Origin of the sequence: Salinivibrio sp. ML198 (assembly GCF_001996015.1) — a bacterium.
GTDB lineage: Bacteria > Pseudomonadota > Gammaproteobacteria > Enterobacterales > Vibrionaceae > Salinivibrio > Salinivibrio siamensis.
On sequence record NZ_MUEZ01000009.1, the window covers coordinates 115343 to 163752 of the forward strand.

Consider the following 48410-nt stretch of genomic DNA (forward strand, 5'->3'; position numbering starts at 1 on the left):
CCAGCGGAATATGATGTGATTGCCACCATGAACTTGAACGGCGATTATGTTTCTGATGCGCTTGCCGCGCAGGTTGGTGGTATCGGTATCGCCCCAGGTGCCAACATTGGTGATGGCGTGGCGCTGTTTGAAGCCACTCACGGCACGGCGCCGAAATACGCTGGCCAAGACAAGGTGAACCCTGGCTCACTTATCCTTTCCGCGGAAATGATGCTACGTCATATGGGCTGGTTTGAAGCGGCTGACTTGGTAATCAAGTCAATGGAAAAAACCATCGCCAACAAGACAGTCACTTATGACTTTGAACGTTTAATGGAAGGCGCGAGCCTGCGTAAATGCTCTGAGTTTGCTGACGAGATGGTCAAGCAGATGTAATCACTGATTCTCAGTGAGAAACGAAACCCGGCTCAGTCGCCGGGTTTTTTTATGGATATGCTCCAGCTAGTCTTCGATATCTTCCCACGACAATGCGGTGCCTTTGGTTAACGCGCGTGTTGCGCGCTTTCCGATCACGGTATCATAGTGTTTCGGTGCTAACCCAAAGCCAGGACGAATACTGCGCACATTATCGGCCGTCAGTGGCTCACCGGGCGCGATATCCTCACAGACATACAAAGAGCGCCTAAATTGCCGGTTGCTCGATTCGGCCGCTCGTGTGGTTAGGGCACTTTCTCCTAACGCTTGCCACGCCGCGTGGGTTTGCTCACAAAGCGCACTGAGTGCAGGTGGCGTAAGCGAGAAAGCAGCATCCGGGCCTCCCGAGTCTTCAGAGAGCATCACATGTTTTTCAATCACGCACGCGCCGAGTGCGACGGCTGCGATCGCGGCGGTGTTGGTCAGCGAATGATCGGATAAGCCCGCCAAGGTTTGATAGCGGGTGGCTAAGGTTGGAATGGTTCGTAGATGGCTTTGTTCAATTGGCGCAGGGTAGGCGCTGATACAATGAAGCAACACCAGCTCACGACAGCCGTTATCTCGGGCGGTCGCCACCGCCTCGGCGATCTCTGTCTCGTCAGCCATGCCGGTTGAGATGATCATCGGTTTACCGGTTTGCGCGGCATAGCGAATCAAAGGCAAATCAATCGCCTCGAACGAGGCTATTTTATAGGCGGGTGCGTTAAGATCCTCGAGCAAGTCAATCGCTGAGCAATCAAAAGGAGAGGAGAATAAGGTGACGCCTTCTTTTCTGGCGTGATCAAATAATGGCTTGTGCCACTCAAACGGGGTTTGTGCCCAGCGATATAGCTGGTGGAGACTATAACCTTCCCACAGTCCGCCTTTGATCTGAAACTCATCGTGGTCGCAATCAAGGGTAATGGTATCGGCGGTATAGCTTTGCATTTTGACGGCATCGGCACCGCAGGCTTTGGCCATGGAAATGGTTTGTTTGGCAAGCTCAAGGCTACCATTATGGTTCGCCGACATTTCGGCAATGATATAGGGAGGATGCTGGGGGCCGATCAAACGGCCTGCAATCTTAATGTCGTTGTTCATAAACCGCGTCGATATTCAGTTTGGTTTGAAGGGCGCTGGCGCCTTGCTGCCACTCATCAGCGGACAAAGACAGGCACACAATCTCGACTGTTTTTCCCTCAGGCAGGGAAAAGGTGCATTGCCGACTTTGCGGTGTTTCACGAAAGCCAAAGCGTTGATGCAGCCGCACCACCCCCTGATTATGACTGAGCACTTCACAGTTCAATTTGGTCACGCCCAAGGTTTCAAACGCTAAGCTTAATGCGCCAAACTCCATGAGCGCGCCGCTCCCACGTGGTGTATCGGGGGCCGCATAAAAAGCCCAGATCGCACTTGTCCTATTCTCGCTATCGAGGTCAAGATTGACCACGCCAAGTGGCTTGTCCGGTTGGCCGTCTACGCGCTTGTAGACGATATAGAAATAACGGTGTGTGTTGGCGACCATATGGCTGAACCATGCTTGGTGCTCATCATGGCTTATTTCATGTTGGGTGTACATGAACTGGCGGACAGCGGGACGATTGCGCCAATGCCATAAAGTGTCACTGTCCGCGTGAGTCACCGCTCTAAAAATCAGTTGCATAAGTGATGCTCCAAGGCTGCGACGACACGCTCTGCGCCTTTTCCATCGGTGATCGCTGGCAGGATAGGAAGCTGATGCCAGTTTGCCGCAAGGTGCTGCAATGCAGACGCATAATCTTGCCAGCAGGTGTACTCACCGCGTCCTAAGTATTGATAGCCCGGCTGTCCAGCAAGATACTCGGCCATGGCGTGTTGGTTTTCCGCCACACATACCAAGGTGCTCGGAACCCTCAAGCAGCTGCGCTCGATGGCAGTGACGCCAGCGGCTCCAAATGCGTAGCGTGCCCGTGCCATGTGGGTATCAAAGTCCGACAGTGCTTCCACCACACTAACCCCATCGGGGACAGGCGCTTTACACAATGCGTCGCGGTCTGGGTTACGCCGGCCGGTGACAATTAATAGCGAGAAAGGCAGCCTCTCGAGCTTCTGCTTTTCTCCTAGGTGTTGAACGGCTTCTAGGTGTTTCACCGCGTCCACAAGCTTGCGGCTTTCACCGGTCGGATCCGTGCCGGAGAAAAAGGCGATCACCTTGTTTTCTCGCGGCGGCGGAGACTGATGTAAGGCGGCAAATGCTGGACGCAATAGTGCATAGTCAGGCCCCAACAAGCATCGGGTTTGTGGATTTAAAAGCTGTGATGCGTAGCGCGTGGTAATCTCAGGCCAAGGGTTTTGATCGAGTAAAAACGCGCAATCGTGGGGCCGATTGGCTAAATCATCGACCACCATCATCGGACAGCCCAATTGGGTGTGAATCGATTGCTCCCAGCGGGCATCTAAGGCGTAATGATCCACTACCATTAAATCCACCGGCTGGTTAGCCACGCATGCGGTTGTCTCTTCGGCATCTTGCCGCTGGCTCACACCCAGCCAATCGGTGTCGCTAAGCAAGTTTTTGGGGGCAGGCAACACCGCCACCGTTAAGCCTTGTTCATGGCTGACCGCTATCAAATTGCCGGGCAAGTCGCGACATACCAAGGTTACCTGATGACCCGACGTTTGTAGCATGCTAGCCAACACGTGCATGCGGCTGACGTGCCCGGTGCCTATCGCTTGGGAGGCATCGACTCGAATGGCAATATGGCTCATAGCAAGGCTTGTTGCTCCAACAGTTGATACATTAGCTCGGCGCGTAGCCAGTCATCCGGCTCATCAATGTCTTGCACGCGGTAATGAGGGATCAACACGGCTTTCGAGTGAGGAGCAAAAACCGGCTCGCGCGCTAAAAACGCACTTGGCGTGCCCCAGTAAAACATCCCCGCATCGTGGTACGCCGGTTGTAAGTCTTGTGAACGGGTGGTGAAGTGCTCGGGCCACAACATGCTGACACTGCCATCGGCATCGACATGAATACTGCGCTGAATCGGAAAGGCGTAGCGGGTGGCGGCAAAACTGTATTTGACGGTGTTACCGTCCAGTAACGCTAAGCCTTGGCGCAAGTCATCCGTGGTGACAAAGGGGGTGGTAGCATACAGGCAACACACCGCGTGCAAAGGCGTTTGCTGTGGCGACGGGTTGAGCCACTGGATCGCATGTTCAAGCACATCCAAGGTCGTAGCGTGATCGCCGGCAATCTCGGCGGGACGCACAAAAGGCACCTCAGCCCCTGCATCGCGCGCCACACTGGCAATGTCCTCGCAATCGGTGGAAACCAAGACGCGATCGAATAGCCCACTTTGACGTGCTGTCGCAATGGCATAAGTAATAATGGGCGCACCGTTAAACCGTTTGAGGTTCTTGCCCGGAATGCGTTTGCTGCCACCGCGGGCGGGAATAATACATACATTCATCGGTCACGCATCCTCAATGGCTTTTTGTAGCGCAGCAATCACTGTATCTTGCTGTTGCTCGGTTAAATCGGGGTAAAGCGGCAAAGTGAGTGCACCCGCGTAATACTGCTCGGCAAGCGGGAAGTCTCCGGGCTGGAAGCCCTGTGCCTGATAGTAAGGTTGCGTATGCACAGGAATATAGTGCACGTTCACGCCAATGCCTTGCACACGCATTGCCTCAAAAACGGTGCGGCGTGTGTCGGCGTGCTCAAGCTCAATCAAATACAAATGCCATGCCGACTCAGGATCTAAAATGGGTCGCTTAACGGGCAAATCCGCCAGCGCTTGGTGGTAGCGTTCAGCAAGTGCAAACCGTTTGGCGATAAAGGAGCGAAGCTGGGTTAATTGTGAACGGCCAAGCGCGGCATGAATATCCGAGAGGCGATAGTTCATCCCCAGTGTATGCTGCTCATACCCCCAAGGTGGCAGGGCAGCGTGGCTGTCTTCTGCATCACGGGTGATCCCGTGGCTACGCAACTGACGCAGCGCTTTCGCCAATGTAGCACGTTGGGTGGTGGCAACCCCGGCTTCTCCCGCGGTAACCACTTTGACCGGATGAAAACTAAATACGCTAATATCGCTGTACTGGCATCCTCCCACCGCGGCGCCTTGATAGTGTGCGCCCATCGCATGTGACGCATCCTCAATAATGGCTATCTGATAACGCTTAGCGAGCGCAGAAATTTCGGCCATTGGCGCACTGGCACCGGCCATATGCACCACCACTAGCACTTTGGGTAAGGTGTGAGTAGCGGCCGCTTGCGCCAGTTTTTTCGCGAGCTGCTGGGCGCATAGGTTACGTGTGCCTGGGTCGATATCGATAAAATCCACTTCGGCACCACAGTATTGCCCACAATTGGCTGACGCGACAAAGGTAATGGGCGAGGTCCATAAACGATCGCCTGGGCCTAACCCTAACGCCAGACAAGCGAGATGCAGGGCAGATGTGGCGCTATTAACAGCGACCGCATGCGCAGCCCCGGTGAGTTCGGCGACGGCGGCTTCAAAAGCCGGAACTTGCGGGCCTTGCGTCAGATAATCACTTTTTAGCACCTCAAGCACAGCGGCATAGTCTTGCTCACTAAGATGCTGCTTTCCGTATGGGATCAACGCCATACTCCTTTACTGCTCGGTGTCGAGTTGCAAAATGGCCTCGACAGTTAACACATCTGGGTTAGTGCCTGATTGATACTCAAAGCCCTCTGGCACGGGCTGTCCTTTTTCGCCCAACGCATTTTCTCGATAGTCATCATCGGCGTCGTAGAACTTGATGGTGGGACAAATCACGTAATGGTCGGCAAATTCGAGCGTCAGATGCGCATCGTCAGCCGGACACATCACTTCATGCATTTTTTCGCCGGGGCGAATGCCTATCACCTTGACGGGTGTGTTCGGGGCATAGGCGCTGGCGAGATCCGTCAGACGAACCGATGGGATCTTAGGAACAAATATTTCCCCGCCATACATGCGCGAAAAGTTTTTCAGCACAAAATCCACCCCTTGCTGCAAGGTAATCCAAAAGCGGGTCATTTCAGGATGGGTAATGGGTAAATGATCCGCACCTTCCGCTGCCTTTTTCTTAAACAAAGGCACCACAGAGCCGCGCGAGCCGACTACATTGCCATAGCGCACCACCGAAAAACGTGTCTTTTGGCCCCCGGTCATATTGTTAGCGGCGACAAACAATTTATCTGAACACAGTTTGGTGGCGCCATAGAGGTTATTGGGGCTGGCGGCTTTATCGGTCGAGAGCGCAATCACCTTTTCCACCCCGTTGGCAATCGCGGCACGAATCACATTCTCTGCGCCGTGAATGTTGGTCTTGATACACTCCATCGGGTTGTATTCGGCGGCAGGTACCTGCTTGAGCGCAGCAGCATGAATCACATAATCAATGCCTTGCATCGCTTGCATTAAACGATCGCCATCACGCACATCGCCAATAAAATAGCGCATGCAAGGGGCGTTAAAGGTTTGCTGCATTTCATATTGCTTGAGCTCATCGCGAGAGAGCACCACGAGGCGGCGTGGTTGATAGCGTTCAAGCAGGGTGCGGACGTACTTTTTACCAAAAGAACCAGTACCGCCGGTGATCAGAATGGATTTGCCGTTAAACATAGGACGCCTTGTCACTAACTGTCGGGAATACAGGCAGTTTAACTGATCTGAGCAGGATTTGGCGATCTGCTACGGCCATGACGCGCGATTAAGCGACACCAAGCGGTTTTATTTTTGCTACCTCGTGTTTAATTGATTGCGACGCCTCCCAAAGATCAACGGCCCTTTGCGCATTGAGCCAAAACTCAGGCGAGTTACCAAACAGACGAGCGAGACGGAGCGCCAGCTCCGGGCTCATGGCTTTGCGTTCATCCAATACGGCAGTCATCGATTGACGAGAAACGCCCAAAGCGTCAGCCAATTGTTCTACGCTTAAGCCGTAATCGGGCAGAAAGTCTTCGCGCAACATGGCTCCAGGATGCGTCGGTTGGCGTTGCATTCCAGCTGTGTTGAAAATCGTCATCACTGTTACCTCATTAGTGGTAGTCGCAAACCTCGACGTCATACGCGTCACCGTCTTCAAAACGAAAGCAAATGCGCCACTGTTTGTTTATCGCTATTGCATGTTGCCCTTGTCTGTTTCCTGACAAAGCGTGAAGGCGATTACCGGGCGGTACCTTGAGATCATCGAGTTGTGTGGCGAGATCGATATACTCCAACTTTCTTGCCGCACGTACCGCCAGCTCGGCAGGGAACCTCTTTGACGTTCCATTTGAGTATAGTGCCTGCGTTCGTTTATCTGCGAATGATTTGATCATGCATCAAACGTATTTTGGCATGGGATGGGCGTCAATCAAAGGCGTGTATTATCTCTTAAATTGCGAGTGAGATAACTTGCGTCACACAAAGCGCCGCATGTGGGCGGCGCTTTGAAGGGACTATGTTTAGGTTAAAGTGCGTGGTCGTTAGCCTTGATGGCGAGAGGCGAGGACTTCGGTCACTTGATGGAGGCTAAGCTCTTGGTCTTGTAGCAATACCAACAGGTGATAAAGCAAGTCGGCGCTTTCGTTTAATAGCTCGGCTTTATCGCCTGCCGTGGCAGCGAGGGCGACTTCAACCCCTTCTTCTCCCACTTTTTGCGCGATACGCTTGGTGCCTTTGGCAAATAAGCTCGCGGTGTAAGAGTCATCAGGCTCGGCGTCTTTGCGGCTGGCAAGCACTTGCTCTAGGCTCGACAAAAAGCCGGGGCCCGTGTGTGGTGGTTTATTATCACTGTCAAAGCAGGTGGTCGTGCCGAGGTGACAGGTGGGCCCGTGTGGCGTCGCCGTGACCAACAAGGTGTCTTGATCGCAATCGAGTGCAATGTGCTCTAGGCTTAATACATGGCCGGAGCTTTCGCCTTTTACCCAAAGACGCGATTTACTGCGCGACCAAAAGGTGACGCGACCGGTTTCGAGCGTCGCGTTCAGTGCATCGGCATTCATGTAGCCCAGCATTAACACTTGGCCGCTATCGCTGTGTTGGATAATTGCAGGCACCAAGCCGGTGTTTTTCTCCCAATCGATACGTTCTACCCATGCTGCCGTCATACTCTTACCTCGATCCCTTGTTGTTTTAATGTTTGTTTTAATTCGCTTATCGCGATGATTTGCTTGTGAAACACCGAGGCAGCCAGCGCGCCATCGACATTTGCTTGTAAAAAGGCGTCGGCGAAATGCGAAATTTCACCGGCACCGCCGGAGGCAATCAGAGGCACCTGACAGCGCTCTCTCACCATGTTGAGTTGGGTTAAGTCATAGCCTTGGCGCACGCCGTCGCGGTTCATCATATTGAGTACGATTTCGCCTGCGCCTCTCTGTTGGACTTCCTCAACCCAGGCGGCGGTTTGCCAAGGCGTGGCCTGAGTACGGCTTTCATCGCCGGTAAATTGATAGACCTGATAGTGCCCGGTCGCTTCATCAAAGAAGGAATCAATCCCGACCACCACGCACTGCACGCCAAACTTATTGGCCAGCCGTGTGATCAAACTCGGGTCGGCCAAGGCCGGTGAATTAATGGATATCTTATCCGCGCCGAATTCCAAGATTTGCTGAGCATCGGCTTCGGATTTAATCCCACCGGCAACACAAAAGGGGATATCAATTACTTCCGCGACGCGACTGACCCAGCTTTTATCGACCACCCGGCTGTCACTGGAGGCGGTGATGTCATAAAACACCAGCTCGTCGGCGCCTTCTTCAGCGTAGCGTTTGGCGAGCGGGACGATATCGCCGATGATTTCGTGATTGCGAAATTGCACGCCTTTTACTACTTGTCCGTCGCGGACGTCCAAACAAGGAATTATCCGTTTTGCCAGCATGCGATCGCCTCCTCTGCGCTAAAGTTGCCTTCCAGTAGGGCGCGGCCGACGATCACGCCTGCGACGCCAGTATCGCGTAAGGCGCGAATGTCTTCGAGACTGCCAATGCCGCCTGACGATTGAAACGCAATGCTCGGATAGCGCTGACACAAGTCGCGGTAAAGCGCCACATTACTGCCTTGCAAGGTGCCATCGCGGGAGATATCGGTGCACAGCACATGCTTGAGCCCGACGGACAGATAATTGTCGAGTAGCGCTTCAATGGTGACGCCGGAGTCTTGTTGCCAGCCGGACACCGCCACGCGTCGCGTCCCGTCGTTGTCGATGTGAATGTCGAGTGCCAATACAATGCGGTCAGGGCCGTAGGTTTGCATCCAGCCTTTAACCAAATCGGGGGATTTAACCGCGGTGGAGCCGATCACTACGCGCTGCGCACCCGTGTTCAGTAGCTCAATCACGTCCATTTCGGTACGCACGCCACCGCCAATTTGGATATTGGCAGGCGTTGATTGCAAAATCTCGGTGATTAAATCGACCTGACGCGCAGTTGGGTCTTTGGCACCGGTTAAATCCACGAGGTGCAACCAATCTGCGCCCGCTTGATGGTAACGCGCAAACTGCTCACGCGGGTCAAAACTGTAGTCGGTTTTTTGCTGATAATCCCCTTGATAAAGGCGCACCACTTGGCCGTCTATCAAGTCGAGTGCTGGTATAATCATCCTTGCTTACATCTCCAAAAAATTCTGAATCAAACGCGCGCCCACTTTGCCCGAGCGCTCAGGGTGAAACTGAACCCCGTAGTAGTTGCCTTGATTGATAGCCGCACTGAACGCATGGCCATAATGACATTGTGCCAAGGTGTAATCGCCGACCGGCATCGCGTAACTGTGGACAAAGTAAAAGTGGCTCCCCGCGACAATGCCATCGAACAGAGGATGATCATTAACAGTGGCAACCCGGTTCCACCCCATATGAGGCAGAGGCTGCCCCGCGGTATCCATCAGTTTGGTGGGGGCGGGGATGTGGCCGAGACATTCGACGGGACTGTCGCCTTCATCCGAGTAAGTGCCTAGCATTTGCATGCCAAGACAAATCCCCAGTAGTGGCTGTTCAACCTGTTTGACTAAGTCTATCAAGCCGCGTTCGGTCAAGTTTTTCATCGCTTCACTGGCCGTGCCGACGCCGGGCAAAAAGAGCTTATCCGCCCCTAGCACCACGTCTGGATCGCGGCTTAGTATTGCTTGATACCCCAAACGCTCAACAGCAAAGCGTACCGAGGACACATTGGCGCAGCCGGTATCGATAATGACAGTCTGTTTGCGCATTACAGCACTCCTTTACTGCTTGGCAGGGCGTCGCCCTCGACCTTGATGGCTTGACGCAGGGTGCGGCCAAAGGCTTTAAATAAGCTTTCCACCAAGTGGTGGGTGTTTTCGCCCGACACCGTCAGATGCAGGGTACAGGCCAAGGTATCGGTCAATGAGCGGAAGAAGTGTCCCACCATCTCGGTAGACATATCGCCCACTTGTGGCTGTGGGAAGCTGGCTTCAAATTTCAAATAGGGGCGTCCGGACAAATCCAATGCACATTGCGCCAAGCATTCATCCATCGGCAGGCTAAAGCCAAAGCGGCCAATACCGCGTTTATCTCCCAGCGCCCGTTTGAGTGCGTCGCCCAAGGCGAGGGCGGTATCTTCAATGGTGTGGTGGTCGTCGATGTGCAAATCGCCTTTAACGCGAACGTTGAGCTGAAAGCCGCCGTGGGTGGCGATTTGATCCAACATGTGGTCAAAAAAGCCCAGTCCCGTTTCAATGCGACTGCCGCCACTCTTATCCAGGTTAACATCCACCTGAATATCGGTTTCTTTGGTGGTGCGAGTGACACTGGCCAGTCGCGGCTGCTGGGTGAGGCGCTCGACAATCTGTGGCCAGCCCATCACGTCACGTTGATATTTGATGCCTTGTAGCGCCATATTGTTCGCTAAGGTGATATCGGTGTCGCGATCGCCAATCACAGCCGATTGGGCGAAATCAATCCGTCCTTGCTGTAGATAGTCTTTCACCAAGCCTAATTTGGGCTTGCGACAGCTACAGTCATCGCTATCAAAGTGCGGGCAAATCAGTACGTCTTCAAAATGGATCCCTTGTGAGCGAAACAGGGCCATCATCATGTTGTGTGGCGCATCAAAGTCCGCTTGCGGGAAGCTCTCGGTTCCCAGACCATCTTGATTGCTCACCATCACCAAGGTGTAACCCGCCGCTTGCAGGCTCAGTAACGCGGGGATCACGCCCGGCTCAAAGGCCAATTTATCCAGACGATCCACTTGATAGTCTTCAGGCGGCTCCACAATCAAGGTGCCATCACGGTCAATAAATAAAATCTTGTCTTTCACAGTGGTTGTCCTTATTCACTGAGTGGCTGGCGGATAAAGGCCAACACTTTTTCACATTCGTCACGGTTACCAATACTGATGCGCAAGCTGTTGGCCACGGCGGTCTGGCGCACAATCATGCCTGCACGTCCTAAACGTGCGAACACCGCGTCGGCGTCATCCAGCGTGATGAGTAGATAATTACCAAAGCCCGGGTGCACCTCAACGCCGGGCAGCATACTGAGGCCGGCTTGCAGGTAGGCACGGTTGGCGGTCAAATCCAAAACCTGGTATTTCATCCGCGCCAAACCGGCCTCGGAGAGCGCTTGCTCGGCAATATCTGCCACGGGGACCGGCACGGGATACGGCGGGATCACCTTAAGCATCAAGTTAATAATAGCGGGGCTGGCAAGGGTAAAGCCGCAACGCAGTCCTGCTAGGGCAAACGCTTTGGATAGGGTGCGCAAAATGGCCAGATTCTCAAAGCGTGCGAGCAAGTCGGTGCAGGTCGCTTCTGGACTAAATTCAATATAGGCCTCATCCAGTACCACAATCGCGCGATCTTGAGTGCGGGTGAGTAGCGCCTCAATGTCGTCGCGGTTAATCAGATTGCCGGTCGGATTATTGGGGCTACACACGAAGATAAGCTTGATGTTGGCATCTGCCTCCAAGGCGCTATCAATCCCCGCCATGTCCAGCTGCCAGTCGGCGGTGAGCGGCACTTGGGTAGTGGCGATACCTTGGTTTTCCGCACTGACCGCATACATGCCATAGGTAGGCGGGCAGATCAGCACGCTATCTTGGTTTGGCTCGCAAAAGGCACGAAGCAACAAATCAATCCCTTCATCGGCGCCACGAGTGGTAATGACTTGGTTTGTTTCGACGCCTGCATAATCCGCATAGGCATTGATCAATGCATTGGGCTGACAGCTGGAGTAGCGATTGAGTCCCTGACCGCTTACGGTGTAAGCGTTGTCAAAGGGTGACTCGTTAGCATTGAGCCAGACATCCCCGCTGCCACCGATGCGGCGGGCTGACTGATAGGGAGTAAGCGCTTGTACTTGCTCACGGGCGAGTTTTTCGATGCTCATGCTAACGAGTCCTCTGAAGCTTGGGCTTGTTGTAGTTTAGTGAGACGAATTTCGACTGCTTGGCGGTGTGCATCCAAGCCTTCTGCTTCGGCAATACGCATCACTGTCGGGCCCAATGTTTGCAAACCGGTGTCGCTAAGCTCTTGCACCGTCATTCGCTTGGTAAAGTCGGCCAGCCCAAGGCTGCTGTAGGTGCGCGTATAGCCATAAGTAGGGAGCACGTGATTGGTGCCAGAGGCGTAATCACCCACGGACTCGGGCGAGTATGCGCCCAAGAAAATCGAGCCAGCGTTATCCAACAGGGGCAACAAATCCCTTGGTTGTTGGGTTTGCACAATCAAGTGCTCCGGCCCATAACGGTTAGAAATAGATACGCATTGGGTGAGGGTGTCGGCAATGATAATCACACTGCTGCCCAGCGCTTGCTTGGCAATCTCCGCACGACTGAGTGTGGTTAATTGCTGCTGCACCGCATCCGCCACTTTCTCTGCCATCTCTGGGGCAGGGGTCACCAGCACCACTTGCGAGTCGGGGCCGTGCTCTGCTTGGCTGAGTAAATCGGCGGCAACAAAGTCTGGATCCGCGCCGGCATCGGCAATCACTAACACTTCCGAGGGGCCGGCAGGCATGTCCATGGCCGCGCCATTGGCGGCAAGGCTCACTTGACGTTTGGCTTCGGTGACATAGGCATTACCCGGGCCAAAGATCTTATCCACCTTGGTCACGCTTTGAGTGCCAAAGGCCATCGCCGCCACCGCCTGTGCGCCGCCCAGGGTATAAATTTCATCAATCTCACACAGTTTGGCACAGTATAAGATTTCATCGGCCACCGGCGGTGGGGTACAGAGCACCACTTTTCGGCAGCCAGCAATTTGTGCGGGCACGCCTAACATCAATACGGTCGAGGGTAAGGGCGCGCTACCGCCGGGAATATACAGCCCCACGCGGTTAATCGGGCGGGTAATGGATTCGCACACCACCCCCGGCATGGTTTCGACTTTCAATGGCTGCGCTTTTTGCGCACGGTGAAAGGTGCTGATGTTATCGTAGGCTTGGCGCAGGGATAGCTTGATATCTTCTCCCAAGCGCGCTTCAGCCTCGGCCAAGGTCGCTTTGTCGAGTTTGATGCTATCGAGTTCGACCCCATCGAACTTTTGGGTCAATGCTTTTAAGCTTTCATCGCCTCGCTCACGGACATCGGCGATAATATCCGCGACGCTCGCTTGGGTTTGCGCGCCGGTTGTGATAGCCGGACGGCGCATTAAGCCTTCTTTTTGTGACTCTCCGAGTGATTTCCAGACCACAGTACGCATGGTGATTTACTCCATCATCTTTTCAATCGGCAGGACCAAAATTGAGCTTGCACCCAACTGCTTCAGTTTTTCCATGGTTTCCCAGAACAGATTTTCGGTACTGACCAAGTGCACCGCGACACGGCTCTTTTCGTGGGCTAATGGCAAGATGGTGGGATCTTCCGCGCCGGGGAGTAGCTCGACCACTTGCTCTAAGGTTTCGCTGGGTGCGTGGAGCATGATGTATTTGGACTCTTTGGCTTGGATGACACCTTGCATGCGGGTGAGCAAGCGTTCAATCAATGCGGTTTTCTCTTCACTGAAGCTGCCTTCACGCTGGATCAATACTGCTTTTGAGCGGAATATGACTTCGGCTTCTTTCAAGCCATTGGCTTCTAAAGTTGCGCCGGTTGAGACCAAATCACAAATCGCATCGGCTAGTCCCGCACGCGGCGCGACTTCGACGGAGCCATTGAGCATACAGGTGCTAAAGTTTACCCCCTGTTTATCCATATAGGCTTTGAGAATATTGGGGTAGGTGGTGGCAATCCGTTGGCTGGCTAGATCTTGTGGACCGTTATAGCTTTGGTCTTTATCGAGGGCGATAGAGAGACGGCAGCCGCCGAAATCGAGTCGGCGCAGTAGTTGATATTGGCTCGGCTCGCCCAGCTTGATGCGCTCAAGGCGTACTTCTTCTAATTCGTTTTCGCCAATCACCCCTAAATCAACCACGCCGTCCATGATAAGGCCCGGGATATCATCATCGCGCACCAGCAGCAGATCGATGGGCATGTTTTCGGCGTGAACCACTAAACGTTCACCGGTGTAATTGATTTTTACCCCGCAGCGTTTAAGCAGCTCTTGGCACTCCTTGGCGAGGCGGCCCTTTTTTTGGATGGCGATACGTAAGCGTTGTGTTTGCATGTGTGCTTCCTTGTCTAAAAATGAAAAGCTAAAAAAGAAAAAACCCTCGGAAGACGGTGCTCCCGAGGGTCTGAATCTGTTAGCTGGCTAATGACCGACGGAAGCGCTTTTTACTCGTCTTCCAGTCGAAACCATTCCTCCCGAAAGACTAGTCAGGATGATGGTGGTGATGCATTGTCATTAGCGATGAAGTCATTTTTTGATGTCCATTTACGTTGGTCAATCTTATTTCTTTTTTGACAATATCAAAGTCAGCTTAGATTGCAACTACAAACATGGAGATTTTTTCACCGCCTAGCATGACAAGCGGTGACGCCTAGACATAAACATCCAGCGAGCCATCATCTTTTTTGCGAGGCGCGCTCTCTTTTTCAGCCTGCGGCGACGCATGGTGATCCGATGGGTCATCTAAGCGACGCTGCTTGCGCTCCTCAATATGGGCTTGCTTTCGAATTGCCCATACTTTGGTTGGCGGTGCATGTGGTGTGCGATACACGGGACTGAGATTGCCGAGCCAATTCATGATTCATCCTCCTCTGGTCTTACTATCAGTATCGACCAAGGAAAAGAATTCTTGATTGATTTTTAACCAGGTCTTCTCAGAGGAGGGTAGAGGCTAACTGCAACACTTTTTAAACTTACGTCCGCTGCCACACGGGCAGGGATCGTTGCGCCCTGCTTTGACATGGCCGGGAAACACACCATCGATATATCGCCACTGAAGCTGTCCATCGATCGTCTCTTTAACAAAACGAGAACGCTCATGCAGAGATTGGGGCTGGCCGTGCGCGATAAAGTGGGCTTTAAAGGTGACAAAGCCAAGTTCACCTTGTTGCAACACCTCGCTATCTACGACCTCGAGCGACTGCCACTGGTGCTGGGTCATGGTGGTGATGTCATCACGAAACGATTCGGCGCCGCATTCACTGTGGTAGGTCTCAACAATAAAATCCACCAAGCCTTCGGGGTGTGCGCTGTAACGTGCACGCATCAATTGCTCCGGATGGATAGCATTGGCGGGGTTCTGATGAATCGGCGCGCAGCAATCTTGATAGGGTTTATTGCTGCAACAAGGGCATAAATCAGTTTGCATAACTATCTCTTAACCAGTCGCTGAACGGTTTAAAAAGGGGTAAAGTCGCGGGTTTGCAAGTCACAATCTTGTTCATTGCACACCAACACAGAGCCGTGTTGATACCAATCGCCTAGCACAATACGTCGGTACTCGGTGCCGTGTTGGTGCCACTGGTGGATATGAGGGCGATGGGTGTGGCCGTGAATCATATGGCGTACATTGGCGTTATCCAACTGGCGCTGCACCTCTTGCGGCGTGACATCCATGATGGACGTTGACTTTTGTTGGTTGGCATTGGCACTGCCCGCGCGCATTTTGGCCGCAATCTTGCGGCGCCACGTCAGTGGTAGGCTCAGAAATAGTCGCTGCAACCAGCGTTGGTGGACTTTGCGGCGAAATGCCTGATAATCAACATCCTCGAGGCACAAGGTATCTCCGTGCAGGATCAGGGTGGGGGTGCCATATAAATCGATGCATTCAAGCTCTCTTAACAGCGTTACGCCGGTTTCTCTAGAAAAGCGTTGGCCAATTAAAAAATCACGATTGCCATGAATAAAGTACACTGGCACGCCTTGCTCAGTCACCGCGGAAAACGCCGCTTTAATTTGTCGATGAAACGGGCTGTTGTCGTCATCACCAATCCAAACCTCGAATAAATCCCCCAGAACATACAGGGCGTCGGCATTTATCGCCTCTTGCTTCATAAATCGTTCGAAGCAGTCAGTGATATCTTGCCGCGTCGGGCTTAAGTGTAAATCAGCAATGAAGAGGGTATGAGACATGCGTTGGTTTTATCATTAATAGAAAGCGGGTCGCGACGAAAAAGAAAGGGTAGCCTTGGCTACCCTTGCTCGATAGTGTCACTTCAGTCTTCAATAGTCACGCTATTGATCAACACTTCTTCGACCGGGACGTCCTGATGAACATAACCCCAGTTACCGGTGGCAACGCCTTTGATCTTGTTGACCACATCCATGCCTTCAACCACTTCGGCAAACACACAGTAGCCCCAGCCATCTGGCGTTTTAGCTTTGTGATCGAGGAACAGGTTGTCATTGACGTTGATAAAGAATTGCGAGCTTGCTGAGTGCGGCTCCATGGTGCGAGCCATCGACAAGCGCCCCGTCAAGTTGCTGAGGCCGTTATCAGCTTCGTTTTTAATTGGCGCACGGGTTGCTTTTTCTTCCATGCCAGAGGCCATGCCACCGCCTTGGACCATAAAGCCGTCAATCACGCGGTGGAACAGGGTTCCGTCGTAAAAGCCGTCACGGCAGTATTGTAAAAAGTTCTCGACCGTAGCCGGTGCTTCGTCTGCAAACATGCGAAGTTTGATGTCACCGAACGTGGTATGAAGAGTCACCATGATGTAATCCTGTCATTGGCTTGGCTAAAAAGGATCACAGATTTTAGCCGAAAGTACTCGCTGATCAAGCAAAGATCCCCTGGATGTGGAATTAATCATCATTCCTGAGTCGTCCTTATCTCAGGCGAGCCGGGAAAAAGCGATTAAGACACGGGCTCAACATGTGCGAGTAATTTTTTAAGCAACACGGCGAGTTCGGCTTGCTCATCGGCGGTGAGACCCGCCAAGAGTTGGTGTAAATTGTTGGTATGATCCGTCACCGCTTTATCGATTAATCCCATACCCGCGTCTGTCAGTGAGACATAGACGCCACGGCGATCGTTGGGATCAGGGCTGCGAGACACCAAGCCTTTTTGCTCGAGGCGATCGATACGGTTGGTCATCGCGCCCGAAGTAAGCATCAAGGCATCGAGCAGCTGGTTGGGTGTTAATGTATAGGGTGAGCCTGCACGACGTAGGGAGGCCAATACATCAAACTCGCCAGGGTTAAGGTTATATTGGCCAAATACTTGTTGCAGTTTGGGATTAATATTGCCCAAAACCCGTGCGAGACGGCCCGTGATCGCCATCGGGCTGGGGTCGATATCTGGGCGCTCGTCGTGCCATTGGCGTAAGATGAGGTCAACTTTGTCCTCTTGGGGCGCGGAAGGGGTTACGTTATCAGTCATGATTCTGCCACATCGGTTAGTCTCAATAAGATCGGTGAGTGCCAATCAGTCAGTGGGCCAGTTTGCCCAATAAATACTTATCGATAAAGATTCTTTATTGAAAAATAAATGAATAGACTTAAAAAGCTCAAGCGATAATCTCGGTTTTAGTAGTAACTTGTGAGCCCAGTCTTAATGTTTCACAGGCCTTAGCCGGCGTGAGAGGCTTGCGTCATGCCAGTAGAAAAGGTGTAATAGCTGCTTCACCTTACTCAAAGTCACTATTGTAACGAGTCATCAAATTATTATGTCGACGCAAACCCCCCCGTTAAAGATCTACAACTCACTGACGCGAGATAAAGCTGTCTTTCAACCCATCACGCCGGGAAAAATCGGCATGTATGTGTGTGGGGTGACGATTTACGATCTCTGTCATATTGGTCACGGGCGTACTTTTGTTTCGTTTGACATGATTGCGCGCTACTTGCGCTACTTGGGCTTTGATTTGACCTTTGTCCGTAATATCACGGATATCGATGACAAAATCATTAAGCGTGCGGCGGAAAATGGCGAGAGCTGTGACGCATTGACCGAGCGCTTGATCGGTGAAATGTACCAAGACTTTGATGCTTTAAACATGGCGCGTCCTGATATCGAGCCACGTGCGACGGACTACATCGATGAAATCATCGCACTGGTAGAAAAGCTGATTGAGCGTGGCTTCGCCTATGTCGCAGATAATGGCGACGTGATGTTTGAAGTGGCCAAGTTTGATGCTTACGGCAAGCTGTCAAAGCAAGACCTCGATCAGCTACAAGCGGGCGCCCGTGTGGATGTTGAAACAGCCAAGCGCAGTCCTCTCGATTTTGTGGTGTGGAAAATGTCCAAACCTGGCGAGCCGACATGGGAATCCCCGTGGGGGCCAGGCCGTCCAGGTTGGCACATTGAGTGCTCGGCAATGAACTCTGCGATCTTGGGCGAACATTTTGATATTCATGGTGGCGGCTCTGATTTGCAGTTCCCGCACCATGAGAACGAAATTGCCCAATCTTGCTGCGCCCATGACACCCCATATGTCAACACCTGGATGCATAGCGGGATGGTGATGGTTGATCGTGAAAAGATGTCCAAATCCTTGGGGAATTTTTTCACCATCCGTGATGTATTGGCTCATTATGATGCTGAAACCGTGCGTTATTTCTTGCTGTCCGGTCACTATCGCAGCCAGTTGAACTACAGCGATGAAAACCTCAATCAAGCCCGTTCAGCACTTGAGCGTCTGTACACCTCGCTTCGCGGTTTAGACACACAGGCCGTACCTGCCGGTGGCGATGAATACGTGGCACGCTTTGAAGCGGCGATGAACGATGACTTCAATACCCCAGAGGCCTATTCGGTGCTATTCGATATGGCTCGAGAGGTTAATCGACTGCGCGGCGATGATCAGGCGGCGGCATCCGCGCTGGGCGCGCAAATGCGCAAGTTGGCGTCAATCCTTGGTTTGCTCGAGCAAGATGCCGATAGCTTCTTGCAAGGCGATGCAGGGGCTGATGATGAAGTGGCTGAAATCGAGGCGCTCATTCAAACACGTAATGACGCCCGTAAAGCTAAAGATTTTGCCACCGCCGATGCCGCGCGTGACGCGCTCACCGCGATGGGCATTGTGCTGGAAGACGGCCCGCAAGGCACCACTTGGCGTCGTAAGTAAGCGACTGTTATTTGCCATTGAGCCACTAAAAACGGAGCCGACCCGCTCCGTTTTTTGTTATCGGTATCTCGTACTTTTACGCAGGCCTGCCGTGTCACTCAACGTGAAGCCAGTGTTACAGCCCAGGTGTGACCACGCGTTTATCGGCTTCCGGCAGCTCACTGCCACAATGCTTACAAAATGAGGCGTCGGACTCATGGCCGCTTTTTGAGCAGTTAGGGCATTTTACCAAGTTGCGATGCAGTGACATCTGCTGACCGATTTCGGCGGTGATGATCCCTGTAGGCACGGCAATAATCGAATAGCCCATCAACATGGTGAAAGACGCGAGTGCCTTGCCAATATCGGTTTGCGGCACAATATCGCCATAGCCGACGGTGGTGAGGGTGACGATCGCCCAATAGATGGCATAGGGAATACTGGTAAAGCCATTCTCTGGCCCTTCAATCACGTACATAAGTGCGCCGAAGACGGTGACCAGGATCGCCACGGAGAAGAAGAAAATCATCACCTTGCGCGATGACAGCATCATCGAGCGTAACAATATGTTGGAGTCTTCCAAAAAGCGCATCAGCCTCAAAACACGGAAAATGCGCAATACCCGCAACAGGCGTACCACCATCAGGTAAGTGGTGCCTGGGACAAAAATCGCGATATAGGTGGGCAGAATCGCCAGTAAATCTACCACGCCGTAAAAGCTTCGCGCATAAGCAGACGGGCGCGGAGAGCAATAAAGGCGCAGTAAATACTCGATGGTAAAGATGCCGGTAAAGCCCCATTCAATCCAATAGAGCCATTGCGACCATTGAGCGTGAAAGCTAGCGATGGATTCCAGCATCAACACCACCATCGAGGCCAAAATCATCACAATTAGCACCAAATCAAATGCCTTCCCGTGCTTCGTCTCGGTGCCAAAGATGGTGGTGTAGAGATAATGTTGAAGACGGCTTTGTGACTTATTCATTCGCTTACCTTGCTATAAACCTTCCATGATTGAGCCGCAAAAAACCGGCACGGCAACTGCCTGCGTGCCGGCTTGCTAGTACTACGCGCTGCACGGGATGACCGCGCGTTTAGTTGAGGCCAGGAAACAAAGCGCGCATGCCAGAGGCGATAAACTCGATGCCTAATGAGCCCAGAATAAGACCCATGATCCGCGTAATAACGTTGATACCCGTTTGGCCTAAAAATTTCACTACTGCAGGGCCGACTTTAAATAATCCCCAGATTCCTGCAGAGAACAGCACGAGGGTGGTGATTAATGTAATCGTACTCCAGGTATCGGGGTATTGAGAGCCATACACAATGGTTGAGCTGATCGCACCTGGCCCGGCGAGCAGCGGCATTGCCAGCGGCACGACGCCCACTTGTTCACGACTAATGGTTTCGGATTGCTCCTGCTTGTTTTGCTTACCCTCACCCAACTTACCGTTCATCATGGTAAAAGCGATACTGAGCAGCAACATGCCACCGGCCACCCGGAATGAGTCGAGGGAGATACTGAATAAATCCAGCAACATCTGACCGGCAAGCAGAGAAACAATCAAAATGATCGCGACCGCGATGGCTGCGGTGTATGCCGTGCGGTTTCGTTCTTGTTTATCAAGATGTACGGTGAGGGTGACAAAAACGGGCATGATACCGATAGGGTTAACGGCGGCAAAAAGCCCGACAAAAAACTGCACAAAAATCATGGTGTCGAAAGCGGCCATGGTGACTCTCGTAATGCTGTGAGGAAGTCCAGTTTCTCTCGGGTTAAATCAATGGCGCCAGTATAGCGATATCAGTTTAAAAACCAACCACTCAGCCATGTATTTTCTGCATGCAGTGGTTGCACGTTTTGAACCAACTTAAGATGGCTCACTCAAACGATTTGTCGTCATGCAACTTTCGCACGGCAAACTATACTGAGGGTCGGTGTCGTGGGTATAAACAACCATCTTCAGGCGTTTTGTTGAAATTTACATACAGTATCGACATATAGACTTGTCTCATCATGTAAAAAAAATGTTACTTTGATGAAAATTTTAGACACATACATTCTGTGCTACAAAAATATTAAACCCAGTAACTGTGGGGGTTAAGCGTAAAGTTTATTGTGGTTGATTTGATAACAACTGATCGAGATCAAGTTACTCATGCTGTGAAAACTTATACTCAGTTTTGAAAGTTATTTACTAAATGCCACGCACCGAATGGCAACACTAACCAAAGATAAACATGGCTTAGTAAGCAAAGACGCGGCGTTAAGCAATTACTAAATGATTTTCAAATATGAACCAGGAGACGACTATGCCTGTCACTAATATTGCTGAACTCAACGCGATGGTTGAGCGTGTCAAAAAGGCACAACAAGAATTTGCGACCTATTCACAGGAGCAAGTAGATAAGATCTTCCGTGCCGCATCTCTGGCTGCAAACAACGCGCGTATCCCACTGGCGAAACAAGCGGTTGAAGAGTCAGGCATGGGTATCCTCGAAGACAAGGTTATCAAAAACCACTTCGCCTCTGAGTTCATCTACAACAAATACAAAGACGACAAAACCTGCGGGATTCTCGAAGAGAATGACGAATTCGGCACCATGACTATCGCCGAGCCCGTTGGCCTTATCTGCGGTATCGTGCCAACCACTAACCCAACCTCTACTGCGATCTTCAAATCACTGATCTCACTGAAAACGCGTAACGGCATCATCTTCTCGCCACACCCACGTGCGAAAAACTCGACCAATGATGCCGCGAAACTGGTTCTCGATGCAGCAGTGGCTGCGGGCGCACCGAAAGACATCATCGGCTGGATTGACCAACCTTCAGTTGAGCTTTCTAACGCACTTATGAAGCACGACGACATTAACCTGATTCTGGCGACCGGTGGCCCAGGCATGGTGAAAGCGGCATACTCATCAGGTAAACCTGCGATTGGTGTGGGTGCGGGTAACGTGCCTGTGGTTATCGATGAAACCGCTGACATTAAACGTGCTGTCGCGTCTGTACTGATGTCAAAAACCTTCGATAACGGCGTGGTGTGTGCGTCAGAGCAAGCGGTTATCGTGATGGACGAAGTGTACGATGAAGTGAAAGAACGCTTTGCGTCGCACAAAGGCCATGTATTGAGCAAAGCAGACGCCGATAAAGTGCGTAAGGTACTACTTATCAACGGTAACCTTAACGCTGATATCGTGGGCCAACCTGCCACTAAGATTGCAGACATGGCCGGTGTAAGCGTGCCATCAGACACTAAAATCTTGATTGGTGAAGGGCTGGAAATCAGCATCGAAGAAGAGTTTGCTCACGAGAAACTGTCGCCAACCTTGGGTATGTTCCGTGCCAAGAGCTTCGAGCACGCGGTCGATATGGCGTGCAAAATGGTAGAAATGGGCGGTATCGGCCACACCTCTGGCCTATATACTAACCAAGATGTGAACCAAGACCGCATCAAATACTTTGGTGACCGCCTGAAAACGGCTCGTATCCTAGTCAATATTCCAACCACGCACGGTGGTATCGGTGACTTGTACAACTTTAACGTTGCACCGTCACTGACATTGGGCTGTGGCTCATGGGGTGGTAACTCAATTTCTGAGAACGTTGGGCCTAAACACCTGATGAACAAGAAAACCGTAGCGAAGCGAGCTGAGAATATGCTGTGGCACAAACTACCAAAATCTATCTACTTCCGTCGCGGCAGCTTGCCAATCGCACTGAGTGACCTAGAAGACAAGAAACGCGCGATGATCGTGACTGACCGCTTCCTGTTTAACAACGGTTATTCAGAGCAAATCGAGTCAATGCTTAAAGCGCAAGGCATGGACGTGAGTACTTTCTTCGAAGTAGAAGCGGATCCAACCTTAAGCGTGGTGCGCAAAGGTGCGGAAGCAATGAAGAGCTTCCAGCCAGACGTGATTATTGCCCTAGGTGGTGGTTCACCGATGGACGCGGCGAAAATCATGTGGGTTATGTATGAGCACCCACAGACAGCCTTTGAAGAGCTAGCGATGCGCTTTATGGATATCCGTAAACGTATCTACAAATTCCCGAAAATGGGTAAAAAAGCCGAGCTGGTTTGTGTGACAACCACATCAGGCACCGGTTCAGAAGTGACTCCGTTTGCGGTAGTAACGGACGATGAAACTGGGGCGAAATATCCACTGGCCGACTACGAGCTGACACCACAAATGGCGATTGTTGATGCCAACCTGGTGATGAACATGCCGAAGTCACTGACAGCCTTTGGTGGTTACGATGCGATTACTCACGCACTGGAAGCCTATGTGTCTATCCTCTCTAACGAATATTCAGAAGGGCAAGCACTGCAAGCGCTGAAATTGCTGAAAGACTATCTGCCAGCGAGCTATGCGCACGGCGCAAACGACCCAATTGCACGTGAGAAAGTGCACAATGGTGCCACCATTGCCGGTGTCGCATTTGCTAACGCCTTCTTGGGTGTGTGTCACTCAATGGCGCACAAAATCGGTGCTGAGTTCCACTTGCCACACGGCTTGGCGAACGCGCTGCTGATTTCCAACGTAGTACGTTTCAACGCCAATGATAACCCAACCAAGCAAACGGCATTCTCGCAGTACGACCGTCCACAAGCACGTCGTCGTTATGCAGAAATCGCTGACCACCTTGGCCTGGCACAAGACGGCGACCGTACCGCACAGAAAATCGAGCGCCTGCTAGCATGGCTTGAAGAAATGAAGCTGAAACTGGATATCCCAGTCTCAATTCAGGCAGCCGGTGTACCAGAAGCGGACTTTATGGCCAAACTGGATGAGCTAGCGGAAGAAGCGTTTGATGACCAATGTACAGGCGCTAACCCACGCTACCCACTCATCAAAGAGCTGAAAGAAGTGTTGGTTGCGTCATACTACGGTAAGCCTTACGTGGAAGGTGAAACCTTCGAAGGCACCACGGTTATCAAGAAAAAAGATGACCAACCAGCCGCCGCACCGACTAAAGCCGCGAAAGCAGCGAAAAAAGACGAAAAAGCAGACGCCTAATTAACCTAGGTAACCGCTTAACGACAAAGACCCGCTTCGGCGGGTCTTTTTGTATTTGAGAGAGCGATCTTCTACCCACTTGCCTCTAACAACCGGCCGTTAAAAGAATCGTTGGAGACGATGTACTCGGCATTGCGGATAAACTCATCATCGACACCGCGACTCGGCTGGCTTCGGTGACGCGGGACAATACCGCCGACACGAATTTTCAGCGCGGAAAGCTCTTTGGCCCACCGCTGGGTCAAACCGCCAATCATGGCGTTGGCAACCGTATCGGGCGTGAGATGAGTGCCCGCGACATTAATGATCACGCCTGGCCGACCGCGTTGCTGCATGCATTCTGCTGCACGTTGGACGACCAAAAAGTATTGTGACGTGGTATCACTGAGTGTTTTGGGTGTGTCCCATTGATTGTCACTGTCAAAAAGCTTAGGCAGGATATCCCCTTGCCAATGATTAATGAGCACATCAATGCCACCAAAAAGCCGAGTAACTTGGCTGAACGCATCGTGAATAGAGTCAGGCTCATGGTCAGCTAAACAAATAGGCTGAACGCGCCCCGGATAGTTGCGGCATTGATCGGCACTTAAGCGCAGCGCTGGCCACTCGGTATCGAGCAGCACCACGTTGGCGCCAAGCGAGCAAAAATGCTCAGCCATGGCGCGTCCAGACGGTGAACCACCTGCGGTAATGACGACCACTGCGCTATCGATCTTCATGAGAGTTTCCTCATAATTATCAGTCTATTAAAACAACCTGATGCATTTATTTACCCAAGCAAGTCACGAGAAAGTGACAGCTTACTCACACCTTATTCAAGCATGGGAGTGTAATACTGGACCATAAATACGAGGACTGCGAAAAAAAGACTAAAAACGTCAGGTGGAATGGCAAAAAGAATATCGGGAATCTATAGAGGATCACAATTTGATAAAGGATCCACCAATGTCATCAAGATCGACTTGCGATCTGACGCATTATGCGCTCACACGCATTTTATCAAAGCAATGTGAGGTGGTGAGCTTTTCATACAAAGTGGCGGGGTTATACGCAGGGCGCTTGGGCTCGGTATCGGTCAAATGACGGCGCTCGTGGCCAGATAAATTATGATAGACCGCTTCGTCAAAACCGTGTGTACCTTGAGGGGGATAATGCATGGCCGCGGGGGCAAGCTGAAAGCGCAGGTTGGCGCTGGCAATGCCGCCCCGATGAAAGGCATCGGCTTGCGCACTGGCGCGTTGATAGTCTTCTTCATTACTGGCGGCAAGAGGTTGTGGGTCGGGCAGTTGGAACTGCTGACGGAGCACCTGATCATTGCTGACGGGCGCATCAATCGGCGTCAGCGGGGTCGACTCGTTGGCATCACCAGATAATAGCGCCATCATCAGCGCAAAGTCGGAACGACGCCCTTGTACCACCGCATGGTTTAGGTTGTCCCCAAACTGAACGTCGCTAATCAGCTGCGCTTTGTCGATGGTATGGATAGTCACTGTGGTTACCCTAGTTATGACGTGGTCGATACGGTAATAACTAGGCTATCGGCAGCAGACGAGAAACTTTAACGCTTTTCTTTGGTTTGGCTTAAATATCTTTGGTTGGTGACCATGTCTCCTATAAGGTCGAGTGAGCGCTGTACCAACTCATCCTGCCTCCGCAAGCCTGGGTTGCAAGGGCTGCGTACTCTGACCAGCAAAATGTTGCATTGAAAACGCCACTCGGTCTTCCGGTAGAGGCGGATAGCGACAAGGCGGCAGAGATTCAATCAGAGCAAGGCGCGGAAGCAGGCCACATCCATTCGCAATTTGAATGGCGAGGCCTGGTCGTGCATTGAGCTCCAATACCATCGGACCTTTTTCTTTGTCCAGCACCATATCGGTGCCCATGTAACCCAAGTCCGTCATTTCCCATGCACTGGCGGCGAGGGTAAGAAGCTGCTGCCAGTGAGGCACTTGCAGGGTATAGAGATCTTGATGGGTATCTGGATGATGCGTGATAGGGCGATTAAACTGCACCGCTTTTAGTGCTTTGCCCGTCGCCATATCTAAGCCGACGCCAACGGCACCTTGGTGTAAGTTAGCTTTGCCATCAGACGCCGAGGTCGATAGACGCATCATTGCCATCACTGGGTAGCCTTGAAAAACAATCACGCGGATATCGGGCACACCCTCATAGCTAAATCCTTGAAAGCTATCATCAAACGCAATTAAGTTTTCGACCACGGCGACATCGGCTTTGCCTCCTAGCGAGAAAAGGCCTGCCAAGGTATTGGTGATATGGCGCTCCACATCATTATGGCTGACCGCTTTCCCCGAGGCTTTGGTATAGACACCTTGGTGGTTTTTTGTCACCACTAAGATGCCTTTTCCGCCAGAGCCCTGCGCAGGCTTAATCACAAAGCCGGGCCAATTGGCGACCATGGCGTGGATGCGTTTGACATCCGCTTGGCTGTCAATCACCCCAATCAGTTCAGGCACCGTGGCCCCCGCTTGTTGGGCGATGAGTTTGGTTTGTAGCTTGTCATCAACCAATGGATACAAACGCCTGTCATTGTAGCGACCAATATAGCGAATGTTGCGCTGGTTCATGCCCATGATCCCTGCGTGGTTAAGGCGAAACGGAGAGGCTAACTTATCGAGGAGTTTGCGCATCATCGCCTCCTGAGGTGGTAGCTAACCCAAGTGGCTTATTACTCGGCTCCGCTAAGGGGCGGAAGCGCTTGAGTTCAGACAAGCGATAGCCCGTGTAATTACCTAGTAGCAAGATAAGTGCAAGGATAACCAGCTGCAGGCCAATAAAGTTAAAGGTGAGATGGCGAATCAAATCATTGGTCATCGCTAAATATACCAGTACGGCAGTGAGCAGTGAGCCGCCACCTTGAATCACCACTTCTTTTGCCCCTTCTTCTTCCCACAAAATCGACATCCGTTCAATCGTCCATGACAGAATGATCATCGGGAAGAAGGTAATGGTGAGCCCCTCCATTAAACCAATATGGAAGGCAATCACGCTAAAGACGGAAATAATCAGGATCACGGTAATAATCACGGCCGATATTCGTGCTACCAAGAGTAAATTGAGCCGCGATAAGTAGCTTCTGATCACCAGCCCCGTGCCCACAATCAACACAAAGCCCACGATACCGGTGATGAGCTGGGTTTGGACAAAGGCGACGGCAATGAGCACTGGCATAAAAGTACCAGAGGTTTTGAGCCCCACAATCACCCGCAAGAACACCACAATGAGCGCACCGATTGGGATCAGCATGATGGTTTTGAACATCGCCTGCTCTTCAATGGGTAAACTATGGATGGAGAAGTTGAGCAAATCGTCGGCCGACACCTTGGCCGAGGTGGCCTGCTGCGGACTGATGTCTTGCGAAATGATGGAGAAGTGCACCTGGCTGTGCTCACCGCCCATTACTTCTAGCAGCGGCCCGCCATGCTGGTTCCATAACAGCGTGTTATCGTGATGGCCATTTTGTCCGCTGACTAAATCAAACAAGTGCCAGCGACTGTCTTGCCACACTTGCAACATGGGGGAAATACTTTGGCGGCGCCGGCCATCTTCAAGCTCTAAACCGCCCACCACGCGCGCATGAATGCCTTCAAGGGCCAAGGTTTTGCGCAGTGCATCGGGTTTATCAAGCGTGTTGAGCAGCAGTGCCGCGTTTTGGCTATCAGGACTATTTAGCTGTTTGATGAGCTCACGGGTCAGAGTGATGTTATCGGCAGAGCGGGCACGAGCACGGTCAAGCAGCGCGAGTGCGGCGTTTTTCGCGGCATTATCCATGACAGGCGTGGCGACCACGTCATCCTCGGGCGGGGTCATGGTGTAGCGCGCGCTGTCATCAACCAGCATCTGGTTCTTAAAATAAAGCGTTTGCTCACCGCTCGCTTGTCGAGCCGACCACTGTGCTTGGCGGCCATGCTCGGTATCGAGCAAGGAAAAACCGTACCCGGCCGATGAGGTGCTTTCATCAATCAGGGTCAAACCCGGCTGGCTGTCTGGCGCCGCCAAACTGATTTTGACCGGCCCGTCGTTGGCATCGAAATTGATTCTCGCCTCGATTTGCCACACTTGACGCGTTTCGTCAGCCAGCCATGGCACGCCATAGACAAAATGACGGTACGCGCTGAGTGCAATACCTGCGACAACTAAAAAGCCAATTAAAAAATAAAAAGGAACCCGTGAAACCATATCGATTACCTACTTGTTTTGGGGGGTGTCATCGCCTGGTTCCGATGGCGTGTCCGGCTGATATTGCGGATGAATATGGACTTGGCTGACATCAACCACCGCCAAGTCTTTAAAAAATTCGCGGCCGAGCAGCACTGGGTATTCCATGTTGGTGCGATCGGCGAGGGTGAATTCGGTTTTTTCATGGATGTTACCGACACGAATCCAGGCTTCGACCACTGGGCGGCGCTCAGTGCTATCGCTAGACGATTGACGGATACGCACCCAGCGCTTCACCGGCATTTCCATGATCACTGGCTGATCGCTGTTTTCACTATGATTGACGTTGAACTTGACCCAGGTATCGCCGTCACGCTCAAACTCTTGGATATCCACCGCGTTGAGTGAAGACGTTTCGGCACCGGTATCCACACGGGATTGGAAGGTGTTTTCGACCGCATCAAACCAGACAAATTCGCGTCCACCGAGAATAATCTTGCCGTCGTTAACCGGCACCCGCACCACCTTTTCTTTCACTTTGACGTCAGCGGTGTCGGTCGCCACATTGGCGTAAAGCTTGGCTTGGGTACGCTGAATCACGGTCAGTTGGCTTTCGAGCGCACTCACTTTGTCGGCCAACTGATTTAACGCTGTGCCATGTTGAGCGAATGTCTCGGTGAAAGTTTGTTGTTGCTGCTGGTGTTGGGCAGCCAGGTTATCAAATTTACTGAGCGTTTCCTGGTGTTGGTGCTGCGAGGTTAATGTGCAGCCGGACACCGTAAGTAAAAGCGCACTGATCAGTGAGCAACGAAATAGCATCTAAATCTCCACAGCGTAAGAAGGGTTGCGGCTAGCCATGTCACAGGCAGTAAAGCGCTGATCGCGACGGCGAGGGCAAATTCTAAAGGATGCGACAAAGATGGGTAGGGGGATTCTGTCAAATGTTAGTCAGAATTGACTAAACGCTGATTTAATCGACGGTAATAAAGCAAAGTCGTTAGCAAACAAGCACTCAGGCGGTGAAATAAAACACAGCCGTCAATACATGCGTCGCGATTGCGAGCGTGGTGTCAGCGTCAGGTGTGAGGTCGGTAAGCGGCGTTCACCGCCATGTTCACCCTTATCACCGCCCAGTGAGGCGGCGAGTAAGGGCGGTGGTATGGGGGAGCGGTGTCCGGGCTGTTGTTTAATCCGGGTTGCGAGCCACTAAGATCGCGCGTTTGGGGGCCGGATACCCTTCGATGGTTTGCGCCGGATCATCTGGGTTGAGGTACTCAGGCAGCGAGTTATGGGTCATCCACTCGGTACTGCGCTGCTCATCCGTGGTGGTGATGCACTCGTCGACAATACGCACATCGACAAACCCGACTTTCTCCAGCCACACTTTTAACGCACGGGCAGACGGGAAAAAGTAGACGTTACGCATTTGAGCATAACGACCGGCAGGCACCAATACCGCGTTTTCATCGCCATCGATAACCAAGGTTTCCAGCACCAGCTCGCCATCTTTACGCAATTGATCTTTGAGTTGCATCAGATGATCGAGAGGGGAGCGGCGGTGATACAACACACCCATACTGAACACGGTGTCGAACGCGCGTAGCGCAGGCAGTTTTTCAATCCCTAAAGGCAGCAGGTGCGCACGCTGATCGTTACCCATCAAGCGACGAATGGCGTCGAATTGCATCAAAAAGAGCTCGGAGGGGTCGATGCCCACTGTCAGTGCGGCCTCTTCACCCAACATGCGCCACATGTGGTAGCCATTGCCGCAACCGACATCAAGCACATACCGCCCTTTTAGCGGCGAGATATGCGGGAGTACGCGATCCCATTTCCAATCTGAGCGCCACTCTGTATCAATATCAATGCCGTGTACCTGGTACGGGCCTTTGCGCCAAGGGTGCAAGGTACGCAATAAGTTTTCTAATTTTTTGCGCTCGCCGTTGGGCAGGCTATTGTCATCACCCATGCGCACCGCGTCTTTCAGCTCAACCGTCTCGGGCGCGGTGGTTGGGATCTTGTTGAGCACTTTTATCCACTTGGGCATATCGCCATGCGGCTGGTTTTGCCACTCGGCTAATTGTGCTGGCAACACCTCGAGCCAATGGCTTAGACGGTTTTTGGCGATCAGCTGATAAAAATCGGAAAAATCAAACATCAGATTACTCGTACTGTCAGGCTCGTCTTACTTAATCGCGAGCATCGAACCAAAGTTAAAACACTGGAACCACATGGCGACGCTGCTAAAGCCAATGGCATGGAGCCGCGCTTGGTGGGTGGCAATACTGTCCGGGCGCATCACATTCTCCAGTGCACTGCGCTTTTGGCTGATCTCAAGCTCGCTATAGCCATTGGCACGCTTGAAATCGTGGTGTAAATCGATCAGCAATTCATTGGCGGTTTCGTCTTCAAATCGGTACTTTTCGGACAGAATCAGGATCCCACCTGGCTTCAAGCCTTGATAAATGCGAGTGAGTAGGGCTTGGCGATCGTCAGGGCTTAAAAATTGTAGGGTAAAATTGAGCACCACCATCGAGGCATTGGTTATCTCGACGTCGCGAATATCGGCTTCGCGAACTTCAACATCGGCGGCGCCGCGATACGCGTTAACATGCAAGCGACAACGCTCAACCATGGCTTGTGAGTTATCCACCGCGATGATTTTGCAGCTGTCATGAGGAATATGGCGACGCATCGATAAAGTGGCAGCACCCAGCGAACAGCCAAGATCATAAATATGACTATCAGGCGCCGCAAAACGCTTGGCCAGCATGCCGATGGCCGAAATAATATTGCTGTAACCCGGTACCGAGCGCTGGATCATATCCGGGAACACCTCAGCGACATTTTCATCGAAGGTGAAATCGCCCATTTTTTCGATAGGCGCTGCGAAAATTTTATCCTGATTAGCCATGTAAGCCCCTACAAATCAGCCAAGCTGGCAGGCTTTCGTGCGTTGCGCACCCAAAGCTTGCCACAAAAGCGGCGTATTGTAGTGAATTTTTCTGCGTCTGTCTGCACGGTGAGAACGCGTGCCAGCGGCGAGATTAAAACAACGCGCCCTGTTGACTTTGTGCGGCGCGCGTGACGGAAGCCAGTGGCGTTGATAAATCAAGACGTTGATATAATTGTGCGGCCAACGCAGGGGCCTGATCGTTATCTGAGGTATGAATCATTAAATAGGGCGTTTTGCCCGCGGCTATCCATTGAGATAAGCGTGAGATCCAAGGGTCAAAAAACGCGGTATTTTCGGGTAAATCAGGATGACCAATAAAACGCACCATGGGCGCTGCACTGGTGGCGATGGCATGCACGGGCACACGGGGCTTTTTCTTTTGCGCATCAATAATGGCAGGGGTGTCGGGGTTAGCCGCAAATACCGGGCGACTATCCATGATCACACGGTTGGCGTTATGATCGATCAACAGTCGGTTGAGCGCTTTTTCTGCGTTGCCTTTGGCAAAAAAGGCCGGGTGACGCACTTCGACACCGATGGCCAAATCGCGCGGTAGCGTTGTAAGAAACGCGTCTAAGCTGGGCAACCCGTCTGGACCAAAGCGCGCCGGCAGTTGAATCGTCCACTGGCCAATATGCTCATGGAGCGGGGCCATCAGCTTAATGAAGTCGGCGGTTAAGTCTTGCGCATGACGCAGCTGGCATTGATGGGTAATGGTTTTCGGCAGCTTAAAGGTAAATTGAAAACTGTCTGGAATGGCGGCCGCCCAATTATTCACCGTTTGCGGCGAGGGGGAGGCGTAAAAGGTCGTGTTGCCCTCGACGGTATTAAACACCTCGGCATAACGGGCTAAGCGCTCGCCTGACTTGGTGCCTGGCGGATAAAAGTGATGCTGCCAACTGGGATGAGACCATTGCGTCAGCCCCAACCGCAGGGGTGGAGAGGGGAGTTGGTGTAATAAGGAGGTCATGCCCGTGCTGATGCGTTGCGAACCAATAAAGTAATAGCCTAAAAGGATTTGAATAAAAAAACTATCGGTTTTAAGTGCGATCGCTTTACCAAGAGCGGGGCTTTTCCTTTATAATGGCAGGTCTTTGACAGTAACGGCACTCATGGGGGCGTACCGTCAGGTACGACAGACGCTGTTACCCGAATTCCCCTCAGTATTTGGCAGGCTTGTGCCCCAGGGGGCAAGCGGAATCATCAGAACAGATCAGGAATAATCTATGCGCACCCAATATTGTGGTCACCTGAATAAAGCCCACGTCGGGCAAGAAGTAAGTCTTTGTGGTTGGGTTAACCGCCGCCGTGATTTGGGCGGCTTGATTTTTATCGACATGCGCGACCGTGAGGGTCTAGTGCAAGTTGTGATTGACCCTGATATGGGTGATGTTTACGAGCAAGCAAACAAATTGCGTAACGAATTTTGCCTGACCATCCGTGGTGAAGTGCGTGCGCGTCCAGAGAGCCAGATCAACAGTGATATGGCCACAGGCGAAGTCGAAGTGGTGGCGAAAGGGTTGGAGATCATCAACCGCAGTGCACCGATGCCGATTGACTTTAACCAGTTTATTTCCGAAGAGCAGCGCCTGAAGTATCGCTACCTTGACTTGCGCCGCCCTGAAATGAGCGATCGGATTAAACTGCGTGCTAAAGCCACCAGCTTTGTCCGTCGCTTCCTCGATGACAATGACTTTTTAGACATCGAAACCCCGGTACTCACCAAAGCGACCCCAGAAGGCGCACGTGACTACTTGGTGCCAAGCCGTGTCCACAAAGGTAACTTTTATGCGTTGCCGCAATCACCACAGCTGTTCAAACAGTTGCTGATGATGTCCGGGTTCGATCGCTATTACCAAATCGTTAAGTGCTTCCGTGATGAAGACTTGCGCGCCGATCGCCAGCCAGAATTTACACAGATTGATATCGAAACCTCATTCATGAGCGCCGACCAAGTGCGCGAGGTGACCGAGCAATTGATCCGTGAAATGTGGCAATCGCTGCTCAATGTGGACTTGGGCGCGTTCCCCACCATGAAGTATGAAGAAGCGATGCGCCGTTTTGGCTCCGACAAGCCAGATTTGCGTAACCCGCTCGAAATCGTCGATGTAGCAGACATCGTCAAAGATGTTGAATTTAAAGTGTTCTCTGGCCCGGCAAACGATGAAAAAGGCCGCGTGGCCGTGATTCGTGTACCAGGTGGTGCCAGCTTGTCGCGCAAGCAGATTGATGAATACACCAACTTTGTTGGCATCTACGGCGCCAAAGGCTTGGCGTGGATGAAAGTCAACGACCGTGACGCCGGTTTTGATGGCATTCAATCGCCGGTGGCCAAGTTCCTCAATGCGGAAGTGGTAGAAAGCATTCTGTCGCGCACTGAGGCGCAAACTGGTGACATTATCCTATTCGGTGCAGACAAGAAATCTGTGGTCACCGAAGCGCTGGGCGCATTGCGTGTGAAGTTAGGCCTAGATCTTGAGCTGACCGACACCCAAGCCTGGGCACCATTGTGGGTGGTTGACTTCCCAATGTTTGAGGAAGACGACGAAGGTAACTTGCATGCGATGCACCACCCATTCACTGCGCCGACCGACGTGACACCTGAAGAGCTGGTGGCAAATCCTGCGGCGGCGAACTCTAACGCCTACGACATGGTGATTAATGGTTACGAAGTGGGCGGTGGCTCGGTGCGTATCCATAACCCAGAAATGCAAGCTTCGGTGTTTGAAACATTAGGCATTGATGAGCAAGAACAGCGCAAGAAATTTGGCTTCTTGCTGGATGCATTGAAATACGGTACCCCACCACACGCAGGTCTGGCGTTTGGTATGGACCGTTTGGTGATGTTGCTATCCGGCACCGAGAACATTCGTGACGTGATTGCCTTCCCGAAAACCACCGCAGCGGCATGCTTGATGACTGACGCGCCAAGCCTTGCTAATGACGCGGCGCTTGAAGAACTGGCGCTGAGCATTACCGCGGCGGCAGAGCAAAACGAACACAGCGAATAGATTCGCCTGATGACGGGCAAGCAGCCTTGCCCGTCTTATCCTTGCGACCGATAGCTGCCGTCACCAGACGGTCGTATCAAGGCGCAAGGTCAATGTCTCAACGCGCCTCAGACTGAAAAGCCAAGGCGCGTTTTTTCTTATTACTCCTTTCACGTGAGGGGAGCGCAAAAAACGGAGAGTCGATATGGCAGGTCACAGTAAGTGGTCGAACATTAAACACCGTAAAGCCGCTCAAGACGCGAAGCGCGGTAAGATTTTCACCAAGCTTATCCGAGAAATTGTGGTGTCAACCAAAGAGGGTGGCCCCGAGGCGGAAACCAATCCACGCCTGCGTGCCGCAGTGGATAAAGCGCTGTCAAACAACATGACACGCGATACCATCAACCGTGCGATTTCACGCGGTGCTGGTGGGGAAGGTGATGAGAACATGGAAACCGTCATCTATGAAGGTTATGGCCCCGCAGGCACGGCGGTGATGGTGGAGTGCATGACCGATAACCGCAACCGTACTGTGTCAGGTGTGCGCCATGCGTTTTCAAAATCCGGTGGTAACCTGGGTACCGATGGCTCAGTCAGCTTCTTATTCGATAAAAAAGGGGTGATCACCTACCCATCCGGCCTTGAAGAAGATGCGGTGATGGAAGCGGCACTCGAAGGCGGCGCGGACGATGTGGTCACCTATGACGACGGTTCAATGGATGTGTACACCACCCCCAATGACTTTGGCTATGTGAAAGATGCCTTAGACAAAGCCGGGTTTGAAGCTGAGCGAGCGGAGGTGACTCAGGTGCCATCCACCAAAGCGGAGTTGGATGCAGACACGGCACCGAAGCTGCTGCGCTTGATCGATATGTTAGAAGACCTTGACGATGTGCAAGAAGTCTACCATAACGGTGATATCTCGGACGAAGTGGCAGCGAGTTTAAGCTAAATGGCAGTGATACTGGGGATTGACCCAGGTTCGCGGATCACCGGTTATGGGGTGATCCGCCAACATGGTCGGCATCTTGAATATCTCGGTAGTGGCTGTATTCGCACCGAGACAGACGACTTACCCGGTCGACTGAAACATATCTATGCAGGGGTGAGCGAAGTCATCACCCAGTTCCAACCGGATAACTTTGCTATTGAGCAAGTGTTTATGGCTCGCAACGCGGATTCAGCGCTTAAACTGGGGCAAGCGCGCGGCAGCGCCATTGTTGCGGCGGTAAACGCCGATTTACCGGTGTCTGAATATGCCGCGAGGCTTATCAAGCAAGCAGTGGTGGGGAAAGGCAGTGCGGATAAAAAGCAAGTTCAGCATATGGTCACCCACATGTTAAAGCTCAGCGCCACCCCGCAAGCTGATGCCGCCGATGCCCTCGCGGTTGCCATTTGTCATGCCCACACCAACCACACCCTCATCGCCATGGCCGGCAAAGCCAACGCCGCCCGCCGCGGCCGATATCGGTAAAGCCAATCCGACTGGATATAGATCCAGTTATTCTTTATCCTTGGGGCAAAGTAACAAACAGAGATGCGATTGTGATAGGCCGATTACAGGGAACCCTGATAGAAAAGCAACCTCCTGAGATTTTGATCGATGTGAACGGCGTCGGCTATGAAGTGAGCATGCCGATGAACTGCTTGTATCAATTGCCGGAGGTAGGTGAAACCGCTACCGTGTACACGCATTTTGTAGTGCGTGAAGATGCGCAACTTCTCTATGGTTTTAGCGGTAAACGTGAGCGAGCGCTGTTTCGGGAAGTGATCAAGGCCAATGGCGTGGGACCTAAACTGGGGTTAGCGATTTTATCGGGGATGACGGCTAACCACTTTGTCGACAGTGTTGAGCATAATGATGTCTCGACCCTGGTGAAAATCCCTGGGGTGGGTAAGAAAACCGCGGAACGTTTGGTGATTGAAATGCGCGACCGGCTTAAAAACTGGGAAGCGTTCGATCTCTTTACTCCGCACACGGATGCCGCGACGGCTGAGGGCGCAGCCCTACGCGCAGCACCAACCACGATTTCGTCTGCCGCGGATGAGGCGGTGAGCGCCTTGGTCGCGCTGGGTTATAAAGCGGCGCAGGCTGAAAAAGTGGTTAAACAAATTGCAACTGATGATATGAGCAGCGAAGACGTCATTCGTCACGCGCTGCGCTCAATGGTGTAACCCATGATAGAAGCTGATCGTTTAATCTCGGCGCAAACCACCCCTGATCGGGAAGAAGAGGTGATCGACCGCGCGATTCGTCCTAAGTTATTGGAAGACTACCAAGGCCAAAATCACGTCCGTGATCAGATGGAAATCTTTATCCATGCCGCGCGCAAACGCCAAGAAGCGCTCGATCATCTATTGATTTTTGGCCCGCCAGGTCTGGGTAAAACCACCTTGGCCAATATTGTTGCCAATGAAATGGACGTCAATATTCGCACCACGTCAGGCCCTGTATTAGAAAAAGCCGGCGATCTGGCCGCCTTGCTCACCAACCTTGAGCCTCATGATGTGCTGTTTATTGATGAAATCCATCGCTTAAGCCCAGTGGTAGAAGAAGTCTTGTATCCCGCGATGGAAGACTATCAGCTGGATATCATGATTGGTGAAGGGCCTGCCGCGCGCTCAATCAAAATCGATTTACCGCCGTTTACCCTGATTGGTGCCACCACCCGCGCTGGCTCGCTGACATCGCCCTTGCGTGACCGCTTTGGCATTACCCAGCGCTTAGAGTATTACAGCGTGGGGGATCTAACCGGTATCGTGAAACGCAGCGCACATTGTTTGGCGTTATCAACCGATGAGGAAGGGGCGATGGAAGTGGCGCGCCGTTCTCGCGGTACGCCACGCATTGCTAACCGCTTACTCCGTCGTGTGCGTGATTATGCTGAAGTAAAAGGCACGGGTGACATTAGTGCTGACATTGCTCAGCGCGCGCTCGATATGCTTGATGTTGACAGCCAAGGGTTTGACTACATGGATCGCAAGCTACTCAATGCCATTATTGAGAAGTTTGATGGCGGGCCGGTCGGGCTCGATAACTTGGCGGCGGCGATTGGTGAAGAAAAAGACACCATCGAAGATGTGATTGAGCCTTATTTGATTCAACAGGGCTACCTGCAACGCACACCACGTGGTCGAATTGCCAGCCAGCGTGCGTATCTGCATTTTGGCTTTGATTTGCCGAAAACCTAATCGGATAGACTGCGCTGAAAATCCTCGCAAACCTTAATCAAGATCAAGACTTTTTTTGCTAAAACTGCCCCATTGGCCGACAACCAATGGGGTTTTTTGATCTAGATTAAGGTTATGTAGCACGTGAGCCCTTATCGTAACCCCATCTGCTGGCGGTTGCCGGTGACAAGGCAATGAGAGATGGCTTCCGTTAATGCCGCCATCTCGCCTAGTTTCTTCGTGGTTAATCACAGTTTTGTCTCTCGGTTGGTTCGTCTTGCTGTTTTTGTCGCCTGGTCGACAAACCGAGCAAAACACGATTAACACCCAATTGTTGCGCCTATAATATTAGTTATACCTTAATTAGATAAAATTTAACTATAGAATAACCTTGGTGTTTCAACTGTGTAACATGCAAGCAGTCAATTAAGAAGTGTGTAGCTTTCCCCGCGCCAGCCAGCTGTTTTGACTGCCGTGCAGGGTGAGAAAGTAAAACGAGCGATACGCCAGTATCGGCACCGAAAGCGGTGTAAAGGAGTGACCATGATTACCGATATCGTCGATTTATCGCGGCTGCAGTTTGCGCTGACCGCGATGTATCACTTCCTGTTTGTTCCCTTAACGTTAGGCATGGCATTTTTGCTGGCCATCATGGAATCGTTATACGTGATGACCGACAAGCAAATCTACAAAGACATGACCAAATTTTGGGGCAAACTGTTTGGGATTAACTTTGCGCTTGGGGTGGCCACTGGCCTCACCATGGAGTTCCAATTCGGAACCAACTGGGCCTACTATTCCCACTATGTAGGGGACATTTTTGGCGCCCCGCTTGCCATTGAAGGGCTGATGGCCTTCTTCCTTGAATCCACTTTTGTGGGCCTGTTCTTCTTTGGTTGGGATCGTCTTAGTAAGCGTCAACACTTGGTCACCACTTGGCTGGTGGCGTTAGGCTCTAATTTTTCTGCGCTATGGATTTTGGTGGCCAACGGCTGGATGCAAAACCCTGTGGGCTCAGAGTTTAACTTTGAAACCATGCGCATGGAGATGGTGAGCTTTGCCGATGTGGTCTTCAACCCCGTGGCGCAGGTGAAGTTTGTTCACACCGTTGCCGCTGGCTATACCACAGGGGCGATGTTCATCCTTGGTATCAGTGCTTACTACCTGCTCAAAGGCCGTGATATCGCCTTTGCCCGCCGTTCGTTTGCGATCGCGGCCTCGTTTGGTATGGCGGCCATTTTATCCGTGATTGTGCTGGGTGATGAGTCCGGTTACGAGCTGGGTGATGTACAAAAGGTCAAACTGGCAGCGATTGAGGCCGAGTGGCACACCGAAGAAGCGCCAGCGGCGTTTACCGTGGTGGGCTTGCCGAATCAAGAGGCCATGCAGACCGATTATGCGATCAAAATCCCTTATGCGATGGGGATCATTGCCACGCGCTCACTGGATAAAGAAGTAACCGGCTTAACCGATTTGATTGCTGAGCACGAAACCCGTATCCGCAATGGTATGCAGGCATACGCATTATTGGAAAAACTGCGTGCCGGCGAGAAATCACCAGAAACCAAAGCCGCGTTCAATGAAGTGAAAAACGATCTTGGTTACGGCCTGCTTCTTAAGCCGTACACCGATAAGGTGGTGGATGCGACCGAAGGGCAAATTCAGCAAGCGGCGAAAGACTCTATTCCACAAGTAGCGCCTTTGTTCTGGAGCTTTAGGATCATGGTAGCGTGCGGCTTTGCGATGCTGTTCATTTTTGGCATGGCGTTCTGGCAGACCTGCCGTCAGCGTATCGATGAAAAGCCCTGGCTACTGAAGCTTGCGCTGATTGGTATCCCGCTACCATGGATCGCGTGCGAAGCCGGTTGGTTTGTTGCCGAGTATGGCCGCCAGCCTTGGGCGGTGGGGGAAATCCTCCCTGTACACGTGGCCGCATCGAACCTAGCTGCAGGGGATATTATTTTCTCGATGGTGGCGATTTGCTCGCTCTACACCGTTTTCCTCGTCGCTGAGCTTTATCTGATGTTCAAGTTTGCCCGCCTTGGGCCTAGCAGCCTTAAAACCGGCCGCTACCATTTTGAACAAAAAGGCAATCCAGAAGCGGATTTCAGCCGCCAGATTGAAGCATAAGGAGAGAGAGCATGTTTGATTATGAAACGTTACGCCTGATCTGGTGGGTGCTGATCGGTGTGTTACTGATCGGCTTTACCGTCACTGATGGCTTTGACATGGGGGTGGGCGCCTTGCTCACCCTGATCGGCAAAACCGACAGTGAACGTCGGGTAATGATTAACGCTGTCGCGCCCCATTGGGAAGGCAACCAAGTCTGGTTAGTGACCGCAGGCGGGGCATTATTCGCCGCTTGGCCGTTGGTGTATGCGGTTTCCTTTTCTGGTTTTTATATCGCGATGGTGGTCACACTGGCGGCGCTTTTCTTCCGTCCCATGGGCTTTGACTATCGCTCAAAAATCGATGACCCACGCTGGCGCACCGCATGGGATTGGGGCTTGGTGCTGGGGGGCTTTGTGCCACCGGTCATTTTCGGGGTCGCCTTTGGTAACCTCTTACAAGGGGTGCCGTTCCAGCTTAGCGATCTCTTGATCCCAACCTACACTGGTGGCTTTTTTGCACTGCTTAATCCCTTCGCACTGGTGTGTGGATTGGTGAGCCTGTTTATGGTGGTGTTGCAAGGCGCAACCTGGTTGCAACTAAAAACTACCGATGCGCTGCATGTACGCGCACGTAATGTCGCGCAACTGTGTGCATTATTGACCACCGTACTCTTTGTGGCAGCAGGCTTCTGGGTACAAAATATAGATGGCTTTGTGGTGGTCAGTGAGGCAGCGAACCAAGCAGCCTCTAACCCACTGGCGAAAGAGGTCGCGGTACAAAGCGGCGCTTGGATGCGTAACTATCAAGCGATGCCAATCCTCTGGTTAGCACCACTGGTCGGCGCCGTCATGCCATTGTTGGCACTGCTGGCGTCACGTCTTGAGCGCGGAGGTTGGGCTTTCTTGTTCTCGAGTTTAGCCGTGGCGGGCGTGATTTTGACCGCGGGTATCGCAATGTTCCCCTTTGTGATGCCATCGAGCACTTTCCCGGGTCACAGCTTGACCATGTGGGATGCCACCTCCAGCGAGCTAACCTTGTCGATCATGACCATCGTCGCGGCGGTGTTTGTGCCGATTATCTTGGCTTACACCCTGTGGTGCTACATTAAGATGTTTGGTCGTTTAGACGCGCAATATATTGAAGACAACACCCATTCACTGTACTGATTAAGGAGCCTGCATATGTGGTATTTCACGTGGATTCTTGGTGTGCTGCTGGCATGCGCCTTTGGCATTATCAATGCCTTATGGTTGGAGCACACCGAAGCGATGGATCACGACAATGAGTGAGCGCCAACCTGCTCCCTTAGGCCAGCACTTTTCTGGCCTTTGGCGGCTGCTCTCATTGGCCAGTGCCCTGTGCTGGGGCGGCCAAGTAATGTGGGCGCCAGAAGCCTTTGCTCAGCGCATGGGCGGTGTCACGTTTCCGATGGGCGTGGGGCTGCTCTACGCGACCTGTGTCGGGGTGATCCATGCCGTCGGTTTCACGGCGCAAGGCAAATGGAGCCGGTGGCTCACCTGGCCGCCATTCGGGTGGGGCGTATCCCTTCTGTTGCTCGCCTTGATGTGGCTGCGCTAGTTGAGTTAGGCGCTCGGTGAGCAAGCGCAAAGTGACAAACGAATGACAAAGGCACCCGAGTGGTGCTTTTTTCATCACTCTAGCGTGAGTAATTGCGCGTTTTTTGCAGCACATCACTTCTCGACGGCTTGATGGGCGACCAATGCGCCAGCCGCGCTGTCTCAGCATTTCTATACATCCACAACTTAGGTATAGTAATTGCCTATCGTAAACCGATCATGGGTAAAGACATGACAGAATCAACGCCGTTTCGCTGGCCCATTCGTGTGTATTATGAAGACACGGACGCTGGTGGAGTGGTTTACCACGCCAATTATCTCAATTACTTTGAGCGGGCACGCACTGAACTGTTGCGTGAGATCGGTGTCAATCAACAAGCGCTCTTTGCCGATCGCACCGCCTTTGTTGTGCGCCATATGGATATTGACTTTCACCGCGGTGCACGGCTTGATGATGCACTGGAGGTTGTCACCACAGTGTCAGCCATGGGGCGCGCCAGCATGACCTTTTGTCAAAGCTTGGTGAATTCTGATCAAAAAGCATTGTGTGCGGCGACGGTTAAGATAGCCTGTGTCGACCCAACAACCATGAAACCCAAATCGATTCCAACACAGATTAAATCGGAGATGATGACGTGACCGCTGAACTTTCCATTCTCGACCTGTTTTTGCAAGCAAGCTTGCTTGTCAAGGTAGTGATGCTGATATTACTGGGTATGTCAGTGGTGTCTTGGGCGATGATCATCAAGCGCTCCAAGGTCATGCAGCACGCGTTTAGCAAAGCTGAACGGTTTGAAGACAGATTTTGGTCTGGGATCGATCTTTCTCAACTATTCCAAGAAGTGCAAGCGCGCAAAGACAATTTGACGGGCAGCGAGAAAATTTTTTACGCCGGCTTTAAAGAATTCGCGCGTTTGCATCGTAGCAACGACAAAGTGCCCGACGCCGTGATGGAAGGGACTTCGCGGGCGATGCGCGTGTCGTTATCAAAACAAGTGGAAGAGCTGGAAACCCATCTGCCATTTTTGGCGACGGTGGGGTCGATCAGCCCTTACATTGGCCTGTTTGGTACCGTATGGGGGATCATGCATGCCTTTATCGCCCTAGGCGCGGTAAAGCAGGCGACGTTGGCCATGGTCGCCCCCGGGATTGCCGAAGCCTTGGTGGCGACAGCCATGGGTCTGTTCGCTGCGATCCCAGCGGTCATGGCGTACAACCGTTTGACCGCCAAAGTCAGTAAGCTCGAGCATAACTACATGAACTTTATGGAAGAGTTCTCTAGCATTCTTCATCGTCAAGCGTTTGCGGCAACCCAGGAGTGATCCATGGCGTATCAACCTAAACGGCGCAAGATGACGGCGGAAATCAATGTTGTCCCGTACATTGATGTGATGCTGGTACTGCTGATTATCTTTATGGTGACCGCCCCATTTGTGACCCAGGGAGTGGATGTCGATCTGCCACAAACGGCCCAAGCGAAAACCGCCGCAGAGCTGGCAGAAGAGGAAGACAGCGGCGCCTTTATCATTGTGGAAGTGGATAAAGACGGGCAATTAGGGCTCAGTGTCAATAATGGCGATATGACGCGCGGTTTGAGCTTGGAAGAAATTCTGGTGCGCGTTAAAGCTGAGCTGCAGCTCAATCCTAAGTCCCCTGTGCTAGTGGGCGGCGATGGCCGGGTGCCTTATTCAGACATCATCCTGACGCTTGATGCATTAAACCAAGCTGGCGTGTCGTCAGTGGGGTTAATGACTGAGCCGTACGAGTCGTAGGTGAGGGTGATGAACGAACCAAGCGATAAACCAACCCATAAAAAATCAGGCAAAGACTCGCTGATGCCCGCGCTGGCAATATCTGCCGTGTTGCATCTGGTGTTGGTGATTGTGCTGTTATGGGGGGCAGACTTTAGTTCTGACTCAACGCCAACCCCTAAAGCGGGTCGCGCGATTGATGCCACTGTCATTGATCCGGCGGTAGTGAATGCGCAGGCGAAGAAAATTCGCGAGCAACGCGATCAGGCTAAACGCGAAGAAGCGGAGCGACTCCAACGGTTAGAGCAGCAAGCGAAACGCCTTGAGCAACAACGTGAGCAAGAAGAGCAGCGCCTTCGCGAAGTGAAGCGACAAAAGCTAGAAGCCGAGCGCCAAGCACGTGAAGAGCAAAAGCGAATTGCCGAGCAAAAGGCCGAAGCGCAAGAGCAAGCGCGTATTGCCAAGCAACAGGCCGAACAGGCCGAACGCGAACGTCAGCGTAAATTAGAAGAGAAGCGCAAAGCGGAACTCGCGGCGGAGAAAGCGGAAAAAGCACGGCAAGAAAAGCTCGCCGCGCAACGTAAAGCCGAGGAAGAAGCGAAAAAAGCCGAAGCCGAGCGACAGCGCAAGCTTGCCGAGCGTAAAAAAGCGGAAGAAGAAGCACGTAAAGCCGAACAAGCGCGCCAAGAGGCAGAGCGAAAAGCCCAGGAGGCGAAGCGACGACAACAAGAGCAAGAGGCGGCGCTGAACGATTTGTTCTCGGGCCTCGAGTCGGAAGCCAGCCAACGGCAAACCGCGCGCGGGCAATTTATTCAAGATGAAGTGGCGCGGTTCGGCGCCATTTTTACACAGAAGATCCAGCAACGGCTTATCGTCGATGATGGCTTAAGTGGCCAAAAGTGCGTGGTGAATATGCGCTTGTCATCGACCGGCCTGTTGCTTAATGTGGAAGAAAAGTCAGGCAATTCCCGGCTGTGTCGCGCGACAAAAGCCGCGGTGGCGTCTGTGTCTCAGTTTCCAATGCCGGAAGATGAGGACATTATTGCCAAACTACGTGATATTGAGTTGACCGTTAGACCTAACTAAACGACAGGATACCAAACATGATGGAAGTGAGCCCCTGCGGTGGCACAAGCAGTGTGACAAGCAAGAGTCAGGATCGTTTGCGAACATGGCGTATCGCCGCGGTTGTGATGCTTTTAGCCTGTCTGTCGATACTGACTCAACCGGCACATGCCGCGCTGAAATTGGTGATCACCGAAGGGGTGAATACCGCGCGCCCGATTGGCGTGATCCCGTTTCAATGGAAGGGACAAGGCGAATTGCCGGAAGATATTTCCGGCGTGGTCGGCTCCGATTTACGCCGCAGTGGTAAGTTCAACCCGCTGGCGGTCAGTGACATGCCGCAAACCCCATATAGTGATGCGGATGTAGATTACAACGCTTGGACCTCGCTGGGGGTGGATGCGGTGGTCACAGGCACCATTACTCCCACATCTGACGGGCGTTATCAGATCGACTATCAGCTGATTGATATCGTTCGAGGGCAACTCACTGGCGGTGACAGCAAAGGCCTAGGCGCCGATGGCGAGTTGGTACAAACCGATGATCACTTACTCGTGAATAACCGCGCCACGGTCAAAGAGAGCGACTTGCGCCGCTATGCGCATCGCATTTCCAATATTGTTTATGAGCAGCTCACCGGTGAAAAGGGCGCGTTCTTAACGCGTATCGCTTATGTGGTGATTGATAAAGAAAACGACTACCCCTACCAGCTGCGTTTGTCAGACTATGACGGCTATAACGAGCGCTTGATCCTGCGTTCCAAACAGCCATTGATGTCGCCGTCTTGGTCACCGGATGGCCGACAGCTCGCCTATGTCAGCTTCGAAAATGGTCAGGCAGAAATCTTCATCATGAACATTTATACCGGCCAGCGCGAGAAAATTGCGTCATACCCTCGTCACAATGGATCGCCACAGTTTTCTCCTGATGGCAGCAAGTTAGCCTTGGTACTCTCCAAAACCGGTAGCTTGCAGGTGTATACCTTCGATTTGAACAGCAAAAAATTGACGCAAATTACCCACGGCCGTGCCAATAGCACCGAGCCATTTTGGGATCCTGATGGTAACTCGCTCATCTATACCTCTGACCGGGGTGGCAAACCACAGATTTATCGCGTAAATTTAGACGACGGAACTAGCCGACGGATCACGTGGCAAGGCAATCAGAACATGGGTGGGCAACTGACACCGGATGGCCGTCACTTGATAATGGTAAATCAATCATCGTCTGGCTATAACATTGCAAAGCAAGACTTAAACAGCGGGGCGGTGCAAATCCTAACCAAAACCTTGTTGGATGAGTCGCCAAGCATTGCGCCTAATGGCAGCATGGTGATTTACAGCTCGGTATATGGACGTAAGAATGTGTTGTCACTCGTCTCTGTAGACGGCCGCTTTAAAGCGCGGTTACCGGCAACTAACGGGCGCGTGCGTGCACCAGCCTGGTCACCTTACCTGTAGTTTTTTAATTTTAAACAACGTGCGCTAACTTTCTAGAAAAGGAAAATAGAATGCAAATCAATAAAGTACTGAAAGGTCTGGCGGTGGCACTGCCGATGTTTACTCTGGCTGCGTGTAGCTCACACGATAGCTCAACAGGCAGTGGTTCTGGCCAATCAACCAACCAAAACGGCACCACGGTTGTTTCTCCTGTTGACGGCCAAGGCTCAATGACAGAGCAACAAATTCGTAACCAAGAACTGCGTCAGTCGCAAACCGTTTACTTCAACTTTGACGACTCATCAGTACTGCCACAATACGAAGATATGCTGGATGCCCACGCCACTTACCTGCGTGCTAACCCAGCGATGGAAGTGGTCGTAGAAGGTCACGCTGACGAGCGCGGTACCCCTGAGTACAACATCGCACTGGGCGAGCGTCGTGCCGAAGCGGTTTCTAAGTACCTGCAAGCGCTGGGCGTACCGGCGAGCCAGATCTCTATCGTGAGCTACGGTGAAGAAAAACCGTTGGTGCTTGGCCAAAGCGAAGAAGCTTACGCCAAAAACCGTCGTGCGGTATTGGTATACTAATCCAGCCTTTTGGTAATGGATAAAGGATATGACAATGAACAGTAACTCTGTGCGAACCCTCGCGCTGGCGTTACTGGTGAGTGTGGCAGCCCCCGTGGCTGCCACACCTGCTCCGGTGACAGAAGTAGGGGCGGGCGGCACCGCCGTCGATCGTTTAGAGCGCATGCTCCAAGCACGTAACCAAATGCAGCTGGATATGCAGCGCCAGCTTGACCAAATGGCGCAAGAGCTGAGCAATTTACGCGGCAACGTTGAGCGTAACAGCTATGACATTCAACAAATGGTTGAACGTCAACGTGACCTATATCGAGAAATTGACACCCTAAGAACAGCCAAACAATCGGCCCCCGCAGAGCCAGAGAAAGCGCCAGAAGATAAGCCAGCGGTTAACTTCACCGCCGATCAAACCGAGAATGCAGCCTATGAAGCCGCAGTCAACCTGATCTTAAAAGAGAAAGATTACCAAGGCGCAACCAAGGCATTTCAAGCGTTCCTTTCAACATACCCAGAATCGGTATACACCGCTAATGCCCACTATTGGCTCGGCCAGCTCTATTTCTCCAAACGTAAGTTTGAACAAGCGAGCCAAGAATTCACGGCAGTGAGTGAGTTTGAAGACTCCAATAAACGCCCTGATGCCTTGCTGAAACTGGGCCTGATTGCACAAAAACAAGGTAATGGCGACCAAGCCAATCAATACTTCCAACAAGTGATTGATACCTACCCAGACTCAACCAGCGCCAAACAAGCCAAAAATGCGATGTAGGACGATGGTGCCATCGGCGACGGTGGTTCCATTGGCGACGATGACACACGGCGCGTTAAAACTTAATTTCGATGATGCCATTGGCGTAGGTGACACAAGCCCCTGCGAGATGTTGGATAGGCGCACATTGCCAATGGGCGCCTGTCACGATTGGCGTTAATTTTTGGCTTTGATGTCGGAGGCGCCGTGCAACGGGCGCGCGAGTTACACCGAGGCTTAAGGTTGACATCGTCCCGGCGCTTGTCCGACCTACGCGTACTTTAACGCCGGTGAGGTATTGATCCCGTGCCATGGCGCTTATCTGATCCTCGTGCGAATTTGTTTCTCCCCCCACTCACGTTATACTACCCGGACTGGAAGCCCCGGACTGGAAGTAAGCATGAGTAATCCCATGAGCCAAGTGATTGAAACGTCGCAAAGGGTCTACCCCTTTCCGCCGAAACCTGTGGCATTGACTGACACTGAGAAAAAACAACACGTTGCGCGCATCAAACAATTGTTAGAAGAAAAAGACGCGGTACTTGTTGCTCACTATTACACGGATCCAGAGATCCAAGCCCTTGCCGAAGAAACCGGCGGATGTGTCGCTGATTCGTTGGAAATGGCTCGCTTTGGCAACCAACACTCAGCAAGTACCTTGATTGTCGCTGGTGTACGCTTTATGGGGGAAACCGCCAAAATTCTCACCCCAGAAAAAACCGTGCTAATGCCGACACTAAACGCGGAGTGCTCGTTAGACTTAGGCTGCCCAGCGGACGAATTTACCGCGTTTTGTGATGCCCATCCGGATCATACCGTGGTGGTATACGCCAACACCTCAGCCGCCGTCAAAGCGCGTGCTGATTGGGTGGTAACGTCGAGCATTGCGCTGGAGATTGTCGAGCACCTAGACAGCCAAGATAAGCCGATTATCTGGGGCCCCGATCGCCACCTTGGTGCCTATATCGAGAAAGAAACCGGCGCAGATATGCTGCTATGGCAAGGTGAGTGCGTGGTGCATGATGAATTTTCAGCTCAAGCGCTGGAAAAAATGAAGCATCTTTATCCTGATGCCGCGATTCTCGTTCACCCGGAATCACCGGCGAGCGTGGTGAAAATGGCCGATGCGGTGGGCTCGACCAGCCAGCTGATTAAAGCGGCGCAAACCTTGCCGAATGAAAAGCTGATTGTGGCTACCGATAAAGGCATTTTCTACAAAATGCAACAAATGGTGCCAGACAAAGAATTAGTCGAAGCCCCAACCGCCGGCGCGGGTGCGACCTGTCGCAGCTGCGCCCATTGCCCATGGATGGCGATGAACGGCCTCAAGGCGATAGAGAGCGCACTTGAAGTCGGTGGTGAAGAGCATGAGATCCACGTTGATGACAAGGTGCGCGAAAAAGCGCTAATCCCGCTCAACCGCATGCTCAACTTTGCCGATGAAATGAAGGGGTAACCTGGTTAAAATTGGCGCCGATCGTGACAGGCGCCCGTTGACAATGTGCCCATATCCAACAAAGCCCTGGGGCTTGTGTCACCTACGCCAATGGAATCACCGATATATAAACCAGGCGTAGGTCGGACAAGCGCCGGTGCGAACTCAATCATTATCAGGATGTGTGCCGCGCGCCTCCGACATTGGCGGCCAAATTTGGCACCGATCGTGACAGGCGCCCGTTGACAATGTGCACATACCCAACAAAAGCCCGGGGCTTGTGTCACCTACGCCAATGGGATCATCGATATATAAACCAGGCGTAGGTCGGACAAGCGCCGGTGCGATGTGAATCATGAATACCCAAGCCAAAGCGGCCTCCGACATTGGCTGTTAAACTTGGCGCCGATCGTGACAGGCGCCCGTTGGCTCAATGTATCATATCGACATCTTACCGGGGCTTGTGTCACCTACACCAATGGGATCATCGATATATAAACCAGGCGTAGGTCGGACAAGCGCCAGCACAATGCCAATCATTATCACGATGTGTGCCGCGCGCCCGTTGCACGGCGCCTCCGACATTGGCGGCCAAATTTGGCGCCGATCGTGACAGGCGCTCGTTGACAATGTGCCCATATCCAACAAAGTCCCGGGGCTTGTGTCACCTACGCCAATGGGATCACCGAT

Annotated in this window: 50 protein-coding genes, 1 pseudogene and 1 other annotated feature (1 of these 52 cut by a window edge); of the genes and pseudogenes, 20 read left to right on the plus strand and 31 right to left on the minus strand. The window is 52.2% G+C overall.

What is annotated here, in order from left to right; genetic code table 11:
* Positions 1-375 carry the 3' portion of an NADP-dependent isocitrate dehydrogenase gene (icd, locus tag BZG25_RS08225; protein WP_077638817.1) on the plus strand. It extends 876 nt beyond the left edge of the window, so the window shows 375 of its 1251 coding nt (coding positions 877-1251); its start codon lies beyond the left edge, outside the window; the stop codon is at positions 373-375.
* Positions 376-441: 66 nt separating this feature from the next.
* Here the strand turns inward: icd and pseI are convergent, their stop codons facing one another.
* The 21 genes from pseI to BZG25_RS08330 form a co-directional block, all read right to left on the minus strand.
* A complete protein-coding gene (gene pseI, locus BZG25_RS08230) occupies positions 442-1494 on the minus strand; it encodes a pseudaminic acid synthase (RefSeq protein WP_077638818.1) in 1053 nt (350 codons plus the stop codon).
* The gene (pseH, locus tag BZG25_RS08235; RefSeq protein WP_077638819.1) at positions 1478-2056 is read right to left on the minus strand and encodes a UDP-4-amino-4,6-dideoxy-N-acetyl-beta-L-altrosamine N-acetyltransferase; all 579 of its coding nucleotides are present in this window, start codon (positions 2054-2056) and stop codon (positions 1478-1480) included. The genes pseI and pseH overlap by 17 nt, the downstream gene beginning before the upstream one ends.
* Positions 2047-3141, minus strand: a complete 1095-nt coding sequence (gene pseG / locus BZG25_RS08240) for a UDP-2,4-diacetamido-2,4,6-trideoxy-beta-L-altropyranose hydrolase (protein WP_077638820.1) — start codon at positions 3139-3141, stop codon at positions 2047-2049. The genes pseH and pseG overlap by 10 nt, the downstream gene beginning before the upstream one ends.
* On the minus strand, positions 3138-3842 hold the full coding sequence (pseF, locus tag BZG25_RS08245; RefSeq protein WP_077638821.1) for a pseudaminic acid cytidylyltransferase: 705 nt from the start codon (positions 3840-3842) through the stop codon (positions 3138-3140). Before pseF ends, pseG begins: the two co-directional genes overlap by 4 nt.
* 3 nt (positions 3843-3845) lie before the next feature.
* Complete coding sequence (gene pseC, locus BZG25_RS08250; RefSeq protein ID WP_077638848.1) at positions 3846-4991, minus strand: UDP-4-amino-4,6-dideoxy-N-acetyl-beta-L-altrosamine transaminase; 1146 nt, start codon at positions 4989-4991, stop codon at positions 3846-3848.
* Positions 4992-5003: 12 nt separating this feature from the next.
* Positions 5004-5999, minus strand: coding sequence for a UDP-N-acetylglucosamine 4,6-dehydratase (inverting) (gene pseB, locus BZG25_RS08255; protein WP_025738853.1), 996 nt, complete (start codon positions 5997-5999; stop codon positions 5004-5006).
* Between the two features lie 88 nt (positions 6000-6087).
* Positions 6088-6402 (minus strand): HigA family addiction module antitoxin, encoded by a 315-nt coding sequence (locus BZG25_RS08260; protein WP_077638822.1) that lies wholly within the window; start codon positions 6400-6402, stop codon positions 6088-6090.
* Between the two features lie 13 nt (positions 6403-6415).
* Positions 6416-6697, minus strand: coding sequence for a type II toxin-antitoxin system RelE/ParE family toxin (locus BZG25_RS16240; protein WP_077638823.1), 282 nt, complete (start codon positions 6695-6697; stop codon positions 6416-6418).
* Positions 6698-6844: 147 nt separating this feature from the next.
* Positions 6845-7468, minus strand: coding sequence for a bifunctional phosphoribosyl-AMP cyclohydrolase/phosphoribosyl-ATP diphosphatase HisIE (gene hisIE / locus BZG25_RS08270; RefSeq protein WP_077638824.1), 624 nt, complete (start codon positions 7466-7468; stop codon positions 6845-6847).
* Positions 7465-8238 carry an imidazole glycerol phosphate synthase subunit HisF gene (gene hisF / locus BZG25_RS08275; protein WP_077638825.1) on the minus strand — a complete coding sequence of 258 codons (774 nt, stop codon included), beginning with the start codon at positions 8236-8238 and terminating at the stop codon, positions 7465-7467. Before hisF ends, hisIE begins: the two co-directional genes overlap by 4 nt.
* Positions 8220-8957 (minus strand): 1-(5-phosphoribosyl)-5-[(5-phosphoribosylamino)methylideneamino]imidazole-4-carboxamide isomerase, encoded by a 738-nt coding sequence (gene hisA / locus BZG25_RS08280; RefSeq protein ID WP_077638826.1) that lies wholly within the window; start codon positions 8955-8957, stop codon positions 8220-8222. Before hisA ends, hisF begins: the two co-directional genes overlap by 19 nt.
* 6 nt (positions 8958-8963) lie before the next feature.
* Positions 8964-9563, minus strand: coding sequence for an imidazole glycerol phosphate synthase subunit HisH (hisH, locus tag BZG25_RS08285; protein WP_077638827.1), 600 nt, complete (start codon positions 9561-9563; stop codon positions 8964-8966).
* On the minus strand, positions 9563-10630 hold the full coding sequence (gene hisB, locus BZG25_RS08290) for a bifunctional histidinol-phosphatase/imidazoleglycerol-phosphate dehydratase HisB (RefSeq protein ID WP_077638828.1): 1068 nt from the start codon (positions 10628-10630) through the stop codon (positions 9563-9565). Before hisB ends, hisH begins: the two co-directional genes overlap by 1 nt.
* Before the next feature lie 11 nt (positions 10631-10641).
* Positions 10642-11694 (minus strand): histidinol-phosphate transaminase, encoded by a 1053-nt coding sequence (gene hisC, locus BZG25_RS08295; protein ID WP_108744019.1) that lies wholly within the window; start codon positions 11692-11694, stop codon positions 10642-10644.
* A gap of 2 nt (positions 11695-11696) precedes the next feature.
* Positions 11697-13013 (minus strand): histidinol dehydrogenase, encoded by a 1317-nt coding sequence (gene hisD, locus BZG25_RS08300; protein ID WP_077638830.1) that lies wholly within the window; start codon positions 13011-13013, stop codon positions 11697-11699.
* A gap of 6 nt (positions 13014-13019) precedes the next feature.
* Positions 13020-13916, minus strand: coding sequence for an ATP phosphoribosyltransferase (hisG, locus tag BZG25_RS08305; RefSeq protein WP_077606935.1), 897 nt, complete (start codon positions 13914-13916; stop codon positions 13020-13022).
* A gap of 34 nt (positions 13917-13950) precedes the next feature.
* Positions 13951-14089 (minus strand) — a sequence feature (His leader region).
* A gap of 143 nt (positions 14090-14232) precedes the next feature.
* A complete protein-coding gene (locus BZG25_RS08310; RefSeq protein WP_046075342.1) occupies positions 14233-14439 on the minus strand; it encodes a hypothetical protein in 207 nt (68 codons plus the stop codon).
* Between the two features lie 93 nt (positions 14440-14532).
* Positions 14533-15009, minus strand: coding sequence for a YchJ family protein (locus BZG25_RS08315; RefSeq protein WP_077638831.1), 477 nt, complete (start codon positions 15007-15009; stop codon positions 14533-14535).
* A 29-nt stretch (positions 15010-15038) separates the two neighbouring features.
* Positions 15039-15773, minus strand: coding sequence for a UDP-2,3-diacylglucosamine diphosphatase (gene lpxH / locus BZG25_RS08320; RefSeq protein WP_077638832.1), 735 nt, complete (start codon positions 15771-15773; stop codon positions 15039-15041).
* An 83-nt stretch (positions 15774-15856) separates the two neighbouring features.
* Positions 15857-16354, minus strand: coding sequence for a peptidylprolyl isomerase (locus tag BZG25_RS08325; RefSeq protein WP_046075345.1), 498 nt, complete (start codon positions 16352-16354; stop codon positions 15857-15859).
* A gap of 143 nt (positions 16355-16497) precedes the next feature.
* Positions 16498-17022, minus strand: a complete 525-nt coding sequence (locus tag BZG25_RS08330; protein ID WP_077638833.1) for a MarR family winged helix-turn-helix transcriptional regulator — start codon at positions 17020-17022, stop codon at positions 16498-16500.
* A gap of 286 nt (positions 17023-17308) precedes the next feature.
* On the opposite strand from BZG25_RS08330, the gene cysS reads away from it, so the two are divergent.
* On the plus strand, positions 17309-18709 hold the full coding sequence (gene cysS, locus BZG25_RS08335) for a cysteine--tRNA ligase (RefSeq protein ID WP_077638834.1): 1401 nt from the start codon (positions 17309-17311) through the stop codon (positions 18707-18709).
* A 115-nt stretch (positions 18710-18824) separates the two neighbouring features.
* Here cysS and BZG25_RS08340 read toward each other — a convergent pair whose 3' ends face one another.
* Both BZG25_RS08340 and BZG25_RS08345 read right to left on the minus strand, forming a co-directional pair.
* Entirely contained in the window at positions 18825-19673 is an 849-nt protein-coding gene (locus BZG25_RS08340) for an ion transporter (RefSeq protein ID WP_046075348.1), read from the minus strand.
* Between the two features lie 109 nt (positions 19674-19782).
* Positions 19783-20421, minus strand: a complete 639-nt coding sequence (locus BZG25_RS08345) for a YchE family NAAT transporter (RefSeq protein WP_046075349.1) — start codon at positions 20419-20421, stop codon at positions 19783-19785.
* Between the two features lie 562 nt (positions 20422-20983).
* Here BZG25_RS08345 and adhE point away from each other — a divergent pair.
* On the plus strand, positions 20984-23713 hold the full coding sequence (adhE, locus tag BZG25_RS08350) for a bifunctional acetaldehyde-CoA/alcohol dehydrogenase (RefSeq protein ID WP_255352030.1): 2730 nt from the start codon (positions 20984-20986) through the stop codon (positions 23711-23713).
* A gap of 71 nt (positions 23714-23784) precedes the next feature.
* On the opposite strand, the gene BZG25_RS08355 is transcribed toward adhE, so the two are convergent.
* The 8 genes and pseudogenes from BZG25_RS08355 to BZG25_RS08390 form a co-directional block, all read right to left on the minus strand.
* Positions 23785-24432, minus strand: a complete 648-nt coding sequence (locus tag BZG25_RS08355) for an SDR family NAD(P)-dependent oxidoreductase (RefSeq protein WP_077606940.1) — start codon at positions 24430-24432, stop codon at positions 23785-23787.
* Between the two features lie 258 nt (positions 24433-24690).
* Positions 24691-25203 carry a VC2046/SO_2500 family protein gene (locus BZG25_RS08360; RefSeq protein WP_077638835.1) on the minus strand — a complete coding sequence of 171 codons (513 nt, stop codon included), beginning with the start codon at positions 25201-25203 and terminating at the stop codon, positions 24691-24693.
* A gap of 150 nt (positions 25204-25353) precedes the next feature.
* The gene (locus BZG25_RS08365) at positions 25354-26361 is read right to left on the minus strand and encodes an alpha-L-glutamate ligase-like protein (protein ID WP_167369759.1); all 1008 of its coding nucleotides are present in this window, start codon (positions 26359-26361) and stop codon (positions 25354-25356) included.
* A gap of 46 nt (positions 26362-26407) precedes the next feature.
* A pseudogene (locus BZG25_RS08370) lies at positions 26408-27910 on the minus strand (inactive transglutaminase family protein); the annotation flags it as partial.
* A 9-nt stretch (positions 27911-27919) separates the two neighbouring features.
* Complete coding sequence (locus tag BZG25_RS08375; RefSeq protein WP_077578104.1) at positions 27920-28708, minus strand: ATP-dependent zinc protease; 789 nt, start codon at positions 28706-28708, stop codon at positions 27920-27922.
* Between the two features lie 367 nt (positions 28709-29075).
* On the minus strand, positions 29076-30047 hold the full coding sequence (gene cmoB / locus BZG25_RS08380; protein ID WP_077638837.1) for a tRNA 5-methoxyuridine(34)/uridine 5-oxyacetic acid(34) synthase CmoB: 972 nt from the start codon (positions 30045-30047) through the stop codon (positions 29076-29078).
* Between the two features lie 27 nt (positions 30048-30074).
* Positions 30075-30803: a carboxy-S-adenosyl-L-methionine synthase CmoA gene (cmoA, locus tag BZG25_RS08385; RefSeq protein WP_077578106.1), complete on the minus strand. Its 729-nt coding sequence runs from the start codon at positions 30801-30803 to the stop codon at positions 30075-30077.
* 133 nt (positions 30804-30936) lie between these two features.
* Positions 30937-31815, minus strand: coding sequence for a DUF72 domain-containing protein (locus BZG25_RS08390; protein ID WP_077638838.1), 879 nt, complete (start codon positions 31813-31815; stop codon positions 30937-30939).
* Positions 31816-32071: 256 nt separating this feature from the next.
* Between BZG25_RS08390 and aspS the strand changes: the two genes are divergently transcribed.
* The 17 genes from aspS to nadA all read left to right on the plus strand — a co-directional run bounded on the left by aspS (position 32072) and on the right by nadA (position 47741).
* Complete coding sequence (gene aspS, locus BZG25_RS08395) at positions 32072-33856, plus strand: aspartate--tRNA ligase (protein WP_077638839.1); 1785 nt, start codon at positions 32072-32074, stop codon at positions 33854-33856.
* 184 nt (positions 33857-34040) lie between these two features.
* Positions 34041-34787 carry a YebC/PmpR family DNA-binding transcriptional regulator gene (locus BZG25_RS08400; protein ID WP_046075359.1) on the plus strand — a complete coding sequence of 249 codons (747 nt, stop codon included), beginning with the start codon at positions 34041-34043 and terminating at the stop codon, positions 34785-34787.
* On the plus strand, positions 34788-35309 hold the full coding sequence (gene ruvC / locus BZG25_RS08405; protein ID WP_046075360.1) for a crossover junction endodeoxyribonuclease RuvC: 522 nt from the start codon (positions 34788-34790) through the stop codon (positions 35307-35309).
* 71 nt (positions 35310-35380) lie between these two features.
* On the plus strand, positions 35381-36010 hold the full coding sequence (gene ruvA / locus BZG25_RS08410) for a Holliday junction branch migration protein RuvA (protein ID WP_046075361.1): 630 nt from the start codon (positions 35381-35383) through the stop codon (positions 36008-36010).
* Between the two features lie 3 nt (positions 36011-36013).
* Positions 36014-37027, plus strand: coding sequence for a Holliday junction branch migration DNA helicase RuvB (gene ruvB, locus BZG25_RS08415; protein WP_046075362.1), 1014 nt, complete (start codon positions 36014-36016; stop codon positions 37025-37027).
* 525 nt (positions 37028-37552) lie between these two features.
* A complete protein-coding gene (gene cydA / locus BZG25_RS08420) occupies positions 37553-39136 on the plus strand; it encodes a cytochrome ubiquinol oxidase subunit I (protein ID WP_198535211.1) in 1584 nt (527 codons plus the stop codon).
* Positions 39137-39147: 11 nt separating this feature from the next.
* Positions 39148-40284 carry a cytochrome d ubiquinol oxidase subunit II gene (gene cydB / locus BZG25_RS08425; protein WP_077638841.1) on the plus strand — a complete coding sequence of 379 codons (1137 nt, stop codon included), beginning with the start codon at positions 39148-39150 and terminating at the stop codon, positions 40282-40284.
* A gap of 15 nt (positions 40285-40299) precedes the next feature.
* Positions 40300-40407, plus strand: coding sequence for a cytochrome bd-I oxidase subunit CydX (gene cydX, locus BZG25_RS08430; protein ID WP_021024361.1), 108 nt, complete (start codon positions 40300-40302; stop codon positions 40405-40407).
* The gene (locus BZG25_RS08435) at positions 40400-40696 is read left to right on the plus strand and encodes a cyd operon YbgE family protein (protein WP_158010012.1); all 297 of its coding nucleotides are present in this window, start codon (positions 40400-40402) and stop codon (positions 40694-40696) included. The genes cydX and BZG25_RS08435 overlap by 8 nt, the downstream gene beginning before the upstream one ends.
* A gap of 230 nt (positions 40697-40926) precedes the next feature.
* Positions 40927-41334, plus strand: a complete 408-nt coding sequence (gene ybgC, locus BZG25_RS08440) for a tol-pal system-associated acyl-CoA thioesterase (RefSeq protein WP_046075472.1) — start codon at positions 40927-40929, stop codon at positions 41332-41334.
* Complete coding sequence (gene tolQ, locus BZG25_RS08445) at positions 41331-42017, plus strand: protein TolQ (RefSeq protein ID WP_077606951.1); 687 nt, start codon at positions 41331-41333, stop codon at positions 42015-42017. Before ybgC ends, tolQ begins: the two co-directional genes overlap by 4 nt.
* Before the next feature lie 3 nt (positions 42018-42020).
* Complete coding sequence (gene tolR / locus BZG25_RS08450; protein ID WP_077606952.1) at positions 42021-42467, plus strand: protein TolR; 447 nt, start codon at positions 42021-42023, stop codon at positions 42465-42467.
* Positions 42468-42476: 9 nt separating this feature from the next.
* Positions 42477-43532 (plus strand): cell envelope integrity protein TolA, encoded by a 1056-nt coding sequence (gene tolA / locus BZG25_RS08455; RefSeq protein ID WP_371326851.1) that lies wholly within the window; start codon positions 42477-42479, stop codon positions 43530-43532.
* 107 nt (positions 43533-43639) lie between these two features.
* Complete coding sequence (tolB, locus tag BZG25_RS08460) at positions 43640-44971, plus strand: Tol-Pal system beta propeller repeat protein TolB (RefSeq protein ID WP_077578154.1); 1332 nt, start codon at positions 43640-43642, stop codon at positions 44969-44971.
* A gap of 50 nt (positions 44972-45021) precedes the next feature.
* Positions 45022-45540, plus strand: coding sequence for a peptidoglycan-associated lipoprotein Pal (pal, locus tag BZG25_RS08465; protein ID WP_069361240.1), 519 nt, complete (start codon positions 45022-45024; stop codon positions 45538-45540).
* Positions 45541-45574: 34 nt separating this feature from the next.
* The gene (gene ybgF / locus BZG25_RS08470; RefSeq protein WP_077638842.1) at positions 45575-46306 is read left to right on the plus strand and encodes a tol-pal system protein YbgF; all 732 of its coding nucleotides are present in this window, start codon (positions 45575-45577) and stop codon (positions 46304-46306) included.
* Between the two features lie 391 nt (positions 46307-46697).
* Positions 46698-47741 (plus strand): quinolinate synthase NadA, encoded by a 1044-nt coding sequence (gene nadA / locus BZG25_RS08475; protein WP_077638843.1) that lies wholly within the window; start codon positions 46698-46700, stop codon positions 47739-47741.
* Positions 47742-48410: the final 669 nt, after the last annotated feature.

Bases quoted from the DNA above. Each gene is read 5' to 3' on its own strand.
- pseI (WP_077638818.1), bottom strand. From the start codon at position 1,494: ATGAACAACGACATTAAGATTGCAGGCCGTTTGATCGGCCCCCAGCAT.
- pseH (WP_077638819.1), bottom strand. From the start codon at position 2,056: ATGCAACTGATTTTTAGAGCGGTGACTCACGCGGACAGTGACACTTTA.
- pseG (WP_077638820.1), bottom strand. From the start codon at position 3,141: ATGAGCCATATTGCCATTCGAGTCGATGCCTCCCAAGCGATAGGCACC.
- pseF (WP_077638821.1), bottom strand. From the start codon at position 3,842: ATGAATGTATGTATTATTCCCGCCCGCGGTGGCAGCAAACGCATTCCG.
- pseB (WP_025738853.1), bottom strand. From the start codon at position 5,999: ATGTTTAACGGCAAATCCATTCTGATCACCGGCGGTACTGGTTCTTTT.
- BZG25_RS08260 (WP_077638822.1), bottom strand. From the start codon at position 6,402: ATGACGATTTTCAACACAGCTGGAATGCAACGCCAACCGACGCATCCT.
- BZG25_RS16240 (WP_077638823.1), bottom strand. From the start codon at position 6,697: ATGATCAAATCATTCGCAGATAAACGAACGCAGGCACTATACTCAAAT.
- hisIE (WP_077638824.1), bottom strand. From the start codon at position 7,468: ATGACGGCAGCATGGGTAGAACGTATCGATTGGGAGAAAAACACCGGC.
- hisF (WP_077638825.1), bottom strand. From the start codon at position 8,238: ATGCTGGCAAAACGGATAATTCCTTGTTTGGACGTCCGCGACGGACAA.
- hisA (WP_077638826.1), bottom strand. From the start codon at position 8,957: ATGATTATACCAGCACTCGACTTGATAGACGGCCAAGTGGTGCGCCTT.
- hisH (WP_077638827.1), bottom strand. From the start codon at position 9,563: ATGCGCAAACAGACTGTCATTATCGATACCGGCTGCGCCAATGTGTCC.
- hisD (WP_077638830.1), bottom strand. From the start codon at position 13,013: ATGCGTACTGTGGTCTGGAAATCACTCGGAGAGTCACAAAAAGAAGGC.
- hisG (WP_077606935.1), bottom strand. From the start codon at position 13,916: ATGCAAACACAACGCTTACGTATCGCCATCCAAAAAAAGGGCCGCCTC.
- BZG25_RS08310 (WP_046075342.1), bottom strand. From the start codon at position 14,439: ATGAATTGGCTCGGCAATCTCAGTCCCGTGTATCGCACACCACATGCA.
- BZG25_RS08315 (WP_077638831.1), bottom strand. From the start codon at position 15,009: ATGCAAACTGATTTATGCCCTTGTTGCAGCAATAAACCCTATCAAGAT.
- lpxH (WP_077638832.1), bottom strand. From the start codon at position 15,773: ATGTCTCATACCCTCTTCATTGCTGATTTACACTTAAGCCCGACGCGG.
- BZG25_RS08325 (WP_046075345.1), bottom strand. From the start codon at position 16,354: ATGGTGACTCTTCATACCACGTTCGGTGACATCAAACTTCGCATGTTT.
- BZG25_RS08330 (WP_077638833.1), bottom strand. From the start codon at position 17,022: ATGACTGATAACGTAACCCCTTCCGCGCCCCAAGAGGACAAAGTTGAC.
- cysS (WP_077638834.1), top strand. From the start codon at position 17,309: ATGTCGACGCAAACCCCCCCGTTAAAGATCTACAACTCACTGACGCGA.
- BZG25_RS08340 (WP_046075348.1), bottom strand. From the start codon at position 19,673: ATGAATAAGTCACAAAGCCGTCTTCAACATTATCTCTACACCACCATC.
- BZG25_RS08345 (WP_046075349.1), bottom strand. From the start codon at position 20,421: ATGGCCGCTTTCGACACCATGATTTTTGTGCAGTTTTTTGTCGGGCTT.
- adhE (WP_255352030.1), top strand. From the start codon at position 20,984: ATGAACCAGGAGACGACTATGCCTGTCACTAATATTGCTGAACTCAAC.
- BZG25_RS08355 (WP_077606940.1), bottom strand. From the start codon at position 24,432: ATGAAGATCGATAGCGCAGTGGTCGTCATTACCGCAGGTGGTTCACCG.
- BZG25_RS08365 (WP_167369759.1), bottom strand. From the start codon at position 26,361: ATGCGCAAACTCCTCGATAAGTTAGCCTCTCCGTTTCGCCTTAACCAC.
- BZG25_RS08375 (WP_077578104.1), bottom strand. From the start codon at position 28,708: ATGCTATTTCGTTGCTCACTGATCAGTGCGCTTTTACTTACGGTGTCC.
- cmoB (WP_077638837.1), bottom strand. From the start codon at position 30,047: ATGTTTGATTTTTCCGATTTTTATCAGCTGATCGCCAAAAACCGTCTA.
- cmoA (WP_077578106.1), bottom strand. From the start codon at position 30,803: ATGGCTAATCAGGATAAAATTTTCGCAGCGCCTATCGAAAAAATGGGC.
- BZG25_RS08390 (WP_077638838.1), bottom strand. From the start codon at position 31,815: ATGACCTCCTTATTACACCAACTCCCCTCTCCACCCCTGCGGTTGGGG.
- aspS (WP_077638839.1), top strand. From the start codon at position 32,072: ATGCGCACCCAATATTGTGGTCACCTGAATAAAGCCCACGTCGGGCAA.
- BZG25_RS08400 (WP_046075359.1), top strand. From the start codon at position 34,041: ATGGCAGGTCACAGTAAGTGGTCGAACATTAAACACCGTAAAGCCGCT.
- ruvC (WP_046075360.1), top strand. From the start codon at position 34,788: ATGGCAGTGATACTGGGGATTGACCCAGGTTCGCGGATCACCGGTTAT.
- ruvB (WP_046075362.1), top strand. From the start codon at position 36,014: ATGATAGAAGCTGATCGTTTAATCTCGGCGCAAACCACCCCTGATCGG.
- cydB (WP_077638841.1), top strand. From the start codon at position 39,148: ATGTTTGATTATGAAACGTTACGCCTGATCTGGTGGGTGCTGATCGGT.
- cydX (WP_021024361.1), top strand. From the start codon at position 40,300: ATGTGGTATTTCACGTGGATTCTTGGTGTGCTGCTGGCATGCGCCTTT.
- BZG25_RS08435 (WP_158010012.1), top strand. From the start codon at position 40,400: ATGAGTGAGCGCCAACCTGCTCCCTTAGGCCAGCACTTTTCTGGCCTT.
- ybgC (WP_046075472.1), top strand. From the start codon at position 40,927: ATGACAGAATCAACGCCGTTTCGCTGGCCCATTCGTGTGTATTATGAA.
- tolR (WP_077606952.1), top strand. From the start codon at position 42,021: ATGGCGTATCAACCTAAACGGCGCAAGATGACGGCGGAAATCAATGTT.
- tolA (WP_371326851.1), top strand. From the start codon at position 42,477: ATGAACGAACCAAGCGATAAACCAACCCATAAAAAATCAGGCAAAGAC.
- tolB (WP_077578154.1), top strand. From the start codon at position 43,640: ATGCTTTTAGCCTGTCTGTCGATACTGACTCAACCGGCACATGCCGCG.
- pal (WP_069361240.1), top strand. From the start codon at position 45,022: ATGCAAATCAATAAAGTACTGAAAGGTCTGGCGGTGGCACTGCCGATG.
- ybgF (WP_077638842.1), top strand. From the start codon at position 45,575: ATGAACAGTAACTCTGTGCGAACCCTCGCGCTGGCGTTACTGGTGAGT.
- nadA (WP_077638843.1), top strand. From the start codon at position 46,698: ATGAGCCAAGTGATTGAAACGTCGCAAAGGGTCTACCCCTTTCCGCCG.